The organism is Streptomyces sp. NPDC051286, from assembly GCF_044455345.1.
In the GTDB taxonomy this organism is placed as follows: Bacteria; Actinomycetota; Actinomycetes; order Streptomycetales; family Streptomycetaceae; genus Streptomyces.
On sequence record NZ_JBITER010000015.1, the window covers coordinates 112,297 to 169,686 of the forward strand.

The 57,390-nt window shown below is 69.9% G+C and carries 46 protein-coding genes, 1 tRNA gene, 1 pseudogene and 1 riboswitch (2 of these 49 cut by a window edge); of the genes and pseudogenes, 28 read left to right on the plus strand and 20 right to left on the minus strand.

Annotated elements, in window-relative coordinates:
- The 3 genes from ACIBB8_RS17670 to ACIBB8_RS17680 form a co-directional block, all read right to left on the minus strand.
- A protein-coding gene (locus ACIBB8_RS17670) for a cation acetate symporter (protein ID WP_398953010.1) crosses the window boundary here: on the minus strand, nt 1-66 show its beginning. Its footprint begins 1,545 nt before the window's first position; 66 of the gene's 1,611 nt are visible here — the first part of the coding sequence; it begins with the start codon at nt 64-66; its stop codon lies off the left edge, out of view.
- A complete protein-coding gene (locus ACIBB8_RS17675; RefSeq protein ID WP_398953012.1) occupies nt 63-482 on the minus strand; it encodes a DUF485 domain-containing protein in 420 nt (139 codons plus the stop codon). The genes ACIBB8_RS17670 and ACIBB8_RS17675 overlap by 4 nt, the downstream gene beginning before the upstream one ends.
- A gap of 146 nt (nt 483-628) precedes the next feature.
- Nucleotides 629-2,245, minus strand: a complete 1,617-nt coding sequence (locus ACIBB8_RS17680) for an MFS transporter (protein WP_398953014.1) — start codon at nt 2,243-2,245, stop codon at nt 629-631.
- Nucleotides 2,246-2,660: 415 nt separating this feature from the next.
- Between ACIBB8_RS17680 and ACIBB8_RS17685 the strand changes: the two genes are divergently transcribed.
- From ACIBB8_RS17685 to ACIBB8_RS17700, 4 genes are all read left to right on the plus strand, one after another.
- The gene (locus ACIBB8_RS17685) at nt 2,661-3,449 is read left to right on the plus strand and encodes an ABC transporter ATP-binding protein (RefSeq protein WP_398953016.1); all 789 of its coding nucleotides are present in this window, start codon (nt 2,661-2,663) and stop codon (nt 3,447-3,449) included.
- Nucleotides 3,446-6,028 carry an ABC transporter permease gene (locus ACIBB8_RS17690; protein ID WP_398953018.1) on the plus strand — a complete coding sequence of 861 codons (2,583 nt, stop codon included), beginning with the start codon at nt 3,446-3,448 and terminating at the stop codon, nt 6,026-6,028. Before ACIBB8_RS17685 ends, ACIBB8_RS17690 begins: the two co-directional genes overlap by 4 nt.
- 765 nt (nt 6,029-6,793) lie before the next feature.
- The gene (gene mfd, locus ACIBB8_RS17695) at nt 6,794-10,324 is read left to right on the plus strand and encodes a transcription-repair coupling factor (RefSeq protein WP_398953020.1); all 3,531 of its coding nucleotides are present in this window, start codon (nt 6,794-6,796) and stop codon (nt 10,322-10,324) included.
- Between the two features lie 343 nt (nt 10,325-10,667).
- Complete coding sequence (locus tag ACIBB8_RS17700; protein WP_398953022.1) at nt 10,668-11,423, plus strand: HNH endonuclease family protein; 756 nt, start codon at nt 10,668-10,670, stop codon at nt 11,421-11,423.
- A 129-nt stretch (nt 11,424-11,552) separates the two neighbouring features.
- Here ACIBB8_RS17700 and ACIBB8_RS17705 read toward each other — a convergent pair whose 3' ends face one another.
- The 3 genes from ACIBB8_RS17705 to ACIBB8_RS17715 form a co-directional block, all read right to left on the minus strand.
- Nucleotides 11,553-12,356, minus strand: a complete 804-nt coding sequence (locus ACIBB8_RS17705; RefSeq protein ID WP_398953024.1) for a maleylpyruvate isomerase family mycothiol-dependent enzyme — start codon at nt 12,354-12,356, stop codon at nt 11,553-11,555.
- A 620-nt stretch (nt 12,357-12,976) separates the two neighbouring features.
- Complete coding sequence (locus ACIBB8_RS17710) at nt 12,977-13,708, minus strand: hypothetical protein (protein WP_398953026.1); 732 nt, start codon at nt 13,706-13,708, stop codon at nt 12,977-12,979.
- A 47-nt stretch (nt 13,709-13,755) separates the two neighbouring features.
- Complete coding sequence (locus tag ACIBB8_RS17715; RefSeq protein WP_398953028.1) at nt 13,756-14,580, minus strand: DUF4190 domain-containing protein; 825 nt, start codon at nt 14,578-14,580, stop codon at nt 13,756-13,758.
- Between the two features lie 227 nt (nt 14,581-14,807).
- On the opposite strand from ACIBB8_RS17715, the gene ACIBB8_RS17720 reads away from it, so the two are divergent.
- The 4 genes from ACIBB8_RS17720 to ACIBB8_RS17735 all read left to right on the plus strand — a co-directional run bounded on the left by ACIBB8_RS17720 (nt 14,808) and on the right by ACIBB8_RS17735 (nt 20,547).
- Nucleotides 14,808-17,000 (plus strand): N-6 DNA methylase, encoded by a 2,193-nt coding sequence (locus ACIBB8_RS17720; protein ID WP_398953030.1) that lies wholly within the window; start codon nt 14,808-14,810, stop codon nt 16,998-17,000.
- Nucleotides 17,001-17,155: 155 nt separating this feature from the next.
- Nucleotides 17,156-17,761, plus strand: a complete 606-nt coding sequence (locus ACIBB8_RS17725) for a hypothetical protein (RefSeq protein WP_398953032.1) — start codon at nt 17,156-17,158, stop codon at nt 17,759-17,761.
- Entirely contained in the window at nt 17,758-19,290 is a 1,533-nt protein-coding gene (locus tag ACIBB8_RS17730; protein ID WP_398953034.1) for a protein kinase, read from the plus strand. Before ACIBB8_RS17725 ends, ACIBB8_RS17730 begins: the two co-directional genes overlap by 4 nt.
- Nucleotides 19,291-19,713: 423 nt before the next feature.
- Nucleotides 19,714-20,547, plus strand: coding sequence for a glycoside hydrolase domain-containing protein (locus ACIBB8_RS17735; RefSeq protein WP_398953036.1), 834 nt, complete (start codon nt 19,714-19,716; stop codon nt 20,545-20,547).
- A gap of 193 nt (nt 20,548-20,740) precedes the next feature.
- Here ACIBB8_RS17735 and ACIBB8_RS17740 read toward each other — a convergent pair whose 3' ends face one another.
- Complete coding sequence (locus ACIBB8_RS17740; protein WP_398953106.1) at nt 20,741-23,350, minus strand: YfhO family protein; 2,610 nt, start codon at nt 23,348-23,350, stop codon at nt 20,741-20,743.
- A gap of 133 nt (nt 23,351-23,483) precedes the next feature.
- Here ACIBB8_RS17740 and ACIBB8_RS17745 point away from each other — a divergent pair, with 133 nt between their 5' ends.
- The 13 genes from ACIBB8_RS17745 (at nt 23,484) to ACIBB8_RS17805 (ending at nt 37,639) form a co-directional block, all read left to right on the plus strand.
- On the plus strand, nt 23,484-24,440 hold the full coding sequence (locus tag ACIBB8_RS17745) for a glycosyltransferase family 2 protein (protein WP_398953038.1): 957 nt from the start codon (nt 23,484-23,486) through the stop codon (nt 24,438-24,440).
- Complete coding sequence (locus ACIBB8_RS17750; RefSeq protein ID WP_398953040.1) at nt 24,437-24,826, plus strand: GtrA family protein; 390 nt, start codon at nt 24,437-24,439, stop codon at nt 24,824-24,826. The genes ACIBB8_RS17745 and ACIBB8_RS17750 overlap by 4 nt, the downstream gene beginning before the upstream one ends.
- A 177-nt stretch (nt 24,827-25,003) precedes the next feature.
- Entirely contained in the window at nt 25,004-25,660 is a 657-nt protein-coding gene (locus ACIBB8_RS17755; protein WP_398953042.1) for a SurA N-terminal domain-containing protein, read from the plus strand.
- A gap of 142 nt (nt 25,661-25,802) precedes the next feature.
- Nucleotides 25,803-26,765, plus strand: coding sequence for a nucleoside triphosphate pyrophosphohydrolase (locus ACIBB8_RS17760; RefSeq protein WP_398953044.1), 963 nt, complete (start codon nt 25,803-25,805; stop codon nt 26,763-26,765).
- A gap of 9 nt (nt 26,766-26,774) precedes the next feature.
- Nucleotides 26,775-28,052, plus strand: coding sequence for a cytochrome P450 (locus ACIBB8_RS17765; RefSeq protein ID WP_398953046.1), 1,278 nt, complete (start codon nt 26,775-26,777; stop codon nt 28,050-28,052).
- A 105-nt stretch (nt 28,053-28,157) separates the two neighbouring features.
- Entirely contained in the window at nt 28,158-29,081 is a 924-nt protein-coding gene (locus tag ACIBB8_RS17770; RefSeq protein WP_398953048.1) for a transglycosylase family protein, read from the plus strand.
- A 300-nt stretch (nt 29,082-29,381) separates the two neighbouring features.
- A riboswitch (cyclic di-AMP (ydaO/yuaA leader) is annotated at nt 29,382-29,553 on the plus strand.
- Between the two features lie 3 nt (nt 29,554-29,556).
- Nucleotides 29,557-30,288 carry a transglycosylase family protein gene (locus ACIBB8_RS17775; RefSeq protein ID WP_398953050.1) on the plus strand — a complete coding sequence of 244 codons (732 nt, stop codon included), beginning with the start codon at nt 29,557-29,559 and terminating at the stop codon, nt 30,286-30,288.
- 285 nt (nt 30,289-30,573) lie between these two features.
- Nucleotides 30,574-31,860: a phosphopyruvate hydratase gene (gene eno / locus ACIBB8_RS17780; protein ID WP_037694928.1), complete on the plus strand. Its 1,287-nt coding sequence runs from the start codon at nt 30,574-30,576 to the stop codon at nt 31,858-31,860.
- Nucleotides 31,861-32,005: 145 nt separating this feature from the next.
- The gene (locus tag ACIBB8_RS17785; RefSeq protein ID WP_398953052.1) at nt 32,006-32,476 is read left to right on the plus strand and encodes a septum formation initiator family protein; all 471 of its coding nucleotides are present in this window, start codon (nt 32,006-32,008) and stop codon (nt 32,474-32,476) included.
- 81 nt (nt 32,477-32,557) lie between these two features.
- A complete protein-coding gene (locus ACIBB8_RS17790; RefSeq protein WP_398953055.1) occupies nt 32,558-33,166 on the plus strand; it encodes a DUF501 domain-containing protein in 609 nt (202 codons plus the stop codon).
- Between the two features lie 74 nt (nt 33,167-33,240).
- Nucleotides 33,241-34,182, plus strand: a complete 942-nt coding sequence (locus tag ACIBB8_RS17795; protein ID WP_398953057.1) for an exopolyphosphatase — start codon at nt 33,241-33,243, stop codon at nt 34,180-34,182.
- Nucleotides 34,183-34,656: 474 nt separating this feature from the next.
- Nucleotides 34,657-36,042, plus strand: a complete 1,386-nt coding sequence (locus ACIBB8_RS17800; RefSeq protein ID WP_358859154.1) for an NAD(P)/FAD-dependent oxidoreductase — start codon at nt 34,657-34,659, stop codon at nt 36,040-36,042.
- 292 nt (nt 36,043-36,334) lie between these two features.
- On the plus strand, nt 36,335-37,639 hold the full coding sequence (locus tag ACIBB8_RS17805; protein WP_398953059.1) for a class I SAM-dependent methyltransferase: 1,305 nt from the start codon (nt 36,335-36,337) through the stop codon (nt 37,637-37,639).
- 86 nt (nt 37,640-37,725) lie between these two features.
- Here the strand turns inward: ACIBB8_RS17805 and ACIBB8_RS17810 are convergent, their stop codons facing one another.
- A complete protein-coding gene (locus tag ACIBB8_RS17810; protein WP_398953060.1) occupies nt 37,726-40,254 on the minus strand; it encodes an ABC transporter permease in 2,529 nt (842 codons plus the stop codon).
- 55 nt (nt 40,255-40,309) lie between these two features.
- Nucleotides 40,310-41,080, minus strand: coding sequence for an ABC transporter ATP-binding protein (locus ACIBB8_RS17815; RefSeq protein WP_266984854.1), 771 nt, complete (start codon nt 41,078-41,080; stop codon nt 40,310-40,312).
- Between the two features lie 712 nt (nt 41,081-41,792).
- On the opposite strand from ACIBB8_RS17815, the gene ACIBB8_RS17820 reads away from it, so the two are divergent.
- Nucleotides 41,793-41,878 (plus strand) — tRNA-Leu (locus ACIBB8_RS17820).
- Nucleotides 41,879-42,025: 147 nt separating this feature from the next.
- Entirely contained in the window at nt 42,026-42,913 is an 888-nt protein-coding gene (locus tag ACIBB8_RS17825; RefSeq protein ID WP_398953063.1) for a Bax inhibitor-1/YccA family protein, read from the plus strand.
- Between the two features lie 147 nt (nt 42,914-43,060).
- On the opposite strand, the gene ACIBB8_RS17830 is transcribed toward ACIBB8_RS17825, so the two are convergent.
- Nucleotides 43,061-43,288, minus strand: coding sequence for a DUF4287 domain-containing protein (locus ACIBB8_RS17830; RefSeq protein ID WP_398953065.1), 228 nt, complete (start codon nt 43,286-43,288; stop codon nt 43,061-43,063).
- A gap of 100 nt (nt 43,289-43,388) precedes the next feature.
- Between ACIBB8_RS17830 and ACIBB8_RS17835 the strand changes: the two genes are divergently transcribed.
- Nucleotides 43,389-43,706 carry a hypothetical protein gene (locus ACIBB8_RS17835; RefSeq protein WP_366692402.1) on the plus strand — a complete coding sequence of 106 codons (318 nt, stop codon included), beginning with the start codon at nt 43,389-43,391 and terminating at the stop codon, nt 43,704-43,706.
- A gap of 73 nt (nt 43,707-43,779) precedes the next feature.
- On the opposite strand, the gene ACIBB8_RS17840 is transcribed toward ACIBB8_RS17835, so the two are convergent.
- The 3 genes from ACIBB8_RS17840 to ACIBB8_RS17850 all read right to left on the minus strand — a co-directional run bounded on the left by ACIBB8_RS17840 (nt 43,780) and on the right by ACIBB8_RS17850 (nt 47,839).
- The gene (locus ACIBB8_RS17840; RefSeq protein WP_398953067.1) at nt 43,780-44,640 is read right to left on the minus strand and encodes a hypothetical protein; all 861 of its coding nucleotides are present in this window, start codon (nt 44,638-44,640) and stop codon (nt 43,780-43,782) included.
- A gap of 684 nt (nt 44,641-45,324) precedes the next feature.
- Nucleotides 45,325-46,545, minus strand: coding sequence for an acetyl-CoA C-acetyltransferase (locus ACIBB8_RS17845; RefSeq protein WP_366692400.1), 1,221 nt, complete (start codon nt 46,543-46,545; stop codon nt 45,325-45,327).
- A gap of 160 nt (nt 46,546-46,705) precedes the next feature.
- Nucleotides 46,706-47,839, minus strand: coding sequence for an SGNH/GDSL hydrolase family protein (locus ACIBB8_RS17850; RefSeq protein WP_398953108.1), 1,134 nt, complete (start codon nt 47,837-47,839; stop codon nt 46,706-46,708).
- Nucleotides 47,840-47,995: 156 nt separating this feature from the next.
- On the opposite strand from ACIBB8_RS17850, the gene ACIBB8_RS17855 reads away from it, so the two are divergent.
- Nucleotides 47,996-49,399 carry a cystathionine beta-synthase gene (locus ACIBB8_RS17855; RefSeq protein WP_398953070.1) on the plus strand — a complete coding sequence of 468 codons (1,404 nt, stop codon included), beginning with the start codon at nt 47,996-47,998 and terminating at the stop codon, nt 49,397-49,399.
- Nucleotides 49,400-49,815: 416 nt separating this feature from the next.
- On the opposite strand, the gene ACIBB8_RS17860 is transcribed toward ACIBB8_RS17855, so the two are convergent.
- The 7 genes and pseudogenes from ACIBB8_RS17860 to ACIBB8_RS17890 form a co-directional block, all read right to left on the minus strand.
- On the minus strand, nt 49,816-50,238 hold the full coding sequence (locus tag ACIBB8_RS17860; protein ID WP_398953072.1) for a hypothetical protein: 423 nt from the start codon (nt 50,236-50,238) through the stop codon (nt 49,816-49,818).
- Nucleotides 50,239-50,458: 220 nt separating this feature from the next.
- Nucleotides 50,459-50,746 (minus strand): annotated as a pseudogene (locus ACIBB8_RS17865) (cytosine permease); the annotation flags it as partial.
- Nucleotides 50,671-50,850 (minus strand): hypothetical protein, encoded by a 180-nt coding sequence (locus tag ACIBB8_RS17870; RefSeq protein ID WP_398953114.1) that lies wholly within the window; start codon nt 50,848-50,850, stop codon nt 50,671-50,673. The gene ACIBB8_RS17870 and the pseudogene ACIBB8_RS17865, both read right to left, overlap by 76 nt.
- Nucleotides 50,851-50,887: 37 nt before the next feature.
- Complete coding sequence (locus ACIBB8_RS17875; RefSeq protein WP_398953074.1) at nt 50,888-51,844, minus strand: ABC transporter substrate-binding protein; 957 nt, start codon at nt 51,842-51,844, stop codon at nt 50,888-50,890.
- 11 nt (nt 51,845-51,855) lie between these two features.
- Complete coding sequence (locus tag ACIBB8_RS17880; RefSeq protein ID WP_398953076.1) at nt 51,856-52,518, minus strand: ABC transporter permease; 663 nt, start codon at nt 52,516-52,518, stop codon at nt 51,856-51,858.
- Between the two features lies 1 nt (nt 52,519).
- Nucleotides 52,520-53,161 carry an ABC transporter permease gene (locus ACIBB8_RS17885; protein WP_398953078.1) on the minus strand — a complete coding sequence of 214 codons (642 nt, stop codon included), beginning with the start codon at nt 53,159-53,161 and terminating at the stop codon, nt 52,520-52,522.
- The gene (locus tag ACIBB8_RS17890) at nt 53,158-54,288 is read right to left on the minus strand and encodes an ABC transporter ATP-binding protein (RefSeq protein WP_398953080.1); all 1,131 of its coding nucleotides are present in this window, start codon (nt 54,286-54,288) and stop codon (nt 53,158-53,160) included. The genes ACIBB8_RS17885 and ACIBB8_RS17890 overlap by 4 nt, the downstream gene beginning before the upstream one ends.
- 141 nt (nt 54,289-54,429) lie before the next feature.
- On the opposite strand from ACIBB8_RS17890, the gene ACIBB8_RS17895 reads away from it, so the two are divergent.
- The 3 genes from ACIBB8_RS17895 to ACIBB8_RS17905 all read left to right on the plus strand — a co-directional run.
- Nucleotides 54,430-56,007, plus strand: coding sequence for an aromatic amino acid ammonia-lyase (locus tag ACIBB8_RS17895; protein ID WP_398953110.1), 1,578 nt, complete (start codon nt 54,430-54,432; stop codon nt 56,005-56,007).
- A complete protein-coding gene (locus ACIBB8_RS17900) occupies nt 56,004-56,855 on the plus strand; it encodes a MurR/RpiR family transcriptional regulator (protein ID WP_398953082.1) in 852 nt (283 codons plus the stop codon). Before ACIBB8_RS17895 ends, ACIBB8_RS17900 begins: the two co-directional genes overlap by 4 nt.
- A gap of 359 nt (nt 56,856-57,214) precedes the next feature.
- A protein-coding gene (locus ACIBB8_RS17905) for a hypothetical protein (protein ID WP_398953084.1) crosses the window boundary here: on the plus strand, nt 57,215-57,390 show its beginning. It continues 412 nt past the right edge of the window; 176 of the gene's 588 nt are visible here — the first part of the coding sequence; its start codon is at nt 57,215-57,217; the stop codon falls past the right edge of the window.

Sequence of the window (57,390 nt, forward strand, 5' to 3'; positions counted from 1 at the left end):
GACGGAGGCGACCGCGATGAACGCCACGAGGGACATCGCCTGCGCCGACTCGTCGATCCAGTTCATCGGGCCGCTCCTGTTCTTCGGAGTGCGGTGGCGAGCGGGTCGACCGTGCGCCGTGCGGTCCGCTCGTACAGGGCGATCGCGAGCAGGGTCACCGGAAGCTGGCAGAGGCCGAGTGCCAGGCCGACGTTGAGTCCGCCGCCGACCGGACGGGACATCAGTCCGGGGGCGAAGCCGGACAGCACCAGGAAGAGCGTGAAGTAGCCGAGCGCGGTCAGGGTCGCGACCCGCCGCAGCACCCGGTACGCGGTGCGCAGCCGGCGCAGATCGCTGTGCCGTCCGGGAGCGGGCATGGGCGTGCGTATCGGCATCGGACGGCGGGGCGGGGGCGCCGGCGGCGAACTCTGCCAGGGGAGAAGAAGATCGGGGTCGTACGGGGGGCGGCGCGACGGTTCGACGTGCGGGGGCTCGTACGACATCTGAGTGCTGCTCCTTGCATGGCTCGGGTCCCGGGGCGGACTGCAAGGGAGAGCGCGTGAGCGCTGCTGGGAGCGGGAACACTACTCGTGGGTAGGGCAGTAGGGCAGTGGTTGGCCTGAACTTCCCCCCATGAAAAATAAGTTGGCTAATTCTGTGATGCTTCGGTGTTGCTTCCAGGGCTGGGTGCGGAGCCGGTTCCGGCGTCCTCGGTGAGGATCGGGAAGCGGCGCGGTGCCACGAAGAGCAGCACCAGCAGCGCCACCGCCGCGGCCACCGCGGCCCCGACGTACACCTGGTCGACAGCGGCGTCGACGGCCCGCCGCAGATGGTCCGTCGCGGCGGCGGAAAGCGCGCCCGGGTCGTCCAGCGCGTGCGAGATCGCGTCCAGGTCGCCCGGCAGCCCGGGGACGGGCGCGTCGGCGAGCCGGGAGGCGAGGACCCCGTTGGCGACGGCACCGAAGAGCGCGGCGCCCAGACTCTGGCCGACCTGGCGGCAGAACAGCACGGAAGCCGTCGCCGTACCGCGTTCGGACCAGCCGACCGTCGACTGGACCCCGACGATCAGCGGCAGTTGGAACAGCCCCAGCGCCGCGCCCAGCAGCAGCATGATCAGGGCCGGCTGCCAGGGTTCGCCGGGGTACGGCAGCAGCGGGAACGAGAGCAGGATCAACAGGGCGCAGCCCATGCCGATGATCGCGGTGCGGCGGAAGCCGATGCGGTTGTAGACCCGGTTGGAGAGGGCCGCCGACACCGGCCAGCTCAGCGTCATCGCGGAGAGCACGAAACCGGCGGCGATCGGGCCGAGACCGAGCACCGACTGGGCGTACGTCGGCAGGAAGACCGTAGGGGCAACCATCAGCAGCCCCATCGCGCCCAGGGCCAGATTGACCGAGGCGATGGTCCGCCGACGCCACACCCAGCCCGGGATGATCGGGTCGGCGGCGCGCCGCTCGATGACGACGGTCAGCACGGCGAGGACCGCGCTCGCGGCCAGCAGGCCGAGCGACGGCGTGGAGAGCCAGGGCCAGGCGACCCCGCCCTGGACGAGCGCGGTCAGCAGCAAGGAGCCGGTCGCGAAGACGGCGAGGGCGCCCGCCCAGTCGATCCGGGGCCGGGGCACACCGGCTCCGCGGGCGCGGGACGGCTCGTGGAGGTGGCGCACGACCAGCCAGAGCGCGAGCGCCCCGACCGGCAGATTGATCAGGAAGATCCACCGCCAGTCCGCATACCCGGCGAGCAGCCCGCCGACCACCGGTCCGGCGACGGCGGACGTGGCCCAGACGGTGGACAACTTGGCCTGGATCCTGGGACGTTCCTTGAGCGGATAGAGGTCGGCGGCGATCGTCTGCACCGTGCCCTGCAGCGCCCCGCCGCCGAGTCCCTGGACGACCCGGAAGGCGATGAGCGCGGCCATGTTCCAGGCGGCGGCGCAGAGGACCGAGCCGACCAGGAAGAGGATGATGCCGACGATCATGACCGGCTTGCGGCCGAACGTGTCGGAGAGCCTCCCGTAGACCGGCAGAGTGACGGTGACGGCCAGCAGATAGCCGGAGAAGAGCCAGGAGAAGACGGCGAACCCGCCGAGATCGCCGACGATCTGCGGGACGGCGGTGGAGACGATGGTGCCGTCGATGGCCGCCAGCGCCATGCTGAGCATCAGCGCGGCCACGACAGGGCCGCGGCCCCGGGGCTCGGACGGGGAGGGCACGGGGTCCACTCCGGACTCCGATTTCGCTTCGGTGTCGCCGTCCGAGCCGCTCATAAAGATCCCTTCCCCATGCACGTATCTTCCGGTGACACTGTCTCACCCGCTGCCGGGCAGGGCCCGGGGACCGGTCCGCGGCCACCCGGGGGTGGAGCCCCTGAGATCCGGCTCCCCCCAGGGGCTGAGACCCCTAGGGGTAGCTCCTTACTTGTGTCCAGGGGCGGTTCCTCCCGTCGGAGGACGTGGGGCCGGGGGCCCGTTCCTTAACGTTTTCCTACAGCGCGAATGCGGGTGACCGCAGGGGGCGGGGTGGGGAAAACCCCACCGCAAGACTGCGCTGGGCACCAGCGCGCCGGACCACGTCCGGACACGAGACTTGAGTACGAACACGGCGCCGCCCGTTCAGCGGGCGGCGCCCATCGCGAATAGACGTCCTCACCGATGACGTCTTCACCGACTTAGGAGAATCACCGTGACAACGGCTGTAACCATTCCCAGGCACGAGGGCACTGGAGGGCGTACGGCCGTCGCTGCGCGGGCGCGGCAGGTCGTCAAGGCGTACGGCGCCGGGGAGACCCGGGTCGTCGCGCTCGACCATGTCGATGTGGACATCGCCCGCGGGCAGTTCACCGCGATCATGGGCCCGTCCGGTTCCGGCAAGTCGACCCTGATGCACTGCCTGGCCGGACTGGACACCGTGAGCTCGGGCGAGATCTACCTCGACGAAACCGAGATCACCCAGCTCAAGGACAAGAAGCTCACTCAGCTCCGCCGGGACCGGATCGGCTTCATCTTCCAGGCGTTCAACCTGCTCCCGACGCTCAACGCGCTGGAGAACATCACGCTGCCGATGGACATCGCGGGCCGCAAGCCCGACGCCGGCTGGCTGCGCCAGGTCGTGGAGACGGTCGGTCTCGCCGAGCGGCTGAAGCACCGGCCCACCGAGCTCTCCGGCGGCCAGCAGCAGCGTGTCGCGGTGGCCAGGGCGCTTGCCGCCCAGCCGGAGATTATCTTCGGTGACGAGCCCACCGGGAACCTGGACTCGAGGGCCGGCGCCGAGGTGCTGAGCTTCCTGCGCAAGTCCGTCGACGAGCTGGGACAGACCATCGTCATGGTCACCCACGACCCGGTCGCCGCCTCCTACGCGGACCGGGTGCTGTATCTCGCGGACGGACGCATCGTCGACGAGATGCACAACCCGACGGCCGACCAGGTCCTCGACCGCATGAAGGACTTCGACGCGCGCGGGCGGACGTCATGACCGTGTGGAAGACATCGAGGCGCAACTTCTTCGCGCACAAGGGACGCATGGCGCTCTCCGCCGTCGCGGTCCTGCTGTCGGTGGCGTTCGTGTGCGGCACGCTCGTCTTCACCGACACCATGAACACCACGTTCGACAAGCTCTTCGCCGCCACCTCCGCCGACGTCACCGTCAGCCCCAAGGCCGCGGGAAAGGTCGACGAACTGCCGCTGAACGGCAAGCCCGTCACGCTCCCCGCCGCCGCCGTCGAGCAGGCCGGGAAGGCGGACGGGGTGAAGACCGCCGAGGGCACGGTCACCAGCATGTCCGTCACCGTTGTCGACAGCCACAACAAGAACATGGGCTCCTCGACCGGCGCCCCGACGATCGCGGGCAACTGGACGCAGAACGAACTGCGTTCCATGGAGATCACCTCCGGCCACGCACCGCGCGGTCCGACCGAGGTCATGGTTGACGCCGACACCGCGGACAAGCACCACCTGAAGATCGGTGACGAGCTGCGCACCATCGCCGTCACCGGCGACATCAGGGCGAGGATCAGCGGTATCGCCTCCTTCAAGGTCACCAACCCGGGCGCGGCCGTCGTCTACCTCGACACCGCCACCGCGCAGGTCAAGCTCCTCGGCAAGCCCGATGTCTTCACCCAGATCTCCGTCACCGCCAAGTCCGGTGTCAGTGATGCGCAGTTGAAGAAGAACGTCGCCACCGCCCTCGGTGACAGCGGCGCGTACAAGCTCCAGACCCAGCAGGAGGCCACGGACGCCAACAAGGACTCCATGGGCTCGTCCCTCGACGTGATGAAGTACGCGATGCTCGGCTTCGCCGGGATCGCCTTCCTCGTCGGCATCTTCCTCATCGTCAACACCTTCTCGATGCTGGTGGCCCAGCGCACCCGCGAGATCGGCCTGATGCGGGCCATCGGCTCCAGCCGCAAGCAGGTCAACCGATCGGTCCTGATCGAGGCGCTGTTCCTCGGCTTCGTCGGTTCCCTCTTCGGTGTCGGCGCCGGAATCGGTGTCGCGGTCGGACTGATGAAGCTCATGAACTCCATGGGCATGAACCTGTCCACCGAGGACCTCACGATCGCCTGGACGACTCCGGTGCTCGGGCTGGCGCTCGGCGTCATCGTCACCGTCGTCGCCGCGTACGTCCCGGCCCGCCGGGCCGGGAAGATCTCCCCGATGGCCGCCCTGCGCGACGCCGGAACCCCGGCGGACGGCCGCGCGGGCCGGGTCCGGGCCGCGATCGGCCTGGTCCTCACCCTTGCCGGTGGCGCCGCGCTCCTCGCTGCGACGCGGGCCGACAAGTCGAGCGAAGGCTCGCTCTTCCTCGGTGTGGGCGTGGTTTTCACCCTGATCGGCTTCATCGTGATCGGCCCGCTGCTGGCCGGCTTCGTGGTCCGGGTGCTCAGCACGGTGGTGCTGCGGATGTTCGGCCCGGTCGGACGGATGGCCGAGCGCAACGCGCTGCGCAACCCGCGGCGTACCGGAGCGACCGGGGCGGCCCTGATGATCGGCCTCGCGCTGGTCGCCTGCCTCTCGGTCGTCGGTTCGTCGATGGTCGCCTCGGCGACCGAGGAGCTCGACAAGTCGGTCGGTGCGGACTTCATCGTCCAGCCGAGCGGCAACCGGCAGCCGATCGTGCCGCAGGCCGCGAAGGCCCTGGAGGCCGCCCCGGGCATCGAGCACATCACCGACTACAAAGCCGTCAGCGCCAAGCTCACCGCCCCCGACGGCGCGGTCGAGGACGAAGGCGTCGTCGCCGCGGACCCGACGTACAAGGACGACGTGCGACGCGAGACGGTCTCCGGCAACCTGGCCGACGCCTACGGCAAGGACGCCATGTCGGTCGGCGACGGGTACGCCACCAAGCACCACCTCAAGGTCGGCGACCGGATCACCGTCGCGTTCAAGGACGGCGAGACGGCGAAGCTGAAGGTCGCGGCGATCACCTCGGACGACACGAACATCGACAAGGGCGCGATGTACACCAACATCACGACCGCGGCGAAGTACGTCCCCGCCGACAAGATGCCGAAGAGCGTGATCATGTTCGCCAAGGCGCAGGAGGGCAAGGAGAAGGAGGCGTACGCCGCCCTCAAGGACGCGCTCGCCACGTACCCGCAGTACACCGTGCAGAACCAGGCCGACTTCAAGCAGGACCTGAAGGACCAGATCGGCCAGATGCTGAACATCGTCTACGGTCTGCTGGCGCTCGCGATCATCGTCGCGGTGCTCGGTGTGGTGAACACTCTGGCCCTGTCGGTGGTCGAGCGGACCCGTGAGATCGGCCTGATGCGCGCCATCGGCCTCTCCCGCCGCCAGCTGCGCCGAATGATCCGCCTGGAGTCGGTGGTCATCGCCCTCTTCGGCGCTCTGCTCGGCCTCGGCCTGGGCATGGGCTGGGGCACGGCGGCCCAGAAGCTGCTGGCCCTGGAGGGCCTCGGCGTTCTGGACATCCCGTGGCCGACGATCCTCACGGTGTTCGTCGGTTCGGCCTTCGTCGGCCTGTTCGCCGCCCTGGTCCCGGCGTTCCGTGCGGGCCGGATGAACGTGCTGAACGCGATCGCGACGGATTAGGGCGTGTTTCGAAAGTAGCGTCGTCCGCCCGCAGGGCGGGCCGGGCGGCGTCTGGTGCGTGCGATCGCAAGGCGGAGGGTCGCCCCGATACTGGGCGTATCGGGGTGAGCCCGACAACGCGGCGAGCGTGCGTGCCAGGCGTCGCCAGGCAGGCGGGACTTTCGAAACACGCCCTAGTGCCGGCACCGTCGACGGATGAGTACCGGCACTGTGACGAGGCCCGCGGACCGAAAGGTTCCGCGGGCTTCGTCGCCGGACCCGTCCGATCCGTGTGCCGCAGGACGGTGGCGGAGGCCGACGTAGGATGACTGATCCGGCCCCGGGTGTTCCTCCAAACACCCGGGGCCGGACGCGTACCCGCTCCCGCCCGGTGCAACTCCCCGTGCGCAGCCCGAACCCGGCAGCGCAAGGCGCGGGACCTGGCGCCGCAGATCTGCGACCGGCCGGAGACCGCCCCGCGGCTTCGAACGGCGATGGCTGTCCGCGCCGGACGCCGGTCTCGGGTCCGGGGCGCACCGCTTCACGCGGAGCCCAGAGCCGCTGTCGCCCGGGGAACGCATGTTCACCCTCGTCGGGTGCGGCGTGCCGGCGGCCACCGGCGGTCAGCGGGTCGGATCCGGCCGCTGACCGGATTGCGGGCGCGGCTGTCGGAGGGGAGTCGTAGGCTGGAACCCCCGGCCCGTGATACGTGTCGGGCCCTTCGCGTTGCCCCCTGGCAGCAGCCGGCTGCCGGAATCTCCCTCGTTACCCGGACGGAAGCCCTTCATGAGCCTGCACGGTCTGCTGGATGTCGTCGTACGTGACCCGGCGCTCGCCGAAGCGGTGAAGGCCGCCACCGACGGTCATCGGATGCATGTGGACCTCGTCGGCCCGGCGGCCGCCCGCCCCTTCGCCGTGGCCGCACTGGCCCGCGAGGCCGGGCGGACCGTGCTCGCCGTGACCGCGACCGGACGGGAGGCCGAGGACCTGGCCGCCGCCCTGCGGACGCTGCTGCCCCCGGACACCATCGCCGAGTTCCCGTCCTGGGAGACCCTGCCGCACGAGCGGCTCTCGCCGCGTTCGGACACGGTCGGCCGCCGCCTCGCCGTGCTGCGCCGCCTCGCTCACCCGAGCGCCGACGACCCGGAGACCGGGCCGGTCAGTGTGATCGTCGCGCCGGTGCGGTCCGTGCTGCAGCCGCAGGTCAAGGGGCTCGGGGACCTGGAGCCCGTGGCGCTGCGCATCGGCCAGAGCGCTGATCTCGGCCAGACCGTGGAAGCGCTCGCGGCGGCCGCGTACTCCCGGGTCGAACTGGTCGAGAAGCGCGGCGAGTTCGCCGTCCGCGGTGGCATTCTGGACGTCTTTCCGCCGACCGAGGAGCATCCCCTCCGGGTGGAGTTCTGGGGCGACGACGTCGAGGAGATCCGGTACTTCAAGATCGCTGACCAGCGGTCGCTGGAGATCGCCGAGCACGGCCTCTGGGCGCCGCCCTGCCGCGAGCTCCTGCTCACCGACGAAGTGCGCGAACGGGCCGCCGCCCTCGCCGAACAGCACCCGGAGCTGGGCGAGCTGCTCGGCAAGATCGCCGAGGGGATCGCGGTGGAGGGCATGGAGTCCCTCGCCCCAGTCCTCGTCGACGACATGGAGCTGCTGCTCGACGTGTTGCCGAAGGGCTCGATGGCGCTGGTCTGCGACCCGGAGCGGGTCCGCACCAGGGCGGCCGATCTGGTCGCCACCAGCGAGGAGTTCCTCCAGGCGTCGTGGGCGGCGACCGCCGGTGGCGGAGAGGCACCGATCGATGTCGGCGCCGCCTCGCTGCGGGGCATCGCGGAAGTCCGCGACCGGGCCCGTGAGCTGGACATGATGTGGTGGTCGGTCTCCCCGTTCGCCGCCGACGCCGAGCTCGACGAAGACACCTTGAAGCTCACGATGCACGCCCCGGAGTCCTACCGCGGCGACACCGCCCGCGCGCTCGCCGACACCAAGGGCTGGATCGCCGACGGCTGGCGCACGGTGTACGTCACCGAGGGCCAGGGGCTCGCCTCCCGTACGGTCGAGGTGCTGAGCGGCGAGGGCATCGCGGCCCGCCTGGACGCCGACCTGGCGGAGATCTCCCCGTCGCTGGTCCACGTCTCCTGCGGCGCGATCGACCAGGGCTTCGTCGACCCGGAGCTCAAGCTCGCCGTCCTCACCGAGACGGACCTGACCGGTCAGCGCACCGCGACCAAGGACCTGGGCCGGATGCCGGCCCGCCGCCGCAAGACCATCGACCCGCTGACGCTGGAGACGGGCGACTACATCGTCCACGAGCAGCACGGCGTCGGCCGCTACATCGAGATGGTGCAGCGCACGGTGCAGGGCGCCACCCGCGAGTACCTCCTCGTCGAGTACGCCCCCGCCAAGCGCGGCCAGCCCGGCGACCGCCTCTACATCCCGACCGACCAGCTGGAACAGGTCACCAAGTACGTCGGCGGCGAGGCGCCCACCCTGCACCGGCTCGGCGGCGCCGACTGGACGAAGACCAAGGCGCGCGCCAAGAAGGCCGTCAAGGAGATCGCCGCCGACCTGATCAAGCTGTACTCGGCGCGGATGGCGGCGCCCGGCCATGTCTTCGGCCCCGACACCCCGTGGCAGCGTGAGCTGGAGGACGCCTTCCCGTACGCGGAGACGCCCGACCAGCTCACCACGATCGCCGAGGTCAAGGAGGACATGGAGAAGTCCGTCCCGATGGACCGGCTGATCTGCGGCGACGTCGGCTACGGCAAGACGGAGATCGCGGTGCGCGCCGCGTTCAAGGCGGTCCAGGACGGCAAGCAGGTCGCCGTCCTCGTCCCCACGACGCTCCTTGTCCAGCAGCACCACGGCACGTTCACCGAGCGCTACTCCCAATTCCCGGTCAACGTACGGGCGCTGAGCCGCTTCCAGTCCGAATCCGAGTCCAAGTCGACCCTGGAAGGGCTGCGCGACGGCTCCGTCGACCTGGTCATCGGCACCCACCGCCTCTTCTCCTCCGAGACGAAGTTCAAGGACCTGGGCCTGGTCATCGTCGACGAGGAGCAGCGTTTCGGCGTCGAGCACAAGGAGCAGCTGAAGAAGCTCCGCGCCAACGTCGACGTCCTCACCATGTCCGCGACGCCCATCCCCCGTACGCTCGAGATGGCCGTGACGGGCATCCGCGAGATGTCGACGATCACCACACCTCCCGAGGAGCGCCACCCGGTCCTGACCTTCGTCGGCCCGTACGAGGAGAAGCAGATCGGCGCGGCCATCCGTCGTGAACTGCTCCGCGAGGGACAGGCGTTCTACATCCACAACCGTGTCGAGTCCATCGACCGGGCGGCAGCGCGCCTGCGCGAGATCGTCCCCGAGGCACGGATCGCGACCGCCCACGGCCAGATGTCGGAACAGGCCCTGGAACAGGTGGTCGTGGACTTCTGGGAGAAGAAGTTCGACGTCCTGGTCTCCACGACGATCGTCGAGTCCGGCATCGACATCTCCAACGCCAACACCCTGATCGTGGAGCGCGGCGACAACTTCGGCCTCTCTCAGCTCCACCAGCTGCGCGGCCGCGTCGGCCGTGGCCGCGAGCGCGGTTACGCGTACTTCCTGTACCCGCCGGAGAAGCCCCTCACCGAGACGGCCCACGAGCGCCTGGCCACAATCGCCCAGCACACCGAGATGGGCGCGGGCATGTACGTGGCGATGAAGGACCTCGAGATCCGCGGCGCCGGAAACCTTCTGGGCGGCGAACAGTCCGGCCATATCGCCGGCGTCGGCTTCGACCTGTACGTACGCATGGTCGGCGAGGCGGTGGCCGACTACCGGGCCTCGCTCGAAGGCGGCGTCGAGGAGGAGCCGCCGCTTGAGGTCAAGATCGAGCTCCCGGTCGACGCACACGTTCCGCACGACTACGCCCCCGGCGAGCGGCTGCGCCTCCAGGCATACCGCGCGATCGCGTCCGCCACCACGGAGGACGACATCAAGGCGGTCCGCGAGGAACTCACCGACCGCTACGGCAAGCTTCCGGAGCCGGTCGAGAACCTCCTCCTGGTCGCGGGCCTGCGCATGCTGGCCCGCGCCTGCGGCGTCGGCGAGATCGTGCTCCAGGGCCCGAACATCCGGTTCGCCCCGGTGGAGCTGCGCGAGTCGCAGGAACTGCGCCTGAAGCGCCTCTACCCGAAGACGGTGATCAAGCCGGCCGTCCACCAGATCCTGGTCCCGCGCCCGACCACCGGCCGGATCGGCGGCAAGCCGGTCGTCGGCCGTGAACTCCTCGCCTGGACCGGGGAATTCCTCACGACGATTCTGGGGTCCTGAACGACGGCCCGGCGGGCGACCGGAACACCTCCTCGGGGTTCCGGTCGCCCAGCGGGCCGTTCGGGCGCACCCCGGCGGGTGCTTGGCGCGGCGGAGCGGGAGCGGCTGGTCGAGCTGTTGGAGCCGTTGTGGGTGGCGGCGATCGGGTCCGGGCTGCTGCCCTCCGAGACGACGCCGGGCACCGGCAAGGTGTGAGGGGTCGGGGGGTGTGATTCCGGCCGCATCCGGTCGGGGGCGCGCCCATGAATACCCGTCAGCGGGGAAGACATCCGTACGATTCTCTGGTTCGGCTTTCTCCCCGTCAGGACGGCTTCGAGTGATATCTCCCCGCACGTACCGAGCGATGCTGCCCACCCTCAGCGTGGCGGCTGTGCTGGCCCTGGCCGGCTGCGACCCCGAGCAGACGGTCTCCGGGACCGGGCAGAAGGGCAGCGGGGCGGAGGGCGGCGGACAGGCCGTCACCGGATTCGGGGCCAGTCCGCTCGACAACGCCGACGGTACGAAGCCGGGGCTGGCACCGCTCACGTCCGAGGCGGACAAGGCCAACGCGCGCAAGCTCGTCGAAGAACTCACAGTCAAGGGGCGTGGGCCGAAGACGGGCTACGAACGGGACAAGTTCGGCTATGCGTGGATGGACACGGCGGACGGGGTGCCGCTGGCGCGGAACGGTTGTGACACGCGGAACGACCTGCTGAAACTCCATGGTCGGAACGTCGAGTTCCGTACGGGTTCCGACTGCGTGGTCGTGTCGATGGACCTGTACGACCCGTACACCGGAAAGGACGTTGCCTGGAAGAAGGCCAAGGCCACCGAGGTACAGATAGACCACGTGGTGCCGTTGTCGTACGCCTGGCAGATGGGTGCCTCGCGTTGGAGCAAGGGAAAGCGGGAGCAGCTGGCCAACGACGTGCTGAACCTTCTGCCGGTCTCGGGCTCCACGAACTCCGCCAAGCGGGACTCGGGCCCGGCGTCCTGGCTGCCGCCGAACAAGTCGATCCGCTGCTCGTACGCTGTGCGGTTCGCGCAGGTGGCGCTCAAGTACGACCTCGCCGTGACGACGGCGGACAGGGCGACGATGTTGAAGCAGTGCCAGGGCTGACAGCACCCCCATGACCGTCCATCCACCAGGCGTACCGGGACGGGATGGAGGACCAGCTCGGCTCACCCGGCCTGGTCCTCAACGCCATCGTGCTCTGGACCACCCGCTACATCGACGCCTCGTCACGTCCTACTCATCCGGGTCCCAGGCGCTGAGCTGCTGGAAGATTCGTCGGTCGCCGTCAAGCTTCAGGGAGTCGACCGGGATACGGTCGTACAGGCTGAGGACCAGCTCGCTGGCCGTGCCCCGAGCGGAGAAGAAGGCGGCGGCCGCGTCCGGGTCCTGGCCGGCAGCGGTGGCCGGTATGGTGCCGGGCCCGGGGAGGCGGGCGGTCCGTGCGCCGTCCGCGGAGAGCGAGAGGCGCCAGGAGCGGCCCTCGGAGGCGTGGAAGTCGATGACAGCGGGCTTGTGCGGCCAGGCACTTGTCGTTGCGACGCAGGTGGACAGGAACTCGTCGACACCGTCGAGCGCCACCTCGTCCGGCAGCGGCTGCGGGGCACCTACGGTGATCTGGGCGTCGTACGTGTGCACCGCCATCTGCTGGAGCTGGTGCCGCGCTACGGCACCGGAGGTATGCGGCGACTGCAACGTCTCCCACCACGCCCAGCAACCGCGATCCGGGCCGGCCTTCCGCAATGCGTCCAGCAGTTGCTCCGTGGACTCTGCCAACCAGGCCAGCAGGGCCTCGCGCTCCTGAGGCGCAGCCGAGGCGCCCTCCGCTGCGGACTTGGCCGGAGCAGGCCCTGCGGCGACGGTGGCGGCCCAGGCGCGGCGCCCCTCGCCGATGTGCTGCGCCAGATCGAACAGCGTCCACTCGGGGCAGGTCGGCACCTGTACGTCGAGGCTGGGCGCGGAGGCGACCGCGGCGCGGAAGGCAGTCGACCGTTCGTCGATCAGTCGCAGCAGAACGGGGAACTCGAGTGTCATTGTCACCCTGAATCCCTATCACTGTGTTCCGACAATCGGACAGCGATTTTCACAGCCGCCATCCCGGGCGGACCCTCACCACCGCGGAGAAATGATGGAGGACCTCTCCGCCGCCGACCGTGCGTCACACACGGTCATTCTCATAAATGTTCATCTGTGAGAGTTCTGCGACAGGCCTCGGAGTGACCGCGTTGCCGCAGATCACCGTTCGCGAAAATCCTCTCAAAACCCGTACGTTGTGCGAGGCACTTCTGAGAGGCTGCCGCCATGGATCTCACGCCCGATCAGGCCGTATTGGCGGTAGAACGTCACGACTGCCCGAACTGTGACCCGCCCGCCGGCAGCGCCTGCCGCACGCGGGGCGGGAAGACCACCGCGAAGTACCACACCCCGTCTGACTCCGCTCCTCACGGCTGCCCGGCAGACGACACTCAAGCCGGACAGTCGCGGGCGGCAGTAGAACCTCTTTCTGCCAGGTTTCGATCAGCTGGGCGGTGCTCTCCGGGATCGGCAGCCGACGGCCGTGGCGTCGCCGTATACGCGGTGTACGTGGAGCCCAATGTGTGGGTACGGCACGGCGTGTGAACACAACAGGAACCCGCCCGGGCAGGCGGGTTCCTCAGGTGTCAGACGGCGGGTCTCTTCACCGTGAACGGTTTGTCGAACTCGGAGAACTCGACCGTGACCGGGGTTTCGGCGCTGAAGTCCAGCTTCAGGATGTGGGGCCGGCCCTCCGTGGCGACCGCCGCCGTCCATGTTCCCCGGCCCGCCGTGCCGGTGAGGGACAGCGCGGGCGTGGAGCCCACCGTGGTCGCCCGGCCCTTGTGGGCGGTGGCGCTGTTCCCTGCCAGGCGGTCGAGGAACCCCTTCCGGTCGCAGTAGCTCAGGGCTTCCACCGTGTACCGGTCAAAGGGGCGTGCCTTCACCCAGCGGCCCGTCAGTTTCTTGACCTCGGTGTCCACGGTGGTGCGGGGCCGGCCCGCGGCCGCCGCCCGCAGCATCGCCTCGTCGGACTGGATGTAGACGGTGCCGCCGGTTCTGACCAGCTCCATCGTGCCCGCCGCGCCCGTGGACAGGGTGACCGTGCACTCACCCCTGATGTCGGTGGCGACGTACGCCTGGACCGGGGCGCCGTCCGGCGACTTCGTCGCGACGGTGATGCGTACCGCCTTGGCCGCCCGGGTCGCCGCGAGGGCCTTGTTGACGACCTCGGGGCCGCTGAGCCGGGCGAACGGTGCGGGGTCCCGCTGCTGGGCGAACACCGTGTCGCAGGCCGCGAGTCCCAAGGCGGTGACCGCGCAGAGGGAGGCCGTCGCGGTACGGAGAGCGGTTGCGGCGATGCCGGCTGGGGGGCGCATGGGCGGACTCCGTCCTGGGGGAAGGAAGGGCGAGGGGAGGGGCGGGATCAGAGCGCGAGGTCCCACTGGGTGGCGTCGTACGTGAAGCCGGGGTTGACCTCGACCGTCAGGTTCTTCGCGGCCGCCGGGGCGTCGAAGGCGAACTGGACGGTGACCTTCTTGCCGGGCAGGACCGTGCCGCTGAAGCCCTCGCCGACCTTGCCGTCGAAGATCTGCTCGGCGTCCACGCCGTCCTTGCCGGCCCAGGCCTCGACGTTCACGAGGTCCGCGTCGAACTTCTCCTTGCCCGCGTTCTCGATGACGACCGCGATCCGGTACGCCTTGTTGCCCTTCGTGTGACCGGCGGCGTACGCGTCGGGGGTGTACGAGGTCGCTTCGCCGACCGTGACCGTCACGTCGTCGTCGTACACAGCCGAGTCACCGGCCTCCAGCGCCTTCCCGGCGCCCTTGCCCTTCTCCTTGCCCTTGGCGGAGTCCGAGCCGCCCGCCTGCGGCCGGGCGGAGGCTCTGGTGTCCGACACCGCCTTGTTGAGGTCGTTCACCGCATCGTCCACCATCTTGAAGGTGATCACCGCGCCGACCACCGAGAGGATCAGCGCGATCAGGCCGAGGACGGCACCGAACGTGGCCATGCCCTTGTTGGTGGCCTCGCCGCGCTTGGCGCGACCCCGGCCGACCAGGCCGAGGATCAGGGCGATGAGGCCGAGGATGCCCGCCAGCCAGAAGAAGAACGGGATCAGGCCCGAGGCGGCTCCGATGATGCCGAGGATCAGCGCGGAGATGCCGAGCCCGTTGCGGGCCGGGCGCAGTCCGGGCGTCTGGGCCGGGGCGTACGGCTGCTGGGGCTGCGGGGACTGCGTGAACTGGGACATGGCTGTGCCCTCCGGCAAGTGCAGGGAAGAGTGGCGAGCGGTTCGTTGCGTCACCTGATGCAGCGACAGGTCAATAAGACCAGAGCGTGTGAACCGAGTCAACATGAGTCAGGGAAAATGGCTTCGTGCACAGCGTGAATCGATGGTGGCCGAATAGATCGGTATGCTCGCGGACACAGCAGGCAGCGCGGATCCGTATGGACGCATCAGGACCAGGGAGACAGCCAGTGCCGGAGAACTCGACAGAGGTGACCGCGGCCGGAATCGCCCGGCTCGCCGGGGTGGGGCGCGCCGCCGTCAGCAACTGGCGCCGCCGCCACGCAGACTTCCCCAAGCCGGTCGGCGGCACCGAGACCAGCCCGTCCTTCGCTCTCTCCGAAGTCGAACAGTGGCTGCGCGACCAGGGGAAACTCGCTGAAGTCCCGCTCCGCGAACGGGTCTGGCAACAGCTGGCCGGACACCCGGCCGGCGCCGTCCCCGCCCTCGTGCACACGGGCTGCGCCCTGCTTCTCGTCCGGGACAGACCCGCCGCCTGGCAGGAGATCACCGCCGTGTCGGACGCGCGGATGGCCAAGGCGCTCCACCTCGCCCTGAACAGCCTGCTCGCCGCGCGCTTCGGACCTGCCACCGGCGGCGCGGAAGGAAGCGGCGGTGGCGGCGGAACCGGATATGAGCGGGCTGTTCACACTCCCACCGCCGACGAACTGCTCCCGTCCGTCCCTCTGCTGCGGGCGGCCGCCGAACTCGCCGCCGGGACAGGGGCCCACCAGGCCTTCGAATTCCTCCTCGGCCGTCAACTCGCTGCAAATCCACGTCAGTTCACCCTCACTCCGCCCGGCCTCGCCGAACTGATGGCCGCGCTCGTGCGGACCGGCGGCCGGCCCGCCGGCACGGTCCTCGATCCGGCCACCGGCACCGGCGCCCTGCTGTGCGCTGTCAGCGGTCCGTCCGCCCTGTACGCCCAGGACGCCGACCCGGATCTCGCCGCGCTCAGCGCCCTCCGCCTCGCCCTGCACTCCGACACCGACGGCCGCAACCCCACCGCGCTCGCCGTGCGGACCGGCGACACGCTGCGCGCCGACGCGTTCCCGCAGCTCACCGTCGACGCCGTGCTCTGCCACCCGCCGTTCAACGAACGCAACTGGGGACACGACGAGCTCGCCTACGACCCCCGCTGGGAGTACGGCTTCCCTGCACGCACGGAGTCCGAACTCGCCTGGGTCCAGCACGCCCTGGCCCATCTGCGCGAGGGCGGCACCGCCGTCCTGCTGATGCCCCCGGCTGCGGCATCACGCCGCTCCGGCCGGCGGATCCGCGCCGATCTGCTGCGCCGCGGCGCGCTGCGTGCCGTCGTAGCCCTCCCGGCCGGCGCGGCTCCCCCCTACGGCATCCCGCTCCACCTCTGGGTGCTCCGCAAGCCCGGCGCCGGTGTCCGCCCCTCGCCCGAACTGCTGCTCGTGGACACATCCGAGCCCGCCGAACCGCCCACGGCGCCCGTATCCGCCCCCGCTTCCGGTGGGCGCGACCGGCTCGACTGGCAGGCGGTGCGCAGTGCCGTGCTGGATGTCTGGGAGCCGTTCGAGGGGCTGACCCGTTCCGAGCCGGACGTTTCCGCCGAAGCGGCCGGGCAGGGCCGGCCGGGCGTCAGCCGGGCCGTCCCCGTCATCGAACTCCTCGACGACGACGTGGACCTGGCCCCGGCCCGCCATCTGCCGTCCCCGGCGGTCGGTGGCGGACCGGGCGAACTCACCCGCGTACGGGACCGGCTCTCCGAGACGCTGCGACTGACCGCGACCCTCACCCCGCCGCCCGCGGGCGTCTCAGGACCGGCGCACTGGCCGCTCACCACCGTTGGCGAACTCGCCCGCGCGGGCGCCCTTCACCTCCGTACCGGAGGTTCCGGCACCGGCGCCGGGGCCGCCCCCGTCCCCGTGCTCACGGAGCACGACGTCCTCGGCTCCACTGCCCCCTCAGGAACACTCCCCACCACCCCCGCCGGCTCCGGGGGATCACCCGAGGAACCGGTCCTGGTCGAGCCGGGCGATGTCGTCGTCCCCGTACTCGGCGGCGGCTCCGTCGCGCGCGTGATCGACGAGGCGACCGCGGGCGCCGCGCTCGGCCGCAACCTTCAGCTGCTGCGCCCCGATCCGGCCGCCGTCGACCCGTGGTTCCTCGCCGGTTTCCTGCGCGGCACCGCCAACAACCGTCAGGCCAGCAGCTTTGCGTCGACCGCCACCCGGCTCGACGCCCGCCGTCTCCAACTTCCGCGGCTGCCAATGGCGGAGCAGCAGCGATACGGGGAACGGTTCCGCGCCCTGGCCGCATTCGAGGACGCGCTCCGGCTGACCGGCAGGCTCGGCGGACAGCTCGTCCAGGGGATGTACGACGGTCTGACGGACGGTACGGTCACGCCGGAGTGAGCTGAACCACAACGGTTCCGTATAACCCGGGGGCCGCTGCCGATGTCGCCGTTTACGCTCAGATCTGCCAGATCTGCGCGCGCACGTGTCCACATACCCGCACGGGTACGTACGCGTGCGTGCGGGACTTCCACGACCACGTACCAGGAGCAGCCATGTACGCCCCGGGTCATCCACCGACGCCGCAGCGCCGGGTCCCCAGCCGGGCCTGGATCATCTCGATGCGTGTGCTGTTCGTCGTGCTCGCGGTGGGCTCGGTCGGTCTGCTGCTGTGGGCGCCGTTGCTGCGGCTGGCGATCGTGCGCGGCCGCGCGTCCGACTGGTGGCTGACCGGAGCCGGCTTCGTGCTGGTCTGCGTGCTCCTGCCGATCGTCGGCAGGGACGACAGCAACCCCGAGCCCAACGGCGTCGACTTCTTCTGCATACCGGTGCTCCTCGTGGCGATCGTCGCCGCTTGCGCGTACCACGTGTACGGGGACATCCGCCACTACGCGCAGCTCACGACGCTGCAGTTCGGCGGCGGGCACCCGCCGCCGGTGCCGGGGTACGGGTACACGACCACCGCGCCCGTGCACCTGCCGCTGCCCCCTCGGCCTCAGCAGCACGTTCAACCGCAGCCGCCTCAGTACCGGCCACGGCCCCAGCCTCACCCGCAGCCCATGCAGCACGCGCCTGCGCCCACCCAGCCCCACCGCATCGACCAGGTCCGTGCCGAGCTCGACGAACTGAGCGACCTCCTCCGTCATGAGGAGGACCGATGAGCGGACGCGTCATCGCCGGGCGGTACGAGCTGGCGACCATCCTCGGCCAGGGCGGCATGGGGCAGGTCTGGACGGCGTACGACCAGCGCCTCGACCGCCGGGTCGCGGTGAAACTGCTCCGGCCCGACCGGGTCGCGGGTTCCACCGGCAGCGACGCGGTCGATGAACTGCGGCGCCGGTTCGTCCGCGAGTGCCGGGTCACCGCCCAGGTCGACCACCCGGGTCTGGTCACCGTCCATGACGCGGGCAGCGACGGCGACGATCTGTTCCTCGTCATGCAGTATGTCGAGGGCTCCGACCTCGCCGACCATCTCGCCGAGCACGACCCGTACCCCTGGCAGTGGTCCGTCGCCGTCGCCGCCCAGCTCTGCGCCGCGCTCTCGGCCGTGCACGCCGTGCCGATCGTCCACCGCGACCTCAAGCCCCGCAATCTGATGGTGCGTCCGGACGGCTCGGTCACCGTCCTCGACCTGGGCGTCGCCTCCGTCCTGGACAGCGACACCACCCGCCTCACCCACACCGGTACGCCGATCGGTTCGCCCGCCTACATGGCGCCCGAGCAGGCGATGGGAGGCGCCGTCGGCCCGTACACCGATCTGTACGCGCTCGGCGTACTCCTCCACGAACTGCTCAGTGGAGATGTGCCGTTCGCCGGTTCCACCGCCCTCGGAGTGCTGCACCGCCACCTCTATGAGCCGCCGCTCCCGGTCCGTCAGATCCGTCCCGAGATCCCGGAAGCCCTCGAATCGCTCGTGCTGCGGCTCCTCGCCAAGGACCCGCAGCACCGACCGGCGAGCGCCCAGGAGGTGTACGAACACCTCACCCCGCTCCTTCCGCCGAGCGGCACAGGGCTGCCGACCGGCCCGCTCGACCCGACCCGCCCGTTCCTGCGGCCGCACGCACCGTGGCCCGACCGCGTCACCACCCCGCCCGCCGCGCAGCCCGCGCCGGTGGCCGCGAAAGCCGATGTCGCAGCCGCAGTCGACGAGGTCAAGCAGTTGCTCGGGCAGGGCCGGATCACCCAGGCCGTGGACATCCTCGGCGGCATTCTCCCGGTCGCCGCCGAGCAGCACGGCGAGGGTTCGCCGGTGGTCCGCATCCTGCGTAAGCAGTATGCGGCGACCCTGATGGACGACGGGCAGTTCCGCCGCGCCCTGCCCGAACTGCGGCGCCTCGCCGACGACCGCGCGGTGGAGGCCGGACCGGCCGACACACAGACGCTGCAGTACCGCTACGACGCGGCGCACTGCTTGGAACAACTGGGCGAACCAGCGGCCGCGCTCGCGGAGTACCGGTCGGTCCTGCCGTACTACGAGAACCAGTACGCGACGGGCAACAACCCGGCACGGTCCTTCGAGATCCGTCAGCGCATCGGGTATCTGCTGCTCGCGGTCGGCGACCATGCCGCGGCGCGCGGACAGCTTCAGGCACTGCTCCACGACACCGAGCGGATGTACGGGCCGCACCATCCGCTGCCGGTGGAGCTGCGCCGCCAGCTCGACCGACAACTGCAGGTCCGCGGCGGCTGAGCGGCCTTGGCCGGTTCGCTCAGCCCGGTCCGGCCGGCGCGAGCCGGGAGCGCCGTCGCAGCAGCACGGCACGCGCCGCCCCGTATCTGTGGTGTGGCTGGTGACCGTCCACGGACCGAGGCGGAGTACGTGGCGACGAACGGCTGGTCGGCCTTCGAGGACGAACTGGCAACAGCCCTCACCGGGCATGTCTCGGCTCCGGGAGCCGGTCGCGGCTCCCGTGGGCTTCGGTGCGGGGCGTGAAGGCATGAAGGCAATGAGTACGCCAAATTTCTGCAACGGCTATATGAGATGCCCCTTTTGTCGGTGAACTGTCGATCACGGCATGAGACCGTGATCTGCCGCCGGGGCGGCTGACGACTCGCCTGCCCCGTCGGCCTCTCACTTCTTTTGAGCCTTCTTCCGAGCACTGTCGAGGTCTCTGTGCCTTCTCACCGCATATCCAAGAAGCGTCGCCGCATCTCCCTGGCCGCGGCCGGCGTCGCCGTTCTCGCCGGTGGCGCGTTCGCCGCCGAGGCCGCCACCGCCACCACCGTCTCCAGGCCCGCGCCGAAGATCTACACCGGGCATGTTTTCGACACCTGTACCGCACCGTCGCTGACCACCATGAAGGGCTGGTACAGCTCCTCCGTCTACCACGGTGCCGCCGTGTACGTCGGCGGGAAGAACCGCGGCTGCGCGCAGCCCAACCTCACCGCGTCCTGGGTGAAGTCCGTCAGCGCCACCGGGTGGAAGCTGGTCCCGCTGTACGTCGGTGCGCAGCCGCCGTGCCAGACGAGCGCCAACCCCGAGAAGATGACCGCCACCAACGCCGCCTCACTGGCCGTCACCGACGCCAACGACGCCGTGGCGAAGGAGGCCGCGCTCGGCATGAAGCCGGGCAGCCCCGTCTACCTCGACATGGAGTACTTCGACCCGAAGAACACCTCCTGCGTGAACACGGTGCTCACCTACATCCGGGCGTTCGACAAGACCGTCAAGGCGAAGGGGTACTGGTCCGGCTTCTACGGCTTCAGCAACTCCAGCGCCGCCGTCGTGGCCAACGCCACGAACCGCACGGACCTGCCGGAGATCCTCTGGTACGCCCGTTACGACGACGTGTACTCCACCACCACGGGCTTCCCGTACGCCTCGACGCTGTACACCGGGCATCGCCGCGGTCACCAGTACGCCGTCAACAAGAAGGTGACGCACACCGGGGGCACGCTCACGATCGACCGGAACGCCTGGGACGCCCCGGTCGCGATCGTGGGCTAGGGCGTGTTTCGAAAGTCCCGCCTGCCGGGCGACGCCTGGCACGCACGCTCGCTGCGTTGTCGGGCTCGCCCCGATACGCCCAGTATCGGGGCGACCCTCCGCCTTGCGATCGCACGCACCAGACGCCGCCCGGCCCGCCCTACGGGCGGACGACGCTACTTTCGAAACACGCCCTAGTTCCAACGCCGTGCAGTCAGGGCTGGGTCTGATGTGTCAAGCAGGCTGAAGTAGAGATGGGGGCCGGTCCGTTGCGTTCGAGCCGGTCGATGCGTTTGGTCATCGCGCCCGTGGTGACCATGGTGAATGTGGGCAGCTTGCCCGGGGCGCGCTCGAGGTCCCGCCGTCGCCGCCGCGTCCACACCCCTGTCGCCAGCAGCGCGAGCACCGCGCCCGCGCCGACGGCCGTGCCCGCCCGGAGGCCGGGGGGCCTGAACGTGCATTCGACAAAGGCTCCGCGGGCGGGGACCGGGGTGGAGACCAGGCCCAGATAGCTGTCGGCGGGCCGTCCCTGGCAGCTCCAGCCGGCGATCCGGGGCGCGGCGATCACGGCCGTTCCGGTGCTGCCGAGCGGCAGTTCGGCCCGGATGCCGTCGGTGGTGACATGGACGGCGGTCGCACCGGTGTGCTTCAGTCCGGCGACCGCCGAGGTCAGCCGGGCCCGGTCCAGGCAGCCGAGCGCCTCGTGCGGCACGGTCCCTTCGCGTACGGAGGTGAGCGTGACCACCACCGGCGCGCTCCCGCCCGCCGTTCCCAGGCGCTTTATTGGGGCTCGGCGGGCCGGGAGCTGCCCCTTGAGTTCGACCTCCGGGCCCGCGCCGAGCCGTGCCGAGCCGAACAGGTCGGGCGTCCACAGATACGCCTCCGAGGCCGCCGGACAGCGGGCGGTCAGCGTGTACGTACCGCGCCCCACCCGGTAGTCGTACGCCCCCCGGTCCGGCGCAGTGCCACCGTCCGCCGTGCGCAGCCTCGTCGTCGGCACCGTATAGACGCGGGAACCGAGCAGTTTCTCCTGGTTCCGGTACGGCGACCGGCCGTACGGCACGGGCCCGCCCGGCGGCCGTACCGTCACCAGCGGCGGCGCCTCCTCGCGGCTCACCGTCACCGGCCGGTCGTCCGGGGCGTTCCACACCTGGTACGGATCGCGCGGCCCGCGCACCCGCGCGCCGACCGAGAAGATCGCGTCCGTGACGGGGTTGTCGAGGCTCTGCACGGCCCGGCCGCCCGACGTCCACCCGCCGCCCAGCGCACGCAGCGTGCGGGTCAGCACGGCGGGCGTATGGCTGCTGTAGTAGGCGGCGCCCTGCCCGCCCACCAGCAGGGGATCGTTCGCGGTGGTCTGTTCCCGGCCGGGGTCGGTGCGATAGCGCGGCCAGCCGTCGGCGCCCGCGACGGCGGCCGCCTGTATCCGCTGCCGCTCGCCCCACGGCGCGTAGTCGTCGAGCAGGTTCAGCTTCTGCCGGTCGGCGAACGCGGTGGTCGCCGCGGCCTGCCCGGCCTGCGCGCCGATCAGCAGCACGGCGGCGAGCACCGCGAACCTCCGGCCACGGCCGACCAGCAGCAGGGCGCCCATCGCCGCCACCAGACCGGCCGCGAACAGCGGATACGTCCACCGCGTCACCAGGCTGCTGAAGCCGGCCCCGGCCGCGATCAGCACCACCACCGCGCCGCCGCCTAGCAGCGCCCGCCACCCGGGCCAGTCGTACGAGACCGAGATCCAGGCGGCGATCACCACCAGCCCGGCCAGGACGAACGTCTGCCGGTACGGACTGCCGTTGGGTGTGGCGAACACATGCCAGAGCAGATGCGTCGGCCTCCACTGCAACGACAGCGCGACCCCTGCCACCAGCGCCGCCCACGCCCACCGCTCGCGCCGGGGCACGGACCGCTGGAAGACCAGCGCACCGGCCAGGAGCAGGGTGCCCGTGCCCAGGAAGAGCGCCGGGGTGAAGAAGCTGTACGTGCCGGGCAGCAGCCGGGCGAGCACGTCGGGCCAGGCCGCGGGCGCGAACGTCCGGTCCCAGCCCGGGTAGGCGTGCTTCGTCCCCAGATAGACGGGGATCAGGACGGGCGCCGCGAGCCCGATCCCCAATCCGACCGTGCGGACCGCCCGCATCAGCCCCCGGCCCACCGCCCGCCGGTCCTCCCGCTCCGTGAAGAGCCGGACCGCAAGTACCAGAGCGGCTCCGAGCGTTGCCATGTAGGCCGTGTAGAAGTTGGCCGCCCACACCACCGCGACGAGCAACGGCGCGGCGATCCGGTGCCGTCCTGTCCGGGCCCATTCACCGGCCAGGCAGAGCAGCGGCAGGGCGATCAGCCCGTCCAGCCACATCGGGTTGTACGACGCCTCGACGACCGACCAGCCGCACAGCGCGTACGCGGATCCGAGCATCCCCGCCACCCACCAGCGTCCGCTCCGCAGCGTCGGCAGCAGACACGCCATCGCCGCCGCGGCCGACGCCATCTTCAGGACCGTCAGCACGTACACCGCGAGGTCGATGCGGTCCCGCGGAAAGACCCCGACGAGCAGCGCGAACGGGCTGGTCAGATAGGTGCCGAGGTCCGGCAGGAAGCTGGTCCCGTATCCGGACGACCAATTCAGGAACAGCCCGCCGTCGGCGTTTTCGTGCAGCAGGTCCCAGAGTCGGATGTGGAACGGAACGAACTGATTTCCGAGGTCATTGACACTCCTGGTGTGCGGCCCGAACGGAAAGCTGCGGGCCGCCGCATCGCCCGCGCACACGGTGACGACGGTGATCAGTGCGGCGAGCCCGGCTGCAGCCGGGCGGCGGGGGAAGGTCGGCATACGGAGGAATATGGCAGTCACGGGCGAGTGAACCGTGTCGAACTGTTTCCTCCATAGTTCAATTCACGCAATGGTTGCTCATTATCCATGTGACGCACATATGTCTGACGCAACGACAGGGTGAGGTACTTCCGTGCTGGTCTCGCTGGTGGTGCCTTGTTTCAACGAGGAGGAGATCCTCGGATGCTTCCATGCGCGTGTTACGGAGCAGATGACGCGGCTGGGGCATGATTTCCAGCTGGTCTACATCGATGACGGCAGCGCGGACCGCACGCTTCCGGTTCTGGAGGAACTGGCCGCCGCCGACCCGCGGATCCGCTACCTCTCCTTCAGCCGGAACTTCGGCAAGGAGGCCGCCATGCTCGCCGGCCTCCAGCACGCCGACGGCGACGCGGTCGTCATCATGGACGCCGACCTCCAGCACCCGCCGGAGCTCATCGGCCGCATGCTGGACGAGCACGCCCACGGCTACGACCAGGTCGTCGCCCGCCGCACCCGCAAGGGCGACCGGCTCACCCGCACCCTCGGTGCCCGCGCCTACTACTGGCTGATCAATCGCCTGGTGGACGTGGAACTGGTCGACGGCGTCGGCGACTTCCGGCTGCTGTCCCGGCGTACCGTCGACGCCGTCCTCGAACTCACCGAGTGCAACCGGTTCTCCAAGGGACTGTTCGCCTGGGTCGGATTCCCGACGACGACCTTCGGTTATGAGAATGCCGTCCGCGAGCAGGGCAGCTCCACCTGGACCTTCGGGAAGCTCCTCAACTACGGACTCGACGGGCTGCTCTCGTTCAACAACAAGCCACTGCGCGCCGCGTTATACCTGGGCATGGTGCTGATGTCCGTCGCCCTCGCCTATGCCGCCTGGATCGTGGGATTCGCCCTGGTGAAAGGCGTGGACACGCCCGGCTATGTCACGCTCATCGTCGTGGTCACGGCTCTTGCCGGGGTGCAGATGGTGATAGTGAGTGTGGTCGGTGAGTACGTCGGCCGCATCTACTACGAGGTGAAGCGGCGCCCGCACTTCCTGGTGAAGGCCGACAACACCGCCGTACCGAATCAGCCGGCCCGGGAGTTCGTACGCCGATGAAGGTCCGGGCGCAGATGATCCGCTTCGCGCTCGTCGGCGCAGTGAATACCGGTACGTACTACGGCTGCTATCTGGCCCTGCTGACCAGGCTGCCGTATCTGGCCGCGCATGTGATCGCGTTCGCGTTGAGCATGACCGGCTCGTTCCTGCTGAACTCGTACGTCACCTACCGGACCCGCCCCACCTGGCGGAAGTTCCTGCTCTTCCCGCTGACCAACGTCGCCAGTTTCACCGTCACGACCGGGGGTGTCTGGCTGCTGGTCGACCTCGCCGGATTCAGCAGCCGTTACTCACCGCTGGTCGCGGCGGTGGCGGCCATCCCGATCACGTTCGTGGTCTCCCGCGCGATCATGCTGCGGCCGGAAACGGCCGTGGAGATGCGGTGAACAGGCCCACATCCCCAACTCCTCCCGAATCGTTGGTCGAATCAGTGGCCGGGATCACGCCCACTGCCTAACATCGATCACCGCAAGGTCTTGTGCGCCCGCCCGTCGCCCGGCCAGCACTCCTCAACGGGGCGCGGCGCGCCGCACCTGCCGTCTCAATCTCCCCGGGAGGCTCCTTTGCACCGCCGCCGTCGCACCGCGCTCGTCGTCTCCGCCGCCATGCTCGTCGCGGCGCCGCTTCTCTCCGCCTGCGGCAACCAGGCCCACCCAGGTGCCGCAGCCGTGGTCGGCGGAGACCGCATCGAGGTGTCCACCGTGCAGGCCCAGGTGGCGGACGTACGCACCGCGCAGAACGAGTCCGACCAGTCCGTCCAGCTCATCAACAAGTCCGGGCAGCTCAGCCGGGCCAAGCTGCACGGGATGATCTTCGACCGGATCCTGGACAAGGCCGCCGCGGACGCGGGAGTCACGGTCAGCCGCAAGGAGGTCCAGGAGATGCGGCAGTCGGCGGTCTACCAGTCCGGGGGAGAGGCACAGCTGCGGGCGATGATGCTGCAGCAGAGCTGGGTCGCCCCGAGCCAGATCGATGCCGTCCTGCGCGAGCAGGTCCAGCTGTCGAAGCTCGCCCAGGCGCTCGGTGCCGACCTGCAGCAGCCCACCGGGCAGAAGGCCGTCGGCGATGCGCTCAGCGCGGCGTCTAAGTCGCTGCACATCGACGTCAACCCGCGCTTCGGCACCTGGGACAACAAGCAGACCCAGCTCGCCAACTACAAGGCCCCGTGGATCACCCAGGTCACCAAGCCGGCCCAGCAGGAAGCCCCAGCTGGCGCCTAGGGTCTTCCGTTCGGATCATGCCGGACCCCGCGAGCCCGGCATGATCCGAACGAGAGGCGTCCGGCCGGTCGGGCCGGTCGCCCACCCCCTGGTTCCCCTCCCGGCACAACACTGCCGGTCACGGCACGAGTAGGTTGGTGGGGTGAACGCTGAAGACCCCGGTCGTATCGTCCTGCTCACCGCCAGCCACCGGGTCGCGCCCGGACTGCTGTCCTGGCCCGCGTGGCAGACGCTGCACGCCGCCGACCGGGTGCTCTGCGCCGAGTCAGACCACCCCCAGCTGCCGTACCTGCGCGAGGCGGGTGTCACCGTCGAGCACACCGCGCCCACTGCGCAGGAACTCGTCGACGCCTGCGCGGGCGGCCGGACCGTCGTGGTCGTGACCGGGGGTGAGGGCAACCAGCCGCTGACGGACGGGCTGGCCCGGCTGGCCGGCTCGGGCCGGGTGCAGATGCCGAGCCTGGAGCTGCTGCCCGGTTCGTACGATCTGCCCGGCGCCCGCCTTCTCGACCTCGTCCAGGTCATGGACCGGATCAGGGCCGAGTGCCCGTGGACCTCGCAGAAGACCCATGAGGGGCTTGCCAAGTACGCCATCGAGGAGGCGTACGAACTCGTCGAGGCGATCGAGGACGGCGACCGCGACGAACTGCGCGAGGAACTCGGGGACGTCCTTCTCCAGGTCGTCTTCCACGCCCGGATCGCGGAGGAGGACACGGACGAGCCGTTCTCCGTCGACGATGTCGCCGCGACCCTCGTCGAGAAGCTGATCCACCGCCATCCGCATGTCTTCGGTGACGAGACCGCCGAGACCCCGGAGGACGTCCACGCGCACTGGCTGCGTACCAAGGCCATCGAGAAGCAGCGCGACTCGGTCACGGACGGCGTCCCGCTCGGGCAGCCCGGACTGGCGCTGGCCGCGAAGCTGGCGAGCCGGGTCCGTGCCGCTGGACTCGATGTGCCGCTCCCGACGGGCGACAGCATCGGTTACGAACTCCTCGCCCTGGCCGTACGCGCGGAACAGGACGGCACGGACCCCGAGGCCGCCCTGCGCGCTGCGGGCCGCGTCTACCGGGACGCGATCCTCGCCGCGGAGGCCAACGGATAACGTCAGGGGGTGAACGACAGCCCCGCCGACGCCCCCGAACTCTTCACCTGGGAGTTCGCCACCGACCCGTACCCGGCCTACGCCTGGCTGCGCGAGCACAGCCCCGTGCACCGCACCGCGCTGCCCAGCGGGGTCGAGGCATGGCTCGTGACGCGGTACGAGGACGCCCGGCAGGCCCTCGCCGACGCCCGGCTCTCCAAGAACCCCGCGCACCACGACGAGCCGGCGCACGCCAAGGGGAAGACCGGCATCCCGGGCGAGCGCAAGGCGGAGCTGATGACGCATCTGCTGAACATCGACCCGCCCGACCACACCAGGTTGCGCCGGCTGGTCTCGAAGGCGTTCACGCCGCGCCGGGTCGCCGAGTTCGCCCCCCGCGTGCAGGAGCTGACGGACCGCCTCATCGACAACTTCATCGAGGAGGGATCCGCGGACCTCATCCACGACTTCGCGTTCCCGCTCCCCATCTATGCGATCTGCGACCTGCTCGGCGTCCCGCGCGAGGACCAGGACGACTTCCGGGACTGGGCGGGGATGATGATCCGCCACGGCGGCGGTCCGCGTGGCGGGGTGGCCCGGTCCGTGAAGAAGATGCGCGGCTATCTCGCGGAGCTCATCCACCGGAAGCGGGAGAACCCGGGGGAGGACCTGATCTCGGGGCTGATCCGGGCCAGTGACCACGGCGAGCACCTCACCGAGAACGAGGCCGCCGCCATGGCCTTCATCCTCCTCTTCGCGGGATTCGAGACGACGGTCAACCTCATCGGCAACGGGGTGTACGCCCTGCTGCGCAATCCGGAGCAGCGGGAGCGGCTGCAGCGCTCGCTCGACGCCGGGGAGACAGGGCTGCTGGAAACCGGCATCGAGGAACTGCTGCGGTACGACGGTCCGGTGGAGCTGGCGACCTGGCGGTTCGCCACCGAGCCGCTGACCCTCGGCGGGCAGCGGATCGCTGCGGGTGACCCTGTACTGGTGGTGCTCGCCGCCGCCGACCGGGACCCGGAGCGGTTTGCGAACCCGGACACCCTTGACCTCGCGCGGCGTGACAATCAGCACCTCGGATACGGGCACGGCATCCATTACTGCCTGGGAGCACCGCTTGCCCGACTGGAGGGACAGGCTGCCCTGGCCACGCTGTTGAGGCGCCTCCCGGACCTGCGGCTTGCGGTGGAACCTACCGATGTGCGGTGGCGTGGCGGACTCATCATGCGCGGACTGCGCACGCTTCCGGTGGAGTTCGGTCCCGGCCGGCGTTCCGATGAGGGTGACACTCTGTCAACCCTGTGACTTTCACGTGATCTGTGCTGCATCGACTTGTGACAAGCGTTCGAGTGCCGCTACGTTCACCGTTCGACTCACCAGTCACTTGTCAGTCACACGGAAGGCAATCCCATGGGCTCCGCGAACGGCAGGCACCGTCGCCCTCGCCAGGCACCCGCGATCGTCGTCGCCGCAGGCGTGACCGGTTCGGCCATCGCTATTCCCCTGCTCGGCGCGGCCGGTGCGCATGCCGCCGACGCCACGACCTGGGACCGGGTCGCGGAGTGCGAGAGCGGCGGCATGTGGAGCGCCGACCTCGGCAACGGTTTCTACGGCGGTCTTCAGTTCTCGCAGGATGCCTGGAAGTCGTACGGGGGTGAGGCATACGCTCCGCGCGCCGACCTCGCCAGCCGCTCGCAGCAGATAGCGGTCGCCGAGAAGGTCCTGGAGGACCAGGGGCCGAAGGCGTGGCCCAGCTGTGCGGCCATCTCCGAGCTCACGGAGGACGGGGTGCTGCCGGGGGTCGACCCGGGAGTCGTGCCGTCGGCCGAACAGGGGAAGAGCGGGAAGGCGTCCAAGGGGCCCTCCGCCAAGGCGTCGGCCAAGGCTTCCGACAAGGCTTCCGACAAGGCGTCCGCCACGCCTTCGGGCAAGGCGTCGCATAAGCCGTCGGCAGAGCCGTCAGCCACATCATCGTCCAAGAAGTCTGATTCGTCCAACTCGCCCCGAAAGTCCGGCTCGTCCGGCAACGAGGCGGGCGGCAAGCACCGCGGCGCACCGGCCTCCGAGGTGAGCCAGGACACGGGCAGGGGCGGCGGCCGGGACTCGGGCCGGCATGCTTCCCGCGGTAACAGTGAGGGGCGCGACACGCGCGCGGCGACGGCCGACCGCGATTACACCGTCCGGCCGGGCGACAACCTCTGGGCGATTGCTGACGCACAGAAGGTTCCCGGTGGATGGCCCGCTCTCTATGACGCGAACAAGGGTGCGGTTGGCGGCGACCCGGACCTCATCCTGCCTGGCCAGAGCCTCGATCTCGGCATGAAGTCGAAGTGAGAGCAGTCTGATAAACGGCTAAAAGCACCCCAAAAACCGGGGTAGTTCAGGGACCTATGTCCGCTTATGCGTAAGTGAGACATGGGTCTCTTTGCGTCAATTGGCGTGTCGCGTCTGTCGGGTCTGTCCGCGTCACCCCTCACCTGCGAAAACGCCGCGCAGTCGGATGCGGGTAAGGGCTGATTGTCCGTTATGACCATCTTTGAATGTCGAGGTTGCATACGTTTACGGTCGGAACCGCTCGCACCGCGGGCCCCGTCGACCGTCACGCCGAATCCTGCCGTCGGTCGAAGGGAACAGACGCGTAAAGCGCCGTAGGCAGGAGCGGGGGACCCAGGTAAGCCGCCGGGCCCGATGACCGAAAGGCCGTCAGGACCGGCTCGGGGTGAAGCCGCGTGCTAGGACACGCGACCGGGCAACTCACTTGGCCCGAACCCGACAGCTCACCTCGTAGGCGTCGGTGAGGAGAAGTTCCATGCTGCTGAACAGCAAGGGCAAGCACCGCCGCCCGTCCAAGGCCGTCCGCGTCGCCACGCTCGCCGGTGTCACCGGTGCCGCCATCGCCGCTCCCCTGATGGGTGCGACCAGCGCCTCCGCCGCCTCCGTCGCCACGTGGGACGCCGTCGCCCAGTGCGAGTCCGGTGGCAACTGGTCCATCAACACCGGCAACGGCTACTACGGCGGCCTGCAGTTCTCGCAGTCCAGCTGGGCCGCCGCCGGTGGTACGCAGTACGCCCCGCGTGCCGACCTCGCCACCAAGGCTCAGCAGATCGCCACCGCCGAGAAGCTCCTCGCCATGCAGGGCCCGGGCGCCTGGGGCTGTGCCCGCGCCGGTGGCCTCACCAACGACGGTGTCGACCCGGGTGTCGACACCGGCTCCACCGCGCAGCAGAGCGCCCCGGCGCAGGAGTCGAAGCAGGCCGTGTCGAAGCAGGCCGCGCCGAAGCCGGCCGAGCGCACCGAGGCTCCCGCCGCCTCCCGCGCGGACCGCGGCACCGCCCCCAAGAAGACCGTCACCACGCCGACCGGTGAGAAGGTCGCCAAGGGTGACGGCGAGTACACGGTGAAGTCCGGCGACTCGCTCAGCGAGATCGCCGCGCAGCACCAGGTGAAGGGCGGCTGGCAGCAGCTCTTCAAGCTGAACAAGGACATCGTCGAGGACGCCGACCTGATCTACCCGGGTCAGCAGCTCCACCTGACGAAGTAGGACGGGCTCCCCGTAGATACGGGCTCTCTCCTCCCCGAGCCCCCCGACCTGGCGCGGATTCCCCCGTACGCGCCGGGTCGGGGTTTTTGGTACTCACTGTTCAACTGTTGTCGTTACCGTCCAGTAGAAATCTGGACCTTTGCCCTGCTACGAGTGCCCTTGGGTCCTTTTTCGTCCCAGGGGGCGGGCGGTCGGCGGACCGAGGCGGCCCAGCCGGTTAGGCTCTTGTCGCAAGGCCAAAGCGACCCTGCACAACCAGCGTCATATCCCAGAAGGAGATGCCTCGTGCCGTCCATCGACGTCGTCGTAGCCCGGGAAATCCTCGACTCCCGCGGAAACCCCACGGTCGAGGTCGAGGTTGGCCTCGACGACGGCAGCACGGGCCGTGCTGCCGTGCCGTCCGGCGCCTCCACCGGTGCGTTCGAGGCCATTGAGCTTCGCGACGGTGACCCCAACCGCTACCAGGGCAAGGGCGTCGAGAAGGCCGTCCTCGCCGTGATCGAGCAGATCGGCCCGGAGCTCGTCGGCTACGACGCCACCGAGCAGCGGCTGATCGACCAGGCCATGTTCGACCTGGACGCCACCGAGAACAAGGGCTCGCTCGGCGCCAACGCCATCCTCGGTGTCTCGCTGGCCGTTGCGCACGCCGCGTCCGAGGCCTCGGACCTGCCGCTGTTCCGCTACCTCGGTGGCCCGAACGCGCACCTGCTGCCCGTCCCGATGATGAACATCCTCAACGGCGGGTCGCACGCCGACTCCAACGTGGACATCCAGGAGTTCATGATCGCGCCGATCGGCGCGGAGTCCTTCTCCGAGGCCCTGCGCTGGGGCGCCGAGGTCTACCACACGCTGAAGAAGGTTCTGAAGACCAAGGGCCTGTCGACCGGTCTCGGCGACGAGGGCGGCTTCGCGCCGAACCTGGAGTCGAACCGCGCCGCCCTGGACCTCATCCTCGAGGCCATCAAGGAAGCCGGTTACGCCCCGGGCAAGGACATCGCGCTCGCGCTCGACGTCGCCGCCTCGGAGTTCTACAAGGACGGCAAGTACGAGTTCGAAGGCAAGTCCCGCTCGGCCGCCGAGATGACCGAGTACTACGAGGAGCTCGTCTCCGCGTACCCGCTGGTCTCCATCGAGGACCCGCTGTACGAGGACGACTGGGCCGGCTGGAACGTCATCACCCAGAAGCTCGGCGCCAAGGTGCAGATCGTCGGCGACGACCTGTTCGTCACCAACCCGGAGCGCCTGGCCCGCGGCATCGAGGAGGGCTCCGCCAACGCCCTGCTCGTCAAGGTCAACCAGATCGGTTCGCTGACCGAGACCCTGGACGCCGTCGAGCTGGCCCAGCGCAACGGCTTCAAGTGCATGATGTCCCACCGCTCCGGCGAGACCGAGGACGTCACCATCGCCGACCTCGCCGTCGCGGTGAACTGCGGCCAGATCAAGACCGGCGCCCCGGCCCGCTCGGACCGCGTCGCCAAGTACAACCAGCTGCTGCGCATCGAGGAGATCCTCGACGACGCGGCGGTGTACGCGGGCCGCTCCGCGTTCCCGCGGTTTCGCTCTGCGAACTGATCAGCACAGCGCTCTGCGAACGGATCAGCACGGTAAGTGCTGATCGCAGGCCCGGTGCCGGGCAAAGGCCATGGCCTCCGTCCGTCCCCCCACTCGGTCCCGTACCGTGTGCGGGGACGGACGTGCGTAGTGGGGAGGCGGAGACATGGCCGCGAAGGACCGGGACCGGTTCTCCACCGCGACCCGGCTGCGACTGCTCGGTGAGCAGACCGCCGCCCGCGTCTACCGGTCCCAGAACCGCCGCCAGGCCCGCCGCTCCCGGCTCACCGGGCGGGCCGCTTTCCTCGCCCTGGTCGTCTGCTCCCTGGTGGTGGCGCTCGCGTACCCGATGCGGCAGTACGTGTCGCAGCGCGACGACATCGCCGACCAGGAGCGGCTGGCGCAGGAGGCCGAGAAGCGCACCGAGGAGCTGCGCGACGAGAAGGCGCGCCTCCAGGACGACGCGTACGTCCGGCGGCTGGCCCGGGAGCACCTGCACTACGTGAGTCCCGGGGAGACCAGCTACACGGTGATCGACGCCGACGCGGCGAAGGAACGCAGCGGAGGGGCGAAGGAGACCGACCGGCCGTGGCACTCCAACCTGTGGGACGGCGTGGACAGCGCCGACCGCAACTGACTTCTCATTCCCCTGTTCACCTCGTCTCCGCAGCACTGTGCGGAGCCGCAGTTCACGCATCCGAGTAGATCCAAGGCAGGCATGGAAACGCCCCCTCCCCAGACCGAGTCCACCCCACCCACCGAGGCGGACATCGCCGCGTTCCAGCAGCAGCTCGGCCGCCCGCCGCGCGGGCTGCGCGCGATCGCGCACCGCTGCCCGTGCGGCAACCCGGACGTGGTCGAGACGTCCCCGCGGCTGGAGGACGGTACGCCGTTCCCGACGACGTACTACCTGACGTGCCCGCGCGCGGCTTCCGCGATCGGCACGCTGGAGGCGAACGGCGTCATGAAGGAGATGACGGAGCGTCTGGCCACGGACCCGGAGCTGGCGGCTGCCTACCGTGCCGCGCACGAGGACTACATCGCCCGGCGCGACGCGATCGAGGTGCTGGAGGGCTTTCCCAGCGCGGGCGGCATGCCGGACCGGGTGAAGTGTCTGCACGTGCTGGTGGGGCACTCGCTGGCGGCGGGGCCGGGCGTGAACCCGCTGGGTGACGAGGCGATTGCGATGCTGCCGGAGTGGTGGCGCAAGGGGCCCTGCGTGACGCCGTGCGGCGCGCCGGAGGCGAAGGACGGCCGGACCGTCGAGACGTCGGAGGGCGGTCACTTCGCGTTCCGGCCGGCCGACGGGGCGCCGGACGAGGGCTGACCGTTCCCCCGGGGGCTCCGCCCCCCGACCCCCGCTCCTCAATCGCCGGAGGGGCTTGATTTCTAGGAGCACCCATGACCCGTGTGGCCGCCATCGACTGCGGTACGAACTCCATCCGCCTGCTCGTCGCCGACGCGGACCCGTCCACCGGTGAGCTCGTCGAGCTCGACCGGCGGATGGAGATCGTCCGGCTCGGCCAGGGCGTCGACCGCACCGGCCGGCTCGCCCCCGAGGCGCTGGAGCGGACCTTCGCCGCCTGCCGCCAGTACGCGGCCGTCATCAAGGAGTACGGCACGGAGAAGATCCGCTTCGTCGCTACCTCCGCCTCCCGCGACGCGGAGAACAGGGACGAGTTCGTCCGCGGCGTGCTGGACATCCTCGGCGTCGAGCCCGAGGTGATCAGCGGCGACCAGGAGGCCGAGTTCTCCTTCGACGGCGCCACCAAGGAACTCGCAGGGACCGAACACCTGCCGAAGCCCTACCTGGTGGTGGACATCGGCGGCGGTTCCACCGAGTTCGTCGTCGGCGACGACCGGGTCCTGGCCGCGCGGTCGGTGGACATCGGCTGTGTACGGATGACCGAGCGCCATCTCGTACGCGACGGTGTCGTCACCGACCCTCCCACACCGGGTCAGATCACCGCGATCCGCGCGGACATCGACGCTGCCCTCGATCTGGCCGAGGAGACCGTCCCGCTCACCGAAGCCGCCACGCTCGTCGGCCTCGCCGGCACCGTCACCACCGTGGCCGCGATCGCGCTGGGACTGGAGGAGTACGACTCCGAAGCGATCCATCACTCCCGGATCTCCTTCGAGCAGGTCCAGGAGATCACCGGACGGCTCGTCACCTCGACCCACGCCGAGCGGGCCGCGATCCCCGCGATGCATCCGGGGCGGGTCGACGTGATCACCGCCGGGGCGCTCGTCCTGCTGGGCGTGATGAAGCGGACCGGGGCCCGCGAGATCGTCGTCAGCGAGCACGACATTCTCGACGGGATCGCCTGGTCCGTCGCGTAGCCGGAGGCCGTCGGCAGCCCGCTCGAAAGGCTGTTCACGGGGGTGCGGCAAGAGGCGCCGAATAGGCGCTCATGCGCACTCCCGCCTGCACCTTTGAGTCGCCGGGAGCCCCTCGGGGACCTCTTCGGGAGACACTCCGCGACGAAGTTCGTGAACTTCTTCACAAGGAATTCGTTCCCCCGACGTTCACTTCTGCTCCGTACGGGGCCCCGTGACCGTCCGCGGACCCGCTCGCTGCGCATGCGGGAGGGTTCCGGACGTGTTGCTGCGGTGCTGGCCGAAGGGGTGCTTCACCCCGTTCGCGGGGCTCAAGGGCCAGCTCACAAGCGGTGAACAACGTTCGCTGCCGCACCGTGGTTCCCCTGTGACGCCATGACCTCGCTCACGTGGGCGGCGCAGTGTAGCAGAGGGTGGGCGATACCTTGTGAAGGGGCTCACGAGCATGCCCCCTGAGGGGGGTGGATACTCGATGGCATGAGCACCACGGAGCGTCCCAGGATCCTCGTAGTAGGCGGTGGGTACGTAGGCCTGTACGCAGCTCGGCGCATTCTGAAGAAGATGCGCTACGGAGAGGCGACCGTCACGGTCGTCGACCCCCGGTCGTACATGACCTACCAGCCCTTCCTCCCCGAAGCCGCCGCAGGCAGCATCTCGCCCCGGCATGTCGTCGTCCCGCTGCGACGCGTACTGCCGAAGGCCGAGGTTCTCACCGGCCGCGTCACGACCATCGACCAGGACCGCAAGGTCGCCACGGTCGCGCCGCTGGTCGGCGAGGCCTACGAGCTGCCCTTCGACTACCTCGTCATCGCGATGGGCGCCGTCTCCCGCACCTTCCCGATCCCCGGCCTGGCCGAACAGGGCATCGGCATGAAGGGCATCGAGGAGGCCATCGGCCTGCGCAACCACGTTCTCGAGCAGCTGGACAAGGCCGACTCGACGACCGATGAGGACGTCCGCCGCAAGGCGTTGACGTTCGTCTTCGTGGGCGGCGGCTTCGCCGGTGCGGAGACCATCGGCGAGGTCGAGGACATGGCCCGCGACGCGGCGAAGTACTACACGAACGTGAAGCGCGAGGACATGCGCTTCATCCTCGTCGACGCCGCCGACAAGATCCTTCCCGAGGTCGGCCCGAAGCTGGGCACCTGGGGCCGGGAGCACCTGGAGTCCCGTGGCGTCGAGGTCTTCCTCTCGACCTCCATGGACTCCTGCGTCGACGGTCACGTCGTCCTGAAGAACGGCCTCGAGGTCGACTCCAACACCATTGTGTGGACGGCCGGCGTGAAGCCGAACCCGGCGCTGGCCCGCTTCGGCCTGCCGCTCGGTCCGCGCGGTCACGTGGACACGTCCGAGAAGCTCCAGGTGCAGGGCACCGACTACATCTGGGCCGCGGGCGACAACGCCCAGGTTCCGGACATGGTCGGCCGCAGGGCCGGTAACCCGAACGCCTGGTGCCCGCCGAACGCCCAGCACGCGCTGCGTCAGGCCAAGGTCCTCGGCGACAACGTCATCTCCGGGATGCGCGGCTTCCCGCAGAAGGAATACAGCCACGCCAACAAGGGTGCGGTCGCCGGTCTCGGCCTGCACAAGGGCGTCGCGATGATCGTCATGGGCAAGATGAAGATCAAGCTCAAGGGCCGTCTCGCCTGGTACATGCACCGTGGCTACCACGGCATGGCGATGCCGACCTGGAACCGTAAGATCCGGATCTTCGCCGACTGGACCCTTGCGATGTTCCTCAAGCGCGAGGTCGTCTCGCTCGGCGCCATGGAGACGCCGCGCGAGGAGTTCTACGAGGCCGCCAAGCCGGCCCCGGCTCCGGCCGCCGCCAAGACCGAGGGTGAGAAGGCCAAGGCCTCCTAGCCCGGGCTCCGGTCCGCCGGATCCTCTCCGTACGACGCCCGAAGGGGCCGTCCGCCATCCGTGGTGCGGGCGGCCCCTTCGGCGTGTCCGGGGCCCGGGAATGACCGCCCGGCACATATGTGTGGTGTGCAGGCATTGTGCCGTTCCGTTGCGCCACTGCGGGATGGCGTTGGCGCCGGAGAGTGTTGACGGCGGTGTACCTCGTCGTGGCACCACGGGTACACGGAGTGGTTCGAGGCATGTTTGGGCATGTTTGGGCTCGTTGGGAAACACCATCACGGAGGTGTACGCCATGGCAGACGCCGCGTTGCGGCTGACCGCTCTCGCCGAGGAGTTGCTGGGAGAACCCCTGCCGGTCCGGATCCGGGCCTGGGACGGCAGCGAATCCGGACCGCCCGGTGCCCCCGTTCTCGTCATCCGGAACCGCCGCGCGTTGCGCCGGCTGCTCTGGAAACCGGGCGAACTGGGCCTGGCCCGCGCCTGGGTGGCCGGCGAACTCGACATCGACGGCGATCTCTACGAGATGCTGGATCTGATGGCCGGGCTGCTCTGGGAGCGCGGCGTGGACGCGAAGGACACCGTCCACCCGATCCGGAACCCACAGGTCCGGGCCGCCGCCCGAAGCCTGCTGCACCTGGCGGGACCCTGGCCGCCGCCGCCCCCGCCCGCCGAGGAGGTCCGCCGCCGCACCGGCCCCCTTCACACCAAGCGCCGCGACAAGGAGGCCATCAGCCACCACTACGACGTGGGCAATGACTTCTACGAACTGGTCCTCGGCCCGTCCATGGTCTACTCCTGCGCCTACTGGGAGAACGACGGAAGCCTGGAGGACGCCCAGCGCGACAAGCTCGACCTGGTCTGCCGCAAGCTCGCGCTGAAGGAGGGCGACCGCCTCCTCGATGTCGGCTGCGGCTGGGGCTCCATGGCCATCCACGCGGCCCGCGAGTACGGCGCCCAGGTCACCGGGGTGACCCTCTCCGTCGAACAGGCCGCATACGCCCGCAAGCGCATCGCCGAGGAAGGTCTGACCGACCGGATCGAGATCCGGGTCCAGGACTACCGGGACGTCAGGGACGGCCCGTACGACGCCATCTCGTCGATCGGCATGGCCGAGCACGTCGGCTTGGTCCGCTACCGCGAGTACGCCGACGACCTCTACGCCCTTCTGAAGCCGGGCGGCCGGCTGCTCAACCACCAGATCGCCCGCCGCCCCGAACGGGACGAGTCCGCTTACCACGTGGACGAGTTCATCGACGCGTACGTCTTTCCCGACGGCGAACTCGCCCCGTTGGGCCGGACCGTCGCCACCCTCGAGGAGGCCGGCTTCGAGGCCCGTGACGTCGAGTCGATCCGTGAGCACTACGCACTGACCCTGCGCTGCTGGGTCGCCAATCTGGAGAAGCACTGGGACCAGGCGGTCACGATGACCTCGCCCGGCCGGGCCAGGGTCTGGCGCCTCTACATGGCCGCCTCCGCCCTGTCCTTCGAGCACAACAGGATCGGGGTCAACCAGATCCTCGCGGTGCGCCCGGCAGAGGGCGGGGCCGCCCGTATGCCGCTGCGTGCCCGCGACTGGACGGCGTCGGCGACCGGCTGACACCGGAACGGACCGAGGGCCGGTACCCGCAGCTCCAGACTGCGCGTACCGACCCTCGGCCGTTGTGTCCCGGTGCCGGCCGACCGCTACTCGGTCTTGATCGCCGTCAGCATGTTCAGCTTCGCGGCGCTGCGGGCCGGCCAGAGTGCGGCCAGCACACCCACCAGTCCTGCCAGCAGCAGGAAGAGCGCGATCCGGTCCCACGGGATGACGAGGGCGTAGCCCGGGATGGAGGTGGCCAGTGACTTACCGATCGCCCAGCCGAGGAACATACCGAGGGCGACACCGATCACCGCTCCGAAGAGCGAGATGACCACGGCCTCCAGCCGGATCATGCGCTTCACCCTGCGCCGGTCCAGGCCGATCGCTCGCAGCATGCCGATCTCCTGCTGACGCTCGAAGACCGACATCGCCAGGGTGTTGACGACCCCGAGCACCGCGATGATCAGGGCCATCGCCAGCAGCCCGTACATGATGTTCATGGCGAGGTTGATGGTGCCGCCGAACATGTCCCGAATGTCCTGGCGGTCCATGATGCTCATCGCCGGGTTGTCACCCAGCGCGTCCACCAGCGCCTGCTCGTTGGCCTGGCTGGTGCCCCCGTCCATCTTCAGCCAGACCCCGGGGATGTACGGGTGGGCCTCGTGCGGCTCCGCCAGCTTCGTCGAGATCAGAATCTGCGAGAGGAACCCGTTGTCCTCGAAGACCGCGCCGACCTTCAGATCGTCCGTCTTCCCGTCGTCGTAGGTCACCGGGAGGGTGTCACCGGTCTTCCAGCCGTAGTGCTTCGCGGCCTTCTCGGAGATCGCGATCTCGCCGTTGCCGAGCGAGTCCACCGAGCCGGAAACCGTCTTCAGCGTGAAGATCTTCTCGACATCGCCGGGGGTGACCGCGGTGGCGGGGTGGAATGTGCCCTTGACCTTGAGCGAGGCCTCCTGCTGTGGCGAGATGGCGGAGACCCCGTCGGCCTTCTGCAGGGCAGTGAGTGCCGACTTGTCGAGTGTGTCGTGGCTGGCCATCGACACCATGTAGTCGGCCTTGACGTCGTCCGTCGTCATCCGGTCGATCGCCTGGCCGAGGGTGACGCCGAGCACCGAGATGCCGGTGACCAGGGTGAGACCGATCGCCAGCGCGGAGGCGGTGGCGCCGGTACGCCGCGGGTTGCGGACCGCGTTCTGCGAGGCGAGCTTGCCGGAGACGCCGAACAGCCGCTCGAGCAGCGGGCGGATCAGTGCGATCACCGGCCGCGACAGCAGCGGGATCAGCACGATGACACCGATCAGCGTGAGGAAGGCGCCGAGACCGATGACGGACTGGCCGGCAGACCCGGCCATCGCCGCACCGCCCACGATCGCCGCGCCACCGAGCAGGGTCAGTACTGCGCCGATGGAGTTGCGCAGCACGAGGGACTTGACGGTCGCGCTCGCGTGCACACTGCTCATCGCTGCAACCGGCGGGATCTTCGCGGCCCGGCGGGCCGGCAGCCAGGCGGCCAGCACGGTGATCAGTACACCGACGCCGAACGAGGCGACGACGGCGGTGGGCGAGACCACCAGCGGTCCGGCCGGGATCTTCCCGCCGATCAGGCTCATCGCGGAGCGCAGCCCGGTGGCGAGACCGATACCGAGCAGGAAGCCGATGACGGACGCGATCACGCCGACCACGGCGGCTTCGATGAGCACGGAACGCTTGACCTGGCGGCGGGACGCGCCGACGGCGCGCAGCAGCGCCAGCTCCTTGGTGCGCTGGGCGACCAGCATGGTGAAGGTGTTGGCGATCAGGAAGATCCCGACGAAGAGGGCGATGCCCGCGAAGCCGAGCAGCATGGTGTTGAGGCTGCTCAGGCCGGTCTCGATCTGCTTGGCCTGCTTGTCGGCGAGAACCTTGCCCGTCTGGGCAGTGGCGTACTTGGGCAGCAGCGGTTCCACCGCGTCCAGCAGCTTCCGGTCGGAAGCGCCGGCCGCCGCGGTGACGGTGACGTCCTGGAACCAGCCGGGCCTGAGGTAGAGCTGCTGGGCGACCGGCGTGTCGAAGAGGACCAGGCTGCCGCCCGCGTTCACCGCGCCGTCCTCGGTGGTGAAGACACCGGAGAGGGTGTACTCCTTCACCGGGCCGTTCGTGGCGACCCGTACCCGGTCGCCGACCTTGTACTCGCCCTTCTTCGCCGTCTCCTTGTCGAGCGCGATCCGGTCGTCGCCGGCCGGACCCGTGCCGTCGACGAAGGTGTACGAGGCGTCCTTGCCGTTCGGGCCGGGGAAGAAGTTGGCGCCGGTGTTCGACCAGCCGTTGCCGATCAGCTTGCCGTGCGGGTCGGCGACCCCGGCGAAGCCGGAGACCCGGCCGGTGGCGGTGGCCACCCCGTCCAGGCCCTGGATCTTCTTCAGTGTGGCGGCATTGATGCCGGGCGCCTTCTCGTCGCGCCGGTCGGCGTGCGTGGTGACGGCGACGGCGACGTTGTCGTAGCTCTTCGCCGACTGGTTGCGGAGTGCGCTGCCGAGGGTGTCGGTGAACACCAGGGTGCCGGAGACGAAGGCCACGCCGAGTACGACGGCGAGCACGGTCATCAGGAGTCTGGCCTTGTGCGCGAGCACATTGCGCAGGGCGGTACGGAACATGTCTGTCAGTCCTGGGATGGGTTCCGGAAGCGGGATCGGGGGCGGCCGGGCGGGCTCAGCTGGTACGGCCCTTGGCGTCGAACGCCTTCATCCGGTCGAGGACCCCGTCCGCGGTGGGGCGCATCATCTGGTCGACGATCGCCCCGTCCGCCAGGAAGATCACCCGGTCCGCGTAGGAGGCGGCGACCGGGTCGTGAGTCACCATCACCACGGTCTGCCCCAGCTCGCGCACGGAGTTGCGCAGGAAGCCCAGCACCTCGGCGCCGGAGCGGGAGTCCAGGTTGCCGGTGGGCTCGTCACCGAAGATGATCTCCGGCTGCGAGGCCAGGGCGCGGGCCACCGCGACACGCTGCTGCTGGCCGCCGGAGAGCTCGGTGGGCCGGTGCTTCAGCCGGTCGGAGAGCCCCACCATCTCGATGACCTTGCGCAGCCACTCGGCGTCGGGCTTGCGGCCCGCGATGTCCATCGGCAGCGTGATGTTCTCCGCCGCGGTCAGCGTGGGCAGCAGGTTGAACGCCTGGAAGATGAAACCGATCTTGTCCCGGCGGAGCTGGGTGAGCTGCTTGTCCTTGAGGGAGCCGAGCTCCGTCTCGCCGATCCGTACCGAACCGCTGCTGAAGCTGTCGAGACCGGCCACGCAGTGCATGAGGGTGGACTTGCCGGAGCCGGACGGGCCCATGATCGCGGTGAACTCGCCCTGCGGGAAGTCCACGGTGACCCGGTCCAGGGCCTTCACCTGGGTCTCGCCCTGTCCGTAGACCTTGGACAGATCCGTGGCGCGGGCAGCCACCGCGGTGGCGCGGTGAGCGGTGGAGGTGATGGTCACGGGGACACTCCTGTTCAGGGCTTCGGTTCGGGGGTCCGGAAGCGGACTACTCCATCGTCGGCGCTGATCCGCTGCCGGTCGTCAGCCCCCGTGCCCGTTCCGGAGGGCCACTTGAGTCGCACCGGAGGGGCGATTCGTCCTCCTTGGGTATGACACCGCCCCTGAGCCGGTCGTACGTCGAACCGGTTCCTTCGCGGCGCCCGCACCCGGTTCCTCGGAGGCGCGCACACTCGGATCCAAGGTCACACAGAGTGAGGGTCGGGCTGGCCGGACGCGGCGCTCCGCTCACCCCTCGCACGACTGTGCCGACGCATGACTGCGTCGCTCGATCGGCTGATTCCGCCCGACGGGGCGGACGGGGCAGGAGGTGCGTCGCGGATCCGGGGCCGGCGCTGTGATCCAGGTGACACGTGCGTGTCCGCGGCCCACGGGTGCCGGAGATCACTCCGGGAGCGAGAAGTGCCGGTGAGGCCGTCGCCCGGCGGGTGGCGGGCCCATGGCGCCCAGGGCCGTCCCGGGGAGGCGAGTTTCCGTCATTCCCGATTGCGGGTCCGGGTACCCACCGCCCCGCTCAGGTATGTGACTATGCCTTACATCCTGTGCTGACGGCCCCTCAAACTGTCAATAAAATAAGACAACATCGCGCCACTGTTCCGCTGATCGGGGGATACCCCCGGATAGGGTCAGGTGCCAACGCGGAGCCGCGCGCCAAGCCCGGATGGTGGAATGCAGACACGGCGAGCTTAAACCTCGCTGCCCCTCGGGGGCGTGCCGGTTCGAGTCCGGCTCCGGGCACCACTGCGACGTTCAGTGACGGTGCCGATCGGCCGGACGTTACTTCAGTGATCAACCTCCATAAAGATCCTCCTCTGGCACTAGGGTGATCCCTTTGCCTACCCATTACTCTTGTGGCAAGGCCACGCAGGGTGGCCATGAAGGAGTGAGATGAGGAGCAGCAACCCGGTCTTCTCGCGACGGGGGTTCAGCCGCGACAACGGCTACGCGGGCTTCAACGCGGCGCCGCAGGCCGGGGCCGCTACCGCGAGCGCCAACCCGTACGCCCAGGGCACCGCCACCAACCCGTACGCCACCAATCCCTACGCCCAGCCGGACGTCCAGTACGGCGCCCCGCAGGCGCCCGCGCGCACCGGCGCGATGACGATCGACGATGTCGTCACGCGCACCGCGATCACGCTCGGCACCGTGGTGCTCGGCGCCGCGCTCGCCTGGGCCCTGCTGCCCGTCGACGAGGCCAATCTCGGCAAGTCCTACGGCATTGCGATCGGCGCCGCCCTGGTGGCGTTCGTCCTGTCGCTCGTCCAGTCCTTCAAGCGCAAGCCGGTCCCGGCGCTGATCGTCGCGTACGCGGCCTTCGAGGGTGTCTTCCTCGGAGTGATCTCCAGCGCGGTCAGCACGTACATCGGGCCGGGTGTCGTGATGCAGGCGGTGCTGGGCACCATGTGTGTCTTCGCCGGTGTGCTCCTCGCGTACAAGATGCGCTGGATCCGCGTCACCCGTCGCTTCTACGGCTTCGTGATGGCCGCTGCTGTGGGCTTCATGCTCCTGATGGTGGTCAACCTGCTGTTCTCCGTCTTCGGCGGAGGTGACGGCCTGGGCTTCCGCAGCGGCGGTCTTGGCATCCTCTTCGGCGTCATCGGGATCATCCTCGGCGCATGCTTCCTGGCCCTGGACTTCAAGCAGGTCGAGGACGGTATCGCGTTCGGCGCCCCGCGCGAGGAGTCGTGGCTGGCGGCCTTCGGCCTCACCATGACCCTGGTGTGGATCTACCTGGAGATGCTGCGCCTGCTCTCCATCCTGAGCGGCGACGACTGACCGTACGCACGCTCCGCGCAACGAAACGGCCCGCAGGCTCACCGCCTGCGGGCCGTTCCCGTCGGTCCGGGTGCCGCTTGCCCAGTGCTGTGACCGGCAATGTCTGCCGGGAGGGGTACCAGAGCGTGTTTCGAACGTCCCGCCTGCCTAGAGCAGCTTCCGCGCCGCCCGCCTCAGGTCGTACTCGTGGACGAGCGCCTTCGCGTGTCCGTAGGCGAGGTCGTGTTCGCTCCGCAGCCAGCTGACCTTCTCGTCGAACCGGAGGGCAGGGCCGTCTTCGACGGTGCGGAGCCAGTCGGAGACTTCACGACCGGTGCACTGAGGGATTCTGGAGAGCAGATTGCGATGGGTCTCTTCGGAGAAGACATGGGTCATCGGCGCCTCCGACGCATTGCGCGTTGCTGGTCCTTCCCGGCACCGTGCCTGAGCGTCGGCCCGTTGGCAACCATCCCGGGAGGGCGCGTAGGGTCGCGGCATGCTCGATACGACCCCGCTGGTCACCGTCGTGGACCGATTCGCCGACCGGCTGCGCGCCGCCCCGCAGAGCAGGCTCCAGCACGGAGCGGCCGCCGAAGGACTGGCCGCGGCCAGGGAATTGGCCGTACGGGCCCAGCGCATCGAGTCACCGGGCCGCGAGCCCCGCATCATGCCGGACGCGGGCATGTTTGCGGTCGGTGACCAGGTCGCGGTCGCGGGCCGGGACCTGGCGGTCGCATTGGAAAGGGCCCCGTCCGTCGAACTGGACGAGGCCGTGCGATTCGTCGAGGAAGCGACCACCCGGGCTTTCGCGTAGCGGCCGTCCCGTACGGAGGTCGTGGCAGCGGCCGACGACGGCCGCTGCGCGGGAACCGGGGGGCTCCCGCAGGTCAGAGCGAGGCGATGACGCGGTCGGCGAGAATGTAGACGTTCTCCTTGCCGCAGGAGAAGGTCAGGGCGTACGCGCCCGAGACACCGGAACCGCCCAGCAGCACCGGGTGCTCACCCGCCAGCAGCGCCTCGGCGAGCCGCTCGGCCGTCTCGCGGTGGCCGGGGGTCATACAGAGCGTGGTGCCGTCCGCGAAGACGTACACATCGAGCGTGCCGAGCGGGCCGGGGCGGACGTCGGCGAGCTCGGTCCGGCTGTCGGCGAGCTCCTCCAGCCGGCTCACGGTGCGCTCGTGGTCGGTGACGACCGGGGTCTGTACCGGTACGAAGTCGGGGTGCGAGGGGTGACGGCGACGGGCCGCCGCCAGCTCGGGGGAGTCCTCGGCGAACTCCACTGCCTCCGGAAACTCGGTTGTGTCGGCCGACTCGGCCAGTTCCGTCAGCTCCTCGAGCGCCTCGGTGGCGTCGAGGTCCATCGCCTCAAGGCCCGCGAAGTCCGCCTGGCGCGGTAGGAAGAACGGTGCGTCCTCGCCGATCCCGGACAGGCCGCCCAGCAGGGACGGGGCGTCCGCGGCGTCGCGCGCCTCCTGGGAGGCCCAGAACGCCCGCGCCTCGGCGAGCTCGCGCTCCCGCTCCTCGGCGAGTGCCTCGGCCACGGCCGCACGTATCTCGGCGGCGGGGGTGGCGGTGCTGCGGACCTGCTGGGGCACGGCGGCGGTACGGGCGCGGCCGGCGGCCAGCTCCATCCGCAGAGCCATGACCTGCTTGCGCAGCCCGTGAGCAGCGTGCAGAGCAGCAGCACCCACGGCCGTGGCAGCGGCGGCGGTCAGCAACAGGGCAAGAGGCATGGCGCTCACTGACATACTCCCGGTTTCAAGCGATCCCCCGACTTCCTACATCAGCTTGTCCTCCGCTTGCGCCCGGTGTCAGTGCATTACGTCACGAATTGGACAGGTATTTGTGCCTGAGGTTTAGTCCTGATGCGGGTGTGACCTGCGGAAATGGCTCTCCCCTAGGAGATAGGTCACATCCTGGGAGAGATTCGGTCACGGTCGGGGCTCGGAGCCGGCGGAAGAGGCCGGCTCGGTGGTTCCGGGCGGCGACAGGCTCTCAGCCGGTCGGGCCTGAGCTCGTGTACCTCAGGCGACCGTTCCTCAACAGTGAGCGGGGGTGAGTCCGCGCACTGGCACGCCCCGAATGATCTTGGGCGCACTGGCCGCCCGCTTTCGCGTCCCGGTCGGCGACACGGATCCTGTCCGTGGTCCGAACCGGGCGGGCGGAGTCCCTGACGACCTGGCCAGATGGGTACGGCCAAAGACGACCTGGCCAGATGGGTACGGCCAAAAGTGACGGGGAGCCCCGAACCATCACTCCGGTGGAGCGGGGGCCCCGCACACCGGCGCCGTACCCGGCGTCCCAGATCGCACGATCACCGTAGCCCGAACAGCCCAGGCCCCCGCAAGCCCGGAAACCGACCATGACACGATCGAGTCAGATCGACCTCGTGCGCCCTCCTTGGCGAGCAGTTGTCGATCCTTTGTTGCAGCTCAGCTCAGCCGCTCGATGACCATCGCCATGCCCTGGCCGCCGCCCACGCACATGGTCTCCAGACCGAACTGCTTGTCGTGGAACTGCAGGCTGTTGATCAGCGTGCCGGTGATCCGGGCGCCGGTCATGCCGAAGGGGTGGCCGACGGCGATGGCGCCACCGTTGACGTTGACCTTCTCCAGCGGCAGGCCGAGGTCGCGGTAGGAGGGGATCACCTGGGCGGCGAACGCCTCGTTGATCTCGGCCAGGTCGATGTCGTCGACGGTGAGGCCGGCACGCTTCAGCGCCTGCTTGCTCGCCTCCACCGGTCCGTACCCCATGATCTCGGGGGAGAGGCCCGAGACACCGGTCGAGACGATCCGGGCCAGCGGGGTCAGGCCCAGCTCGCGCGCCTTGGTGTCCGACATGATCACGAGTGCCGCGGCGCCGTCGTTGAGCGGGCAGCAGTTGCCCGCGGTGACCCGGCCATCGGGGCGGAAGACCGGCTTCAGGCCCTGCACGCCCTCCAGGGTGACGCCCGCGCGCGGGCCGTCGTCCTTCGAGACGACCGTGCCGTCCGGAGTGGTGACCGGGGTGATCTCGCGCTCCCAGAACCCGTTCTTGATGGCCTCCTCGGCGAGGTTCTGTGAGCGGACGCCGAACTCGTCCATGTCCTGACGGGTGACGCCCTTGAGCCGGGCCAGGTTCTCGGCGGTCTGCCCCATCGCGATGTACGCGTCCGGGACCAGGCCGTCCTCGCGCGGGTCGTGCCAGTCGTCGCCGCCCTGCTCGGCACGGGCCGCCGTACGGGCCTCGGCCTCGGCGAAGAGCGGGTTGTGCGTGTCCGGCAGGCTGTCCGAGTTCCCCTTCACGAAGCGGGACACCATCTCGACACCGGCGGAGATGAAGACATCGCCCTCGCCGGCCTTGATGGCGTGCAGCGCCATGCGGCTGGTCTGCAGCGAGGACGAGCAGTAGCGGGTGACCGTACAGCCGGGAAGGTGGTCCATGCCCATCTGTACGGCGATGATGCGGCCCAGGTTGTTGCCCTGCTCGCCGCCGGGGAGGCCGCAGCCGAGCATCAGGTCGTCGATGTCCTTCGGGTCCAGCTCGGGGACCTTGGCCAGCGCGGTCTGGATGATCGTGGCGGTCAGGTCGTCCGCCCGCAGGTCCTTCAGCGACCCCTTGAAGGCCCGGCCGATGGGGGAACGGGCAGCAGAGACGATCACGGCTTCGGGCATCACGCGGCTCCATGAGGGCTGGAAGGCTGTCTGGGCTGAGCAGGGCCGAGCGGCAGGCTCGGCCGACTGAGCAGGTGGGACTGTCTGGGAAGTTACCCGTACGTATCGCCGAGGTCACCCGGCAGGCTGTGTGATGCGGGCCTCTTTTCTAAGCGACCGCTCAGGCGGTCCGGGGTGCGGGGTCCGTGCCCGCGTCCCCGCCTGCGCGAGGGTCCCTGTCCAACGGTACGTCCGGGCGCTTCCCGTCCAGGTGCTGGATCTCCGGGGGCTGGACCTCCGGCTGCCGGCCGTCCACGTGCTCTGTATCCGAGTCTCGTACAGCCGGCTCCGGGTGCGGCTCCGTGGCCGCGGGCAGACGCCGGCGCCTGCGGTGCTTGAGGAGAGCCCACGGTGCCCGCGCCCCCGTGACCTCCGTACCGGCCTCTTGGACCGCCTGGGACGCCGCCTTGGCCACCGGCAGCATGTCCTCACGCCGCGACCCGTCGAGACTGTCGGACTCCGGCCACAGGCCCAGCACGGCGCACAGGGTCGGCAGCAGCGCCATCGCCGCCGTCGCGTACCCCTCGGCCGACGGGTGGTAGTTGTCCGGGCCGAACAGCTCGCGCGGATTCGCCTCGAACTCCGGCCCCAGCAGGTCGCCCAGCGACACCGTTCGCCCGCCCTGCTCCACCGAACCGATCGTCTGCGCCGCCGCCAGCTGACGGCTCGCCCGCCGGGCCAGCCAGCGCAGCGGCTGGTAGACCGGCTCGATCGTGCCGAGATCCGGGCAGGTTCCGACGACCACCTCCGCACCCGTCGTACGCAGCCTGCGCACGGCGGTGGTCAGGTACCGCACCGACTGGGTGGCGGGCATCCGGTGCGTCACATCGTTCGCCCCGATCATGATCACGCAGACGTCCGGCGGACGGGACGTGTCGGCCAGCAGGAGCGAGACCTGCCGCTCCAGATCGTCCGACCGGGCCCCCGGCTGCGCGACGTTCCGCAGATCCACCGGCCGCTCCGACACCGCCGCGAGCCCCGAGGCGAGCAGCGCCCCGGGCGTCTGCCCGGCCCTGCGCACCCCCTGGCCGGCCGCCGTCGAGTCACCGAGCAGCCCGAGTCGCAGCGGCTCCGCGGGCCCGGTGAACGCCACCCCGTACCGCCCGTCCGCACTGGGCGGAACCGGCGCGATACCGCCTCCCACGTGCCGCTTCGCCAGCTGGACCTCCGCCACCAACACGCCTGCCGCTGCCGCGCCGAGCAGTCCGATGCTGCCGCCGCCGTAGGCCGCGCCCGCTGCGATCCGCCGTGCCACCCTTGCTCTTGACACAGTCCGGTCCACCTCCTCGTTGCCGTACCGCCGTACTTACAGCTAACTGCCCCGTAGCGACCGTCGCCCAATCGCTTCGCCCAATCTCATGCCCGTACGCATACCCTGGCCGCACCATCTCGGAGACCCCGGAGTAACACGGTGCAATTTCACGATTCGTTGATCAGTCTCGTTGGCAATACCCCGCTGGTGAGGCTGCGCAGTGTCACGGCCGGCATCCAGGCGACGGTGCTGGCCAAGGTCGAGTACTTCAACCCCGGCGGTTCGGTGAAGGACCGGATCGCCCTGCGCATGATCGAGGCCGCGGAGGAGAGCGGCGAGCTGAAGCCCGGCGGCACGATCGTCGAGCCGACGAGCGGCAACACGGGCGTCGGCCTGGCGATCGTCGCTCAGCAGAAGGGCTACAAGTGCATCTTCGTCTGCCCGGACAAGGTGTCCACGGACAAGATCAATGTGCTGCGTGCCTACGGTGCGGAGGTCGTCGTCTGCCCGACGGCCGTTGACCCCGAGCACCCGGACTCGTACTACAACGTCTCGGACCGGCTGGTCCGGGAGACGCCGGGTGCGTGGAAGCCCGACCAGTACTCGAACCCGAACAACCCGCGCTCGCACTACGAGACCACCGGCCCCGAGCTGTGGGAGCAGACCGACGGCAGGATCACCCACTTCGTGGCGGGCGTGGGAACCGGTGGCACGATCACCGGTACCGGCCGCTATCTGAAGGAGGTCAGCGGCGGCTCGGTCAAGATCGTCGGCGCGGACCCGGAGGGCTCGGTCTACTCCGGCGGTTCCGGTCGTCCGTACCTGGTCGAGGGTGTCGGCGAGGACTTCTGGCCGACCGCGTACGACCGGACGGTCACGGACGAGATCGTCGCCGTGTCCGACAAGGACTCCTTCCAGATGACCCGGCGGCTCGCCAAGGAGGAGGGGCTGCTCGTCGGCGGCTCCTGCGGCATGGCGGTCGTGGCGGCCCTGGAGGTCGCGCAGCGCCTCGGACCGGACGACGTGGTCGTCGTGCTTCTCCCGGACAGCGGCCGCGGCTACCTGAGCAAGATCTTCAACGACGAGTGGATGGCCGACTACGGCTTCCTGGACGACACGGGTACGTCCGCCCGCGTCGGCGATGTGCTCGACTACAAGGACGGTCCGCTGCCGACGCTCGTCCACATGCACCCGGAGGAGACCGTCGGGGAGGCGATCGACGTCCTGCGCGAGTACGGCGTCTCGCAGATGCCGATCGTGAAGCCGGGCGCCGGCCACCCGGACGTGATGGCCGCCGAGGTCATCGGTTCGGTCGTGGAGCGGGAGCTGCTGAACGCACTGTTCGCGCAGCGCGCCTCGCTCACCGACCCGCTGGAGAAGCACATGTCGCCGCCGCTTCCGCAGGTCGGCTCCGGCGAACCGGTCGAGGACCTGATGTCGGTGCTCGGCGGCGCGGGCGGTGCCGACGCGGCGATCGTGCTGGTGGAGGGCAAGCCGAAGGGCGTCGTGAGCAGGCAGGACCTGCTGGCGTTCCTGGCGAAGGACGCGGGCCCGAAGCAGTAGGGAGCGATTCGGGGCTTCGCGAAAACGGTACGAGCACGACACGTACGCGCAGCACCGGCTTAACACGGCTCCGGCACATTGGTGGGTGTCGGCAGGGAAACCCGCCGGCACCCAAGACGGCGACGCGGACTACGGTGCGGCTCCCGGACCTCCACTGTCGCCAGGACGCGCGCACCCGGCGCTGGCCCGGACCCGCGTCCCTCGTGGGGACCGCCGTCGTCCCGCCCCCCGGGAAACCGGGGGTGCGGCGGTCCCCACGACATACCTGTCGGCGCGTTCACCTGTTCGACGCGCTGGGCTCCCCTGTCCGGCGACGACATCGCCGATCAGGTCGCCCGGACCGCCGGCCGCCCGCGTCACGTCAACCTGAGCCGGCTGATCGTGCTGCCCACGCGCCAGGCGTGGCCGCCGGCCGCTCAGTCCTCCCAGTCGGACTTCGTGCGCTCATCAGAGCGCCGGAACAACGGCTGGCTACGGGCGGCCTGGGCGACATTCACCCCGACGATCCCCAGCCAGGCCACGACGAGCCCGTTGATCCCGGCGTTCGTGACCCCGATCGCGGACAGCGGGATGGCCAGGATCAAGGAGATGACCCCGAACCCGAACCGCTCACCGAAGTTCCCCACCGGCGGCTGTGGCGCCCGGGCCCCCCGGGCGACCACAATCTGCTGTTCGGCGAGATGCCGCCGCACCCGCCGGTCGAGCGTGACGTCGAGGCGCTGGTCCACCTTCTCCAGGAACGAGTCGATGAGCGCGGACTCGTACTCCGGCCCGAGTTCACTGCGGGCCTGCAGGGCGGCATTGAGCTCACTCTTGAGCTCCGGGTCGCGGGCTTCCATGTATCTACGGTACGAAGCGGAGGGGCCCGGGGCAGTGGGGCTAACCCCCCTCTTCGAAGCGCAGAGCCGCTCAGCCGGTGTGGATGCGGGGCGGGTCGTGTGCGGCGATCGCCGACGCGACGACGATCGCGAGCAACGGCACAGTGGCCGGGCGAGCGGCCGGGCTGAGAGCCTGTCGGGCGACACCTGATCGGGCGGTCGAAGGTCACCCGACAGGCTCTCAGGCCGCCGGGACCCGGTCCGTCGGCATGATGGTGGCGGCCGGGACGTAGGTGGTGTCGCGGCGGGCGAGCAGCCAGTACAGCAGGGCCGGTACGAGCAGGCCGACCATCCAGGAGATGTCCGCGCCGCCCAGCGGCTCCACCAGCGGGCCGGTGTAGAAGGTCGTCGCCAGGAAGGGAAGCTGGGCGACGATGCCGACGGCGTAGACCGTCAGTGCGTCCCAGCGTCAGGCGCCGTAGCGGCCGTCCGGGTCGGACAGAGCCGGGATGTCGTAGCGCTCGCGCGATGGTTCGCTCCGAGCCAGAGGGTGAACTGGGAGAACGCGGTGCCGTGCCGTTCGTCGTCCGGTACGACGTCGATCGAGCGGCGCTCGACGAGGGAGTCGGCCATCGGGGATTGCTCCTTTTCTCTTACTTTTCTGCCAGGCCTACTTCTCTGCCAGGCCGTGCGCCGCGGCCCAGTCGTGCGCCACGTCCTCCGGGTCCTTCTTGTCCTTGTCCACCAGACGGTTCAGCTCCGTGAGGTCCTTTGTCGTGAGGGTGGCGCCCAGGCGGGCCAGTGCCCTGCGGACCGTGGAGTCCGCCGCGCGGTCCGCGATCAGGGGGACCACGTGCTGGCCGGGGATCAGGTTCTTGGGGTCGGTGAGGACCACCCAGCCCTCGGCGGTGATGTCCGTGTCGGTGGTGAAGAGGTTGGCGACGTCCACATCGCCCTTCTTCAGGGCCCCCTTGACCAGCGGGCCGGAGGAGTCCAGCGACTTGAACTCCTTGAACTCGACTCCGTACACGTCCTTCAGACCGACCGCCCCGACCGTCCGCTTCTTCACCTCGGGGGCCGCGCCGATGACCAGCTTGCCGTTCTGCTTCGCCAGGTCGGCAAGGGAGGTCAGGCCGTACTTCCTGGCGGTGCCCGGTGTGACGACGAAGGCGTCCGAGTCCTCCGCCATGCCGTACGGGAGGATCTGGAGGCCCTTGGGGAGGGCGATGGCCAGGGCGTTCTGCATCTCGCCCTCCTCGGTGGCCTTCGCCTTCGGGTCGAGGTAGTGCAGGAGGGCGCCCTGGTACTCGGGGAGCAGATCGATGTCGCCACCCTCGAGGGCGGGGATGAGGATCTCGCGGGTGCCCAGGTTGGCGCGGACCTTTGTCTTCACTCCGGCGGCCTGCAGGGCTTCGGCGTACAGGTAACCGAGCACCTGGTTCTCGGTGAAGTTGGCCGTGCCGATGGTGACGCCGCCGGCGCTGGAGCCGCCACCGGTGCCACCGCCGCCCTGGCCGTCCAGCGAGGTGATGCCACTGCTGCAGGCTGCGAGCGCGGGGACTGCGGCCGCGGCGAGGAGGCCGCCCAGCAGGGAGCGGCGGGTGGTGCTGCGGGGAGTGCGGGTCATGGGTGGTCTCCTCAGGCGGTGCGGTGACGGAAGAGGATGCGCTGCAGCCCGGACAGGGCCAGGTCCAGGACGACGGCCACGACCGCCACCAGGACCGCGCCGCCCAGGACCTGGACGAGGTCGCGCTGGGCCAGGCCGTCGAAGACGTACCGGCCCAGGCCGCCGAAGCTGACGTACGCGGCGACCGTGGCGGTGGCGACGACCTGGATCAGGGCCAGGCGCAGGCCGGTCATGATCAAGGGGAGGGCAAGGGGGAGTTCCACCTGCCACAGGATCTGGTGGCCGCGCATGCCCTGGCCGCGGGCGGCGTCCTTGACCTCCGGGTCGACGGCGGTCATGCCGGCGTAGGTGTTGGTGACGATCGACGGGACGGCGAGCGCGACCAGTGCCACGTACACCGGGGTCATCGACAGCCCGCTGGCCAGGAAGACGAGCACCACCAGACCGACCGTGGGCAGCGCCCGGCCGAATGACGAGAGGTTGATGGCGAGGAAGGCGCCGCGCCCCGTGTGGCCGATGAGCAGACCGATCGGGAGGGCGATCACCGTCGCGATCAGGGTGGCGAGGAGCGAGTACTGGAGATGCTCGGTGAGGCGGTGGGCGATGCCCTCCGGGCCCTGCCACTGCTCGGCGCCGGTCAGCCAGGTGCCGAGGTCCGCGAAGAGTTCGTACATGTCAGGCCCTCTTCCGCTTCCAGGGGGTGAGCGCGTACTGCACGGCGACCAGCAGGGCGTCCGCGATCAGTGCGAGCAGCAGGGTCAGGGCGATGCCGACGATCACCGGGGTGGGGAAGTTGCGCTGGAACCCGTCGGTGAAGAGCTGGCCGAGACCGCCGTCGCCGATGTACGTGGCCACGCTGACCAGCGAGATCGACATGACCGTGGCGATCCGTACGCCCGCCATGATCACGGGGAGGGCGAGGGGGAGCTCGATGGTGAGCAGGATGCGCAGAGGGCGGGTCCCCATCGCCTTGGCGGCCTCACGGGTGCGCGCCGGGACGGAGTCGAGGCCCTCGACCGTGTTGCGGAGCAGGACGACCAGTGTGTAGACGGTCAGGCCGATCACCGTGGTGGTGCGGGTGAGGCCCGAGACCGGCAGCAGGAGCACGAAGACCGCGATGGACGGGATCGTGAAGAGAATGTTCGACAGCCCCAGGAGGAAGCCGCGCAGGGGGCGTACCCGGTGGGCGAGGACGGCCAGCGGGAGCGAGATCAGCAGGCCGAGGAGTACGGCGGTCAGGGCGGCCTGGAGGTGGGAGACGGTCAGGGTGGCGAGATCGCTCGCGTGGTCGGATATCCACGACCAGTCGATGGTCATGCGCTGCCCTTTCCGGCCGGGACCGTCGCGGGCCGAGGGGGCTCGGCCGCTGCGGAGTGGGCGGCGCCCGCCCGGGCGTGCACGGCCTCGCGTGCGGTGACCCCGGTCAGGACGCCGGCGTCGTCGATCCTGGCTATCAGTCCGGCCGGTGAGGCGACCGATTCGTTCAGCGCGGAGAGCAGCGAGTCCGTGTCGCGCAGCGGTCGTACGGGGACGAGCGCGGCGTCCCCCGCCCGGCCCGGCCCGGTGGCTGCCGGGTCGAGCCAGCCGAGGGGCTCGCCCTTGGCGGAGACGACCAGTTGCCAGTCGGTGCGCCCGGCGGGCGCGGTTTCGTCGGCCCGCACCGTTGTCGCCGGTTGCCGGGGGAGGTCCGCGAGCGTGCTCAACGAGAGCAGTTTCAGGCCGCGTTCGGCTCCCAGGAAGTCGGCGACGAAGTCGTCGGCCGGGCGGGCGAGGAGTTCGGCGGGCGGTGCGCACTGCACGAGATGGCCGCCGGTACGGAAGACGGCGATCCGGTCGCCGAGCCGCACCGCCTCGTCGATGTCATGGGTGACGAAGACGATGGTCTTGTTCAGCTCCTGCTGGAGGCGGAGCAGCTCGTCCTGGAGCTGAGTCCGCACGACGGGGTCGACCGCGCCGAACGGCTCGTCCATCAGCAGGACCGGCGGATCGGCGGCGAGCGCGCGGGCCACGCCGACGCGCTGCTGCTGGCCCCCGGAGAGCTGGTGCGGGTAGCGCTTGGCGGCGTCGGCCGGAAGCCCGACCGTCTCCAGCAGCTCGGCCGCGCGGGCCCGGGCGCGCTTGCGTCCGTGGCCCAGCAGCAGCGGGACCGTGGCGATGTTGTCGAGGATCGTGCGGTGCGGAAAGAGTCCGGCCTGCTGGATGACGTAACCGATGCCCCGCCGGAGTTCGGCGGCGTCCGCTTCGAGGATGTTCCGGCCGCCGAGCGTGATCGTGCCGGAGCTCGGATCGACCATCCGGTTGATCATCCGGAGAGTGGTGGTCTTGCCGCAGCCGGACGAACCGACCAGGACCGTGATGCCGCCCTCCGGCATGGTGAGGCTGAGCTCATGAACTGCCGTCGTGCCGTTCGGGAAGCGCTTGTTCACTGCGTCGAATTTGATCATCAGTCGTCCCTTGCCCCGGCTGCATATAGTCATGCAGAGTTCTCGTTGACTGAATAGGTTGTCAATGCCTTGGGGTAAAACACTGGTGACAGAATCCCGAAGGGCAGGACCGAGTGTCCCGATTGGGAGTGTTCGCGCATGATGTCGTCCCACATGATGGACTCCTCGCCTTTCGGTGGCTGGGCCGCGGACCATGCCGTCTCCATCGTCGAGCTCGACGGGGAGACCCTCCCCGTCGCCGATGTCGTCCGGATTGCCCGCGGCGCCGCCCGGCCCGTGCCGGGCGCCGAGGCGATGAAGCGGGTCGACCGGTCCTGGGCGGCCGCCCGGGAACTCGCCGCGACCGGGCGGGTGTACGGGCGATCCACCGGGGTCGGCGCCAACCGCAACGAGGAGGTCCCGACCGAGGCCGCCGCCGACCACGGGCTTCGGTTGCTGCGCAGCCACGCCGGGGCCATCGGCGAGCCGCTGCCCGCCCGCGAGGTCCGCGCGATGCTCGCCGTGCGCGCCAATCAGCTGCTCGCGGGCGGCGCCGGGCTGCGGCCCACCGTCGTCACCGCGCTCTGTGAGGCGCTGGAGGCGGGGGCGCACCCGGTGATCAACGAGTTCGGTTCGGTCGGCACCGGGGACATCGCCGCCCTCGCCCAGGCCGGCCTCGCGCTCGCCGGGGAGCACCCCTGGCAGGGGCCCGGCGCCGCCCCCGAACCCCAGCCGCTCGACAACAACGACGCCCTCGCCCTGATCAGCAGCAACGCCCTCACCCTCGGTCAGGCCGCCCTCGCGCTCGACGAGCTGCGCCGGCTCGTCACCGTCACCGAGGTGGTCGCCGCGCTCTCGCTGCTCGCGGTCGACGGTTCGTACGAGGCGTACGCCGAACCGGTCCACGCCGCCCGTCCGCACCCCGGCTCCTACCGGGTCGCTGCGCGGATGCGGCAGCTGCTCGGTGTCCCCGACCGCCCGGGGCCCCCGCTCGGCCGGATTCAGGACCCGTACGGCTTCCGCTGTCTGCCGCAGATCCACGGGCCCGCGCAGGACGCCGCCGACGCGCTCGAACAGGTCCTCGCCATCGAGATCAACGCGGCCGCCGAGAACCCGCTGATCTGCCCGGACGCCGGTCTCAACGACAGCCCCGCCGCCTACCACCACGGCGGTTTCTACATGGCCCAACTCGCCCTGGCACTGGACCACTTCAGGCTCGCTGTCGTGCAGGTCGCGCGGCTCTCGACCTCCCGGCTCTCGGCGCTCAACGAGCCGTCCTTCACCCGGCTGAGGCCCTTTCTCGCCGATGGTGAACCCGCTTCCTCGGGCGTGATGATCCTGGAGTACGCGGCCGGAGCCGCCCTGGGCGATCTGCGGGCGTTCGCCGCGCCCGCCTCGCTCGGCCACGCCGTGCTGTCCCGGGGCGTGGAGGAGCAGGCGAGTTTCGCCTCGCTGGCGGCCCGCCAGACGCTGCGCGTGTGCGGCGCCTACCGGCAGGTCGTCGCCTGTGAACTCGTCTCCGCCGTAAGGGCGTTGCGGCTGCGCGATCTGCGGCCGGATCCCGGCCTGCCGGTCGGGCGGGCGTTCGAGCTGGCCGATTCGCTGCTCGAAGGGGAGTTTGCGGACCGGCCGCTCACCGATGATGTGAAGGCGGCGGCCGGGGAGCTGCTCGACCGCTGCACGGACCTGTGGAACACCGATCTCACCAGCACCAGCACCAGCACTTGGGGGACAGCATGAACGGGAGCAGCCCGGCCGCGCGGTTGCAGCAGCTCTTCGAGGGGCACCGGCTCACGCCCACGCAGCGGCGGATCGCGCACTCGATGGTGCGCAGGGCCGGGGACGTCCCGTTCCTGTCGAGTGTGGAGCTGGCCGAGCTCGCCGGGGTCAGCCAGCCGTCCGTCACCCGGTTCGCCGTCGCGCTCGGGTTCGACGGGTATCCGGCGCTGCGCAGGTATCTGCGGGAGGTCGCGCCCGGCCCCGCGGAGGGAGGTGCGGGCACCGCCGCCGACACGTACAACGAGTACCAGCAGGCCGTACGCGCCGAGATCGAGAACCTGCAGCACCTCGCCGAACTCCTCGCCGACCCCACTCCGGTCGAGCGGGCGGGGCGGCTGCTTGCCGCGTCGCGCCCGCTGCCGGTGCTCGGGCTGCGCGCCTCCTCCTCGCAGGCGCGGGGCTTCGGCTACTTCGCCGCCAAGGTCCACCCGGACGTGCGAGTGCTCGACGAGGGCGGCACCATGCTGCACGACCGGATCGACGCCGCGCGCCGGGCGGGGGCGAGCGCGCTGGTCTGCTTCGCGCTGCCGCGCCATCCCAGGGAGGTTGTGGACGCGCTCGCGTACGCCCAGGAGCAGGGACTGGCCGTGGTGTCGGTCGCCGATTCAGCGTTCGCCCCGGTGGCCAAACACAGCGACCTGCTGATTCCCGCGGCCGTCGGCACCGGACTTGCCTTCGACACGGCGTGCGCGCCGATGCTGCTGGGGCGAGTGCTGCTGGAGGCGATGTGCGACGACCTGCCGGACGCGCAGGCGCGACTGGAGGAGTTCGACGCGCGGGCGGCGGCGCGCGGGCTGTTCGTGGAATGAGGGCGTGACGCGCGGGATGTGGCTGCCGGGCTGCCCGGCGGGGTGAGCGCCCGTGGGCTGTCGAGGGCACCCGGGGGACCGGACGGTCACGCCGACGCCGACGCCGACGCCGACGCCGGGGCTGCGGCCGGGCGGGCGGTCGTCGGCGTCCGGACCGTGATCGCTTCCGGCGTCGGCGGACCCGGAAATTCACCGGCCGGGAACGGCGCCGCGGAGGCGAGTCCGCCTGCACCGGGGGCGGGGACGGCCAGGCGGGTGTCCGGTGCTGAGGGAAGTCCGGCCGGTGGTCGGCACTCCTCGCCGATTCTCAGACACCGCTCAGATACGGCCGTTAATCTGCGCCCCGAGAATCAGCATCGATGGCTGTCGAGAGGGGTACGGACGTGGGGCGCGGAGCGCAGTCGCTGGCGAGGGTGGCGGTGATCGTACGAGCCGGAGCCGTACCGCTGTGGTGGTCGGGGCTGCTCGCCGCAGCCGTCAGTGCGCTCGTCCCGGGGCTCACCGGCCGTCGGATCGGACTGCTCGCCGGAGCCGC

What these genes read in the sequence shown, in the direction of transcription:
- ACIBB8_RS17770 (WP_398953048.1), top strand. Translation starts at nt 28,158, where the DNA reads ATGGGCTCCGCGAACGGCAGGCACCGTCGCCCTCGCCAGGCACCCGCG.
- ACIBB8_RS17740 (WP_398953106.1), bottom strand. Translation starts at nt 23,350, where the DNA reads ATGCCGACCTTCCCCCGCCGCCCGGCTGCAGCCGGGCTCGCCGCACTG.
- ACIBB8_RS17800 (WP_358859154.1), top strand. Translation starts at nt 34,657, where the DNA reads ATGAGCACCACGGAGCGTCCCAGGATCCTCGTAGTAGGCGGTGGGTAC.
- ACIBB8_RS17750 (WP_398953040.1), top strand. Translation starts at nt 24,437, where the DNA reads ATGAAGGTCCGGGCGCAGATGATCCGCTTCGCGCTCGTCGGCGCAGTG.
- ACIBB8_RS17795 (WP_398953057.1), top strand. Translation starts at nt 33,241, where the DNA reads ATGACCCGTGTGGCCGCCATCGACTGCGGTACGAACTCCATCCGCCTG.
- ACIBB8_RS17900 (WP_398953082.1), top strand. Translation starts at nt 56,004, where the DNA reads ATGAACGGGAGCAGCCCGGCCGCGCGGTTGCAGCAGCTCTTCGAGGGG.
- ACIBB8_RS17730 (WP_398953034.1), top strand. Translation starts at nt 17,758, where the DNA reads ATGAGCGGACGCGTCATCGCCGGGCGGTACGAGCTGGCGACCATCCTC.
- ACIBB8_RS17715 (WP_398953028.1), bottom strand. Translation starts at nt 14,580, where the DNA reads ATGTCCCAGTTCACGCAGTCCCCGCAGCCCCAGCAGCCGTACGCCCCG.
- ACIBB8_RS17775 (WP_398953050.1), top strand. Translation starts at nt 29,557, where the DNA reads ATGCTGCTGAACAGCAAGGGCAAGCACCGCCGCCCGTCCAAGGCCGTC.
- ACIBB8_RS17835 (WP_366692402.1), top strand. Translation starts at nt 43,389, where the DNA reads ATGCTCGATACGACCCCGCTGGTCACCGTCGTGGACCGATTCGCCGAC.
- ACIBB8_RS17810 (WP_398953060.1), bottom strand. Translation starts at nt 40,254, where the DNA reads ATGTTCCGTACCGCCCTGCGCAATGTGCTCGCGCACAAGGCCAGACTC.
- ACIBB8_RS17840 (WP_398953067.1), bottom strand. Translation starts at nt 44,640, where the DNA reads ATGTCAGTGAGCGCCATGCCTCTTGCCCTGTTGCTGACCGCCGCCGCT.
- ACIBB8_RS17680 (WP_398953014.1), bottom strand. Translation starts at nt 2,245, where the DNA reads ATGAGCGGCTCGGACGGCGACACCGAAGCGAAATCGGAGTCCGGAGTG.
- ACIBB8_RS17710 (WP_398953026.1), bottom strand. Translation starts at nt 13,708, where the DNA reads ATGCGCCCCCCAGCCGGCATCGCCGCAACCGCTCTCCGTACCGCGACG.
- ACIBB8_RS17860 (WP_398953072.1), bottom strand. Translation starts at nt 50,238, where the DNA reads ATGGAAGCCCGCGACCCGGAGCTCAAGAGTGAGCTCAATGCCGCCCTG.
- ACIBB8_RS17875 (WP_398953074.1), bottom strand. Translation starts at nt 51,844, where the DNA reads ATGACCCGCACTCCCCGCAGCACCACCCGCCGCTCCCTGCTGGGCGGC.
- ACIBB8_RS17785 (WP_398953052.1), top strand. Translation starts at nt 32,006, where the DNA reads ATGGCCGCGAAGGACCGGGACCGGTTCTCCACCGCGACCCGGCTGCGA.
- mfd (WP_398953020.1), top strand. Translation starts at nt 6,794, where the DNA reads ATGAGCCTGCACGGTCTGCTGGATGTCGTCGTACGTGACCCGGCGCTC.
- ACIBB8_RS17700 (WP_398953022.1), top strand. Translation starts at nt 10,668, where the DNA reads ATGCTGCCCACCCTCAGCGTGGCGGCTGTGCTGGCCCTGGCCGGCTGC.
- ACIBB8_RS17870 (WP_398953114.1), bottom strand. Translation starts at nt 50,850, where the DNA reads ATGGCCGACTCCCTCGTCGAGCGCCGCTCGATCGACGTCGTACCGGAC.
- ACIBB8_RS17805 (WP_398953059.1), top strand. Translation starts at nt 36,335, where the DNA reads ATGGCAGACGCCGCGTTGCGGCTGACCGCTCTCGCCGAGGAGTTGCTG.
- ACIBB8_RS17845 (WP_366692400.1), bottom strand. Translation starts at nt 46,545, where the DNA reads ATGCCCGAAGCCGTGATCGTCTCTGCTGCCCGTTCCCCCATCGGCCGG.
- ACIBB8_RS17885 (WP_398953078.1), bottom strand. Translation starts at nt 53,161, where the DNA reads ATGACCATCGACTGGTCGTGGATATCCGACCACGCGAGCGATCTCGCC.
- ACIBB8_RS17880 (WP_398953076.1), bottom strand. Translation starts at nt 52,518, where the DNA reads ATGTACGAACTCTTCGCGGACCTCGGCACCTGGCTGACCGGCGCCGAG.
- ACIBB8_RS17690 (WP_398953018.1), top strand. Translation starts at nt 3,446, where the DNA reads ATGACCGTGTGGAAGACATCGAGGCGCAACTTCTTCGCGCACAAGGGA.
- ACIBB8_RS17825 (WP_398953063.1), top strand. Translation starts at nt 42,026, where the DNA reads ATGAGGAGCAGCAACCCGGTCTTCTCGCGACGGGGGTTCAGCCGCGAC.
- ACIBB8_RS17830 (WP_398953065.1), bottom strand. Translation starts at nt 43,288, where the DNA reads ATGACCCATGTCTTCTCCGAAGAGACCCATCGCAATCTGCTCTCCAGA.
- ACIBB8_RS17725 (WP_398953032.1), top strand. Translation starts at nt 17,156, where the DNA reads ATGTACGCCCCGGGTCATCCACCGACGCCGCAGCGCCGGGTCCCCAGC.
- ACIBB8_RS17675 (WP_398953012.1), bottom strand. Translation starts at nt 482, where the DNA reads ATGTCGTACGAGCCCCCGCACGTCGAACCGTCGCGCCGCCCCCCGTAC.
- ACIBB8_RS17890 (WP_398953080.1), bottom strand. Translation starts at nt 54,288, where the DNA reads ATGATCAAATTCGACGCAGTGAACAAGCGCTTCCCGAACGGCACGACG.
- ACIBB8_RS17790 (WP_398953055.1), top strand. Translation starts at nt 32,558, where the DNA reads ATGGAAACGCCCCCTCCCCAGACCGAGTCCACCCCACCCACCGAGGCG.
- ACIBB8_RS17895 (WP_398953110.1), top strand. Translation starts at nt 54,430, where the DNA reads ATGTCGTCCCACATGATGGACTCCTCGCCTTTCGGTGGCTGGGCCGCG.